Annotated in this window: 49 protein-coding genes and 1 tRNA gene (2 of these 50 running past the window's edge); 26 read left to right on the top strand and 24 right to left on the bottom strand. The window is 65.4% G+C overall.

Annotation, left to right across the window (positions count from 1 at the left end; all coding sequences use genetic code 11):
- The 9 genes from murG to ASE69_RS11740 all read left to right on the top strand — a co-directional run.
- On the top strand, positions 1–421 hold the 3' portion of the coding sequence (gene murG / locus ASE69_RS11780; protein WP_056486645.1) for an undecaprenyldiphospho-muramoylpentapeptide beta-N-acetylglucosaminyltransferase. It extends 722 nt beyond the left edge of the window; 421 of the gene's 1,143 nt are visible here — the last part of the coding sequence; the start codon falls outside the window, past its left edge; the stop codon is at positions 419–421.
- Entirely contained in the window at positions 418–1,848 is a 1,431-nt protein-coding gene (gene murC, locus ASE69_RS11775) for a UDP-N-acetylmuramate--L-alanine ligase (RefSeq protein ID WP_056486643.1), read from the top strand. Before murG ends, murC begins: the two co-directional genes overlap by 4 nt.
- Before the next feature lie 140 nt (positions 1,849–1,988).
- Positions 1,989–2,957 (top strand): UDP-N-acetylmuramate dehydrogenase, encoded by a 969-nt coding sequence (gene murB, locus ASE69_RS11770; protein ID WP_235518580.1) that lies wholly within the window; start codon positions 1,989–1,991, stop codon positions 2,955–2,957.
- Between the two features lie 26 nt (positions 2,958–2,983).
- Positions 2,984–3,892 (top strand): D-alanine--D-alanine ligase, encoded by a 909-nt coding sequence (locus tag ASE69_RS11765; RefSeq protein WP_056486640.1) that lies wholly within the window; start codon positions 2,984–2,986, stop codon positions 3,890–3,892.
- Positions 3,889–4,863: a cell division protein FtsQ/DivIB gene (locus ASE69_RS11760; protein ID WP_056486638.1), complete on the top strand. Its 975-nt coding sequence runs from the start codon at positions 3,889–3,891 to the stop codon at positions 4,861–4,863. The genes ASE69_RS11765 and ASE69_RS11760 overlap by 4 nt, the downstream gene beginning before the upstream one ends.
- 1 nt (position 4,864) lies before the next feature.
- Positions 4,865–6,127: a cell division protein FtsA gene (ftsA, locus tag ASE69_RS11755; protein WP_056486636.1), complete on the top strand. Its 1,263-nt coding sequence runs from the start codon at positions 4,865–4,867 to the stop codon at positions 6,125–6,127.
- 113 nt (positions 6,128–6,240) lie between these two features.
- Complete coding sequence (gene ftsZ, locus ASE69_RS11750; protein WP_056486634.1) at positions 6,241–7,818, top strand: cell division protein FtsZ; 1,578 nt, start codon at positions 6,241–6,243, stop codon at positions 7,816–7,818.
- A gap of 234 nt (positions 7,819–8,052) precedes the next feature.
- On the top strand, positions 8,053–10,221 hold the full coding sequence (locus ASE69_RS11745; protein ID WP_056487063.1) for a tetratricopeptide repeat protein: 2,169 nt from the start codon (positions 8,053–8,055) through the stop codon (positions 10,219–10,221).
- Complete coding sequence (locus ASE69_RS11740) at positions 10,218–11,384, top strand: deoxyguanosinetriphosphate triphosphohydrolase (protein WP_056486632.1); 1,167 nt, start codon at positions 10,218–10,220, stop codon at positions 11,382–11,384. The genes ASE69_RS11745 and ASE69_RS11740 overlap by 4 nt, the downstream gene beginning before the upstream one ends.
- A gap of 216 nt (positions 11,385–11,600) precedes the next feature.
- Here ASE69_RS11740 and ASE69_RS11735 read toward each other — a convergent pair whose 3' ends face one another.
- Positions 11,601–11,894, bottom strand: coding sequence for a hypothetical protein (locus ASE69_RS11735; RefSeq protein ID WP_056486630.1), 294 nt, complete (start codon positions 11,892–11,894; stop codon positions 11,601–11,603).
- 215 nt (positions 11,895–12,109) lie between these two features.
- Here ASE69_RS11735 and ASE69_RS11730 point away from each other — a divergent pair, with 215 nt between their 5' ends.
- From ASE69_RS11730 to ASE69_RS11715, 4 genes are all read left to right on the top strand, one after another.
- Positions 12,110–13,651 (top strand): DUF1800 domain-containing protein, encoded by a 1,542-nt coding sequence (locus tag ASE69_RS11730; RefSeq protein WP_056486627.1) that lies wholly within the window; start codon positions 12,110–12,112, stop codon positions 13,649–13,651.
- A 2-nt stretch (positions 13,652–13,653) separates the two neighbouring features.
- The gene (locus ASE69_RS11725; protein WP_056486624.1) at positions 13,654–14,808 is read left to right on the top strand and encodes a DUF1501 domain-containing protein; all 1,155 of its coding nucleotides are present in this window, start codon (positions 13,654–13,656) and stop codon (positions 14,806–14,808) included.
- A 241-nt stretch (positions 14,809–15,049) separates the two neighbouring features.
- Positions 15,050–16,774 carry an arginine--tRNA ligase gene (argS, locus tag ASE69_RS11720; protein WP_056486621.1) on the top strand — a complete coding sequence of 575 codons (1,725 nt, stop codon included), beginning with the start codon at positions 15,050–15,052 and terminating at the stop codon, positions 16,772–16,774.
- Positions 16,774–17,493, top strand: coding sequence for an SPOR domain-containing protein (locus ASE69_RS11715; RefSeq protein ID WP_056486618.1), 720 nt, complete (start codon positions 16,774–16,776; stop codon positions 17,491–17,493). The genes argS and ASE69_RS11715 overlap by 1 nt, the downstream gene beginning before the upstream one ends.
- Before the next feature lie 665 nt (positions 17,494–18,158).
- On the opposite strand, the gene ASE69_RS11710 is transcribed toward ASE69_RS11715, so the two are convergent.
- On the bottom strand, positions 18,159–18,428 hold the full coding sequence (locus ASE69_RS11710; RefSeq protein ID WP_056486616.1) for a hypothetical protein: 270 nt from the start codon (positions 18,426–18,428) through the stop codon (positions 18,159–18,161).
- Between the two features lie 66 nt (positions 18,429–18,494).
- The gene (glpD, locus tag ASE69_RS11705) at positions 18,495–19,970 is read right to left on the bottom strand and encodes a glycerol-3-phosphate dehydrogenase (RefSeq protein WP_056486613.1); all 1,476 of its coding nucleotides are present in this window, start codon (positions 19,968–19,970) and stop codon (positions 18,495–18,497) included.
- A gap of 52 nt (positions 19,971–20,022) precedes the next feature.
- On the opposite strand from glpD, the gene ASE69_RS11700 reads away from it, so the two are divergent.
- From ASE69_RS11700 to ASE69_RS11690, 3 genes are read left to right on the top strand one after another with little or no spacing between them, the layout of a single operon-like run.
- Positions 20,023–22,335, top strand: coding sequence for a ribonuclease R family protein (locus ASE69_RS11700; protein WP_056486610.1), 2,313 nt, complete (start codon positions 20,023–20,025; stop codon positions 22,333–22,335).
- A 50-nt stretch (positions 22,336–22,385) separates the two neighbouring features.
- Positions 22,386–22,682, top strand: a complete 297-nt coding sequence (locus ASE69_RS11695; RefSeq protein WP_056486607.1) for a hypothetical protein — start codon at positions 22,386–22,388, stop codon at positions 22,680–22,682.
- Positions 22,672–23,013, top strand: coding sequence for a hypothetical protein (locus ASE69_RS11690; RefSeq protein WP_156362308.1), 342 nt, complete (start codon positions 22,672–22,674; stop codon positions 23,011–23,013). Before ASE69_RS11695 ends, ASE69_RS11690 begins: the two co-directional genes overlap by 11 nt.
- Here the strand turns inward: ASE69_RS11690 and ASE69_RS11685 are convergent, their stop codons facing one another.
- The gene (locus ASE69_RS11685) at positions 23,014–24,171 is read right to left on the bottom strand and encodes a saccharopine dehydrogenase family protein (RefSeq protein WP_056487061.1); all 1,158 of its coding nucleotides are present in this window, start codon (positions 24,169–24,171) and stop codon (positions 23,014–23,016) included.
- Positions 24,172–24,220: 49 nt separating this feature from the next.
- Between ASE69_RS11685 and ASE69_RS11680 the strand changes: the two genes are divergently transcribed.
- Positions 24,221–24,619, top strand: coding sequence for a TfoX/Sxy family protein (locus ASE69_RS11680; RefSeq protein ID WP_235518559.1), 399 nt, complete (start codon positions 24,221–24,223; stop codon positions 24,617–24,619).
- On the opposite strand, the gene ASE69_RS11675 is transcribed toward ASE69_RS11680, so the two are convergent.
- Positions 24,616–26,391, bottom strand: coding sequence for an ABC transporter transmembrane domain-containing protein (locus ASE69_RS11675; RefSeq protein WP_056486601.1), 1,776 nt, complete (start codon positions 26,389–26,391; stop codon positions 24,616–24,618). The genes ASE69_RS11680 and ASE69_RS11675 overlap by 4 nt on opposite strands.
- 162 nt (positions 26,392–26,553) lie before the next feature.
- Between ASE69_RS11675 and ASE69_RS11670 the strand changes: the two genes are divergently transcribed.
- Positions 26,554–27,786, top strand: coding sequence for a polyhydroxyalkanoate depolymerase (locus ASE69_RS11670; RefSeq protein WP_056487055.1), 1,233 nt, complete (start codon positions 26,554–26,556; stop codon positions 27,784–27,786).
- Between the two features lie 121 nt (positions 27,787–27,907).
- Here ASE69_RS11670 and ASE69_RS11665 read toward each other — a convergent pair whose 3' ends face one another.
- The gene (locus ASE69_RS11665) at positions 27,908–28,390 is read right to left on the bottom strand and encodes a pyridoxamine 5'-phosphate oxidase family protein (RefSeq protein ID WP_056487052.1); all 483 of its coding nucleotides are present in this window, start codon (positions 28,388–28,390) and stop codon (positions 27,908–27,910) included.
- A gap of 230 nt (positions 28,391–28,620) precedes the next feature.
- Here ASE69_RS11665 and ASE69_RS11660 point away from each other — a divergent pair, with 230 nt between their 5' ends.
- Positions 28,621–29,661, top strand: coding sequence for a cupin-like domain-containing protein (locus ASE69_RS11660; protein ID WP_056486598.1), 1,041 nt, complete (start codon positions 28,621–28,623; stop codon positions 29,659–29,661).
- Between the two features lie 195 nt (positions 29,662–29,856).
- On the opposite strand, the gene ASE69_RS11655 is transcribed toward ASE69_RS11660, so the two are convergent.
- The 4 genes from ASE69_RS11655 to ASE69_RS11640 are packed head-to-tail and all read right to left on the bottom strand — an operon-like array spanning position 29,857 to position 35,742.
- On the bottom strand, positions 29,857–31,344 hold the full coding sequence (locus ASE69_RS11655; RefSeq protein ID WP_056486596.1) for a tryptophan halogenase family protein: 1,488 nt from the start codon (positions 31,342–31,344) through the stop codon (positions 29,857–29,859).
- Positions 31,341–32,858, bottom strand: a complete 1,518-nt coding sequence (locus ASE69_RS11650) for a tryptophan halogenase family protein (protein WP_056486593.1) — start codon at positions 32,856–32,858, stop codon at positions 31,341–31,343. The genes ASE69_RS11655 and ASE69_RS11650 overlap by 4 nt, the downstream gene beginning before the upstream one ends.
- The gene (locus tag ASE69_RS11645) at positions 32,855–34,255 is read right to left on the bottom strand and encodes a tryptophan 7-halogenase (protein WP_056486588.1); all 1,401 of its coding nucleotides are present in this window, start codon (positions 34,253–34,255) and stop codon (positions 32,855–32,857) included. The genes ASE69_RS11650 and ASE69_RS11645 overlap by 4 nt, the downstream gene beginning before the upstream one ends.
- Positions 34,252–35,742 carry a tryptophan halogenase family protein gene (locus ASE69_RS11640; RefSeq protein ID WP_235518556.1) on the bottom strand — a complete coding sequence of 497 codons (1,491 nt, stop codon included), beginning with the start codon at positions 35,740–35,742 and terminating at the stop codon, positions 34,252–34,254. The genes ASE69_RS11645 and ASE69_RS11640 overlap by 4 nt, the downstream gene beginning before the upstream one ends.
- A 165-nt stretch (positions 35,743–35,907) precedes the next feature.
- Here ASE69_RS11640 and ASE69_RS11635 point away from each other — a divergent pair, with 165 nt between their 5' ends.
- Both ASE69_RS11635 and yghU read left to right on the top strand, forming a co-directional pair.
- Positions 35,908–39,288: a TonB-dependent receptor gene (locus ASE69_RS11635; protein ID WP_056486583.1), complete on the top strand. Its 3,381-nt coding sequence runs from the start codon at positions 35,908–35,910 to the stop codon at positions 39,286–39,288.
- A gap of 188 nt (positions 39,289–39,476) precedes the next feature.
- A complete protein-coding gene (yghU, locus tag ASE69_RS11630) occupies positions 39,477–40,370 on the top strand; it encodes a glutathione-dependent disulfide-bond oxidoreductase (RefSeq protein ID WP_056486581.1) in 894 nt (297 codons plus the stop codon).
- A gap of 381 nt (positions 40,371–40,751) precedes the next feature.
- Here yghU and ASE69_RS11625 read toward each other — a convergent pair.
- A tRNA-Glu gene (locus tag ASE69_RS11625) sits at positions 40,752–40,826 on the bottom strand.
- A gap of 84 nt (positions 40,827–40,910) precedes the next feature.
- Entirely contained in the window at positions 40,911–42,284 is a 1,374-nt protein-coding gene (locus tag ASE69_RS11620; protein WP_056486578.1) for a class II 3-deoxy-7-phosphoheptulonate synthase, read from the bottom strand.
- Positions 42,285–42,488: 204 nt separating this feature from the next.
- Between ASE69_RS11620 and ASE69_RS22425 the strand changes: the two genes are divergently transcribed.
- On the top strand, positions 42,489–42,653 hold the full coding sequence (locus ASE69_RS22425) for a hypothetical protein (protein ID WP_162236723.1): 165 nt from the start codon (positions 42,489–42,491) through the stop codon (positions 42,651–42,653).
- On the opposite strand, the gene ASE69_RS11615 is transcribed toward ASE69_RS22425, so the two are convergent.
- Positions 42,647–43,585: a D-2-hydroxyacid dehydrogenase gene (locus ASE69_RS11615; RefSeq protein WP_056486575.1), complete on the bottom strand. Its 939-nt coding sequence runs from the start codon at positions 43,583–43,585 to the stop codon at positions 42,647–42,649. The two genes, ASE69_RS22425 and ASE69_RS11615, sit on opposite strands and share 7 nt — an antisense overlap.
- 242 nt (positions 43,586–43,827) lie before the next feature.
- Positions 43,828–45,261, bottom strand: coding sequence for a cysteine--tRNA ligase (gene cysS / locus ASE69_RS11610; RefSeq protein WP_056486573.1), 1,434 nt, complete (start codon positions 45,259–45,261; stop codon positions 43,828–43,830).
- Positions 45,262–45,438: 177 nt separating this feature from the next.
- On the opposite strand from cysS, the gene rpsU reads away from it, so the two are divergent.
- Together rpsU and ASE69_RS11600 are read left to right on the top strand one after the other, a co-directional pair.
- Complete coding sequence (gene rpsU, locus ASE69_RS11605) at positions 45,439–45,645, top strand: 30S ribosomal protein S21 (RefSeq protein ID WP_055878578.1); 207 nt, start codon at positions 45,439–45,441, stop codon at positions 45,643–45,645.
- Positions 45,646–45,770: 125 nt separating this feature from the next.
- Positions 45,771–46,367: an FKBP-type peptidyl-prolyl cis-trans isomerase gene (locus tag ASE69_RS11600; RefSeq protein ID WP_056486570.1), complete on the top strand. Its 597-nt coding sequence runs from the start codon at positions 45,771–45,773 to the stop codon at positions 46,365–46,367.
- 606 nt (positions 46,368–46,973) lie between these two features.
- Here the strand turns inward: ASE69_RS11600 and ASE69_RS11595 are convergent.
- Both ASE69_RS11595 and ASE69_RS11590 read right to left on the bottom strand, forming a co-directional pair.
- The gene (locus ASE69_RS11595) at positions 46,974–47,207 is read right to left on the bottom strand and encodes a hypothetical protein (protein ID WP_176501462.1); all 234 of its coding nucleotides are present in this window, start codon (positions 47,205–47,207) and stop codon (positions 46,974–46,976) included.
- Between the two features lie 199 nt (positions 47,208–47,406).
- A complete protein-coding gene (locus ASE69_RS11590) occupies positions 47,407–48,201 on the bottom strand; it encodes a metallophosphoesterase family protein (protein WP_056486567.1) in 795 nt (264 codons plus the stop codon).
- A 205-nt stretch (positions 48,202–48,406) separates the two neighbouring features.
- Here ASE69_RS11590 and ASE69_RS11585 point away from each other — a divergent pair, with 205 nt between their 5' ends.
- On the top strand, positions 48,407–49,426 hold the full coding sequence (locus ASE69_RS11585; protein ID WP_235518554.1) for a M48 family metallopeptidase: 1,020 nt from the start codon (positions 48,407–48,409) through the stop codon (positions 49,424–49,426).
- Here ASE69_RS11585 and wecC read toward each other — a convergent pair.
- Positions 49,383–50,702, bottom strand: a complete 1,320-nt coding sequence (gene wecC / locus ASE69_RS11580; RefSeq protein ID WP_056486561.1) for a UDP-N-acetyl-D-mannosamine dehydrogenase — start codon at positions 50,700–50,702, stop codon at positions 49,383–49,385. The two genes, ASE69_RS11585 and wecC, sit on opposite strands and share 44 nt — an antisense overlap.
- Positions 50,686–51,810 carry a non-hydrolyzing UDP-N-acetylglucosamine 2-epimerase gene (gene wecB, locus ASE69_RS11575; RefSeq protein WP_056486558.1) on the bottom strand — a complete coding sequence of 375 codons (1,125 nt, stop codon included), beginning with the start codon at positions 51,808–51,810 and terminating at the stop codon, positions 50,686–50,688. The genes wecC and wecB overlap by 17 nt, the downstream gene beginning before the upstream one ends.
- A gap of 109 nt (positions 51,811–51,919) precedes the next feature.
- Here wecB and galU point away from each other — a divergent pair, with 109 nt between their 5' ends.
- Entirely contained in the window at positions 51,920–52,792 is an 873-nt protein-coding gene (galU, locus tag ASE69_RS11570) for a UTP--glucose-1-phosphate uridylyltransferase GalU (RefSeq protein WP_056486555.1), read from the top strand.
- Between the two features lie 24 nt (positions 52,793–52,816).
- On the opposite strand, the gene ASE69_RS11565 is transcribed toward galU, so the two are convergent.
- From ASE69_RS11565 to ASE69_RS11540, 6 genes are all read right to left on the bottom strand, one after another.
- A complete protein-coding gene (locus tag ASE69_RS11565) occupies positions 52,817–54,223 on the bottom strand; it encodes an exopolysaccharide biosynthesis polyprenyl glycosylphosphotransferase (RefSeq protein ID WP_082453075.1) in 1,407 nt (468 codons plus the stop codon).
- Positions 54,224–54,371: 148 nt separating this feature from the next.
- Positions 54,372–55,139, bottom strand: a complete 768-nt coding sequence (locus tag ASE69_RS11560) for a HesA/MoeB/ThiF family protein (protein WP_056486549.1) — start codon at positions 55,137–55,139, stop codon at positions 54,372–54,374.
- Positions 55,136–55,561 (bottom strand): hypothetical protein, encoded by a 426-nt coding sequence (locus ASE69_RS11555; RefSeq protein WP_056486546.1) that lies wholly within the window; start codon positions 55,559–55,561, stop codon positions 55,136–55,138. Before ASE69_RS11555 ends, ASE69_RS11560 begins: the two co-directional genes overlap by 4 nt.
- On the bottom strand, positions 55,558–55,995 hold the full coding sequence (dut, locus tag ASE69_RS11550) for a dUTP diphosphatase (protein WP_056486543.1): 438 nt from the start codon (positions 55,993–55,995) through the stop codon (positions 55,558–55,560). Before dut ends, ASE69_RS11555 begins: the two co-directional genes overlap by 4 nt.
- Positions 55,992–57,179, bottom strand: a complete 1,188-nt coding sequence (gene coaBC / locus ASE69_RS11545; protein WP_056486540.1) for a bifunctional phosphopantothenoylcysteine decarboxylase/phosphopantothenate--cysteine ligase CoaBC — start codon at positions 57,177–57,179, stop codon at positions 55,992–55,994. The genes dut and coaBC overlap by 4 nt, the downstream gene beginning before the upstream one ends.
- A gap of 10 nt (positions 57,180–57,189) precedes the next feature.
- On the bottom strand, positions 57,190–57,309 hold the final stretch of the coding sequence (locus tag ASE69_RS11540; protein ID WP_056486537.1) for a hypothetical protein. 1,023 nt of this gene lie beyond the right edge of the window; 120 of the gene's 1,143 nt are visible here — the last part of the coding sequence; its start codon lies off the right edge, out of view; its stop codon occupies positions 57,190–57,192.

The following is a 57,309-nucleotide window of genomic DNA, read 5'->3' as shown; positions in this document are numbered from 1 at the left end:
TCCGGCCGAGCTGGCGACGTATCTGCCCGACATGCCAGAGCAACTGGCCTGGGCGCATCTGGTGATCGCACGCGCGGGGGCGTCGACGATTTCGGAGCTGACCGCGGCGGGGCGGCCGGCGATCCTGGTGCCGCTGCCGGGGGCGACCGACGACCACCAGACCGTGAACGCGCGCGAGATCACGCGGGCGGGCGGCGCGCGGACGATCGCGCAGGGAGATTTTACCGCAGTGGAACTGGCCAAGCAGATGCAGAAACTCGGGCTCGATCCGGCGGCGTTGCAGAATGCGGCGGGCCGCGCGCGGAGTTGCGGGCGGCCGAATGCGGCGAGCGATCTGGCGGATCTGGTCGAGAGCCTCGACGCGCCATTGTCGCGCATTCCGGTCGGCGCGCCCTCGAAGCCCAAGGCGCAGTTCGCATGAAGGGCGTCGCAACGGACATCGGCACGATCCACTTCGTCGGCATCGGCGGGATCGGCATGTCGGGCATCGCCGAGGTGATGAAGAACCTCGGCTACCGCGTGCAGGGGTCGGACGTGGCCGAGGGCTATGTCGTGCAGGGCTTGCGCGACAAGGGCATTCCGGTGGCGATCGGTCATGCTGCGTCGAACATCGGCGACGCCGCCGTCGTGGTCGTGTCGACCGCGATCGTGCGCTCGAACCCGGAGGTCGAGGCGGCGCTCAATGCCCGCGTGCCGGTGGTGCGGCGTGCGGAAATGCTGGCGGAACTGATGCGGTTGAAGTCGACCGTCGCGGTCGCGGGCACGCATGGGAAGACCACGACGACGTCGATGGTGGCCGCACTGCTCGATGCTGGCGGGGTCGATCCGACGGTCATCAATGGCGGGATCATCAACTCGTACGGCTCGAACGCACGACTGGGCGCGAGCGACTGGATGGTGGTCGAGGCGGACGAGAGCGACGGTAGTTTCCTGCGGCTCGATGGTACGATCGCGGTGGTGACTAACATCGATCCCGAGCATCTCGATCATTACGGCTCGTTCGATGCGGTCAAGGATGCGTTCGTCGAGTTCGTCGAGAACGTGCCGTTCTATGGCGCGGCGCTGCTGTGTCTCGATCATCCGGAGGTGCAGGGGATCCTGCCGCGGGTGCGCGATCGTCGCGTGGTGACGTACGGCTTCTCCGCGCAGGCTGATGTGCGCGGGGTGGAGGTTACGCCGATCCCAGGCGGCAACCGCTTCGATTGCGTGGTGCGCGAGCGGGATGGCGCGACGCGGACGATCGTGGGAATCGAGATGCCGATGCCGGGTCGGCACAACGTCCAGAATGCGCTGGCGGCGATCGGCGTGGCGCTGGAGCTGGGGATCGCGGATGCGACGATCCAGCACGGGTTCGCCAAGTTCGGTGGGGTGAAGCGGCGGTTTACCAAGGTCGGTGAAGTGGCCATCGATGCTGGGAGCGTCACGATCATCGACGACTACGGCCATCACCCGGTCGAGATCCGGGCGGTGCTGGCCGCAGCGCGCGAGGGTGTGAAGGGTCGCGTGATCGCGGTTGTCCAGCCGCATCGCTATTCGCGCTTGGGCGGTCTGATGGAGGATTTCCAGACGGCCTTCAACGACGCGGATCGGGTGTTGGTGACGCCGGTCTATGCCGCGGGCGAGGCGCCCGTGGAGGGCGTCGATGCGGCGGCTTTGGTCGAGGGGCTCAAGCGGCGCGGGCACCGGTTTGCGGGTGTGGTCGCTGATGCGGATGCGCTGGCGGTGGAACTGGCGGCGACGATCGAGGCTGACGACATGGTCGTTTGCCTCGGGGCCGGCGACATCACGAAGTGGGCTGCCGGTCTCGCCGATGCGATCGCCGCTGAGCGCGCTAAGGTGCTGGCGTGAGTGGCGCGTCGCAAATCTTCCCCGGTACGGGGAGGGGGACCATGCAGGGCATGGTGGAGGGGGGCGTCCACGAGCGTAACGCTTCTGGCAGCGCCCCCTCCACCGCCTTTGGCGGTCCCCCTCCCCGTGCCGGGGAGGATTTGCGTGGTACTCTGACGGCTAATGGCAGTCTGGCGGACTTTATCTGGTTTCGTACCGGTGGCCCGGCGGAGTGGCTGGTGCGGCCTTTGGATGTCGAGGATCTCGCGGGGTTGCTGAAGGCTCTCGATCCTTCGACGCCGGTGCTGCCGGTCGGGGTCGGCTCGAACCTGATCGTACGCGACGGTGGTGTGCCGGGGGTCGTTGTGCGGCTTCCCAAGGCTATGGCGAAGGTTTCGGTTGAGGACGGGCATGTTCGGGCGGGAGCAGGGGCGATGGGGATTACCGTTGCCAGCGCCGCGCGCGATGCGGGGATTGCCGGGCTTGAGTTCTTGCGTGGAATTCCGGGAACAGTCGGCGGTGCGGTTCGGATGAACGCTGGCGCTTACGGTCGCGATGTCAGCGATGTTCTGGTGGAGGCTACCGTGGTTACGCGGGAGGGTTCGGTGGAAGTCTGGTCCGCCGAGAAACTCGGGTTCACCTATCGTCACTCGGACCTGCCCGCGGGCGCCGTCGTGGTCGAAGCGGTGTTCTCCGGCACGCCCGGCGAGCCAGCTGTGATCGGTGCGGAGATGGACCGGATTGCCGCCGAGCGTGAGGCGTCTCAGCCGCTCCGCTCGCGCACCGGTGGGTCGACGTTCAAGAATCCCGAGGGGCACAAGGCTTGGGCGTTGATCGACGCGGCCGGGTGTCGGGGGCTGACTCGCGGTGATGCGCAGGTCAGTGAGAAGCATTGCAATTTCCTGCTGAACCTCGGGTCCGCGTCGAGTGCGGAGATCGAGGCACTGGGTGAAGAGGTACGCGACAAGGTGAAAGCGCATTCGGGGGTGACGTTGGAATGGGAAATCCAGCGGGTTGGTGAGTACCTCCCCTCCCGCTTGCGGGAGGGGTCAGGGGAGGGCGGTCCAAATACTGGCGTCTCGCATCAACCCCTCCCCCGACCCCTCCCGCAGGCGGGAGGGGAGCAGTGAGCGCGCCTCTTCACATCGCAGTCCTCATGGGCGGCTGGTCGGCGGAGCGTGAGGTTTCGCTGATGTCGGGTAACGGCTGTGCCGACGCGCTTGAGTCGCTCGGCCACCGGGTTACGCGGATTGATATGGGGCGGGATGTTGCTGCCAAGCTCGCCGATGCCGAGCCTGACCTGGTGTTTAACGCGCTCCACGGCACCCCCGGCGAGGACGGTTCGGTGCAGGGGCTGCTCGACCTGATGGGCCTGCGGTATACGCATTCCGGGCTTGCGACGTCGGTCATCGCGATCGACAAGGTGCTGACCAAGCTACTGCTCGTTCCCGCGGGCGTGCCGATGCCGGGTGGGCGGATCGTCAAGTCGGCGGACTTGTTCGAGAGCGATCCGATGGCGCGGCCTTATGTTTTGAAGCCGGTCAACGAGGGTTCGTCGGTCGGGGTGGCGATCGTCACGGACAGCGGGAATTACGGCAATCCGATCGCGCGCGATAGCGTCGGGCCTTGGGGCGAGTTCGAGGAATTGCTCGCCGAGCCGTACATCCGTGGGCGCGAGCTGACGACCGCGGTGCTTGGCGGCAAGGCGCTTGGGGTGACCGAGTTGAAGCCTAAGAGTGGTTGGTACGATTACGACGCGAAATACACCGACGGGATGACGGTCCACGTCTGCCCGGCGGAGATCCCCGACGAGATCACCGATGCGTGCAAGAGCCTCGCGCTCGAAGCGCACCGCTTGCTCGGCTGCAAGGGCGCGTCGCGGTCGGATTTCCGCTGGGATGACGAACGCGGCGTCGACGGGCTGTTCCTGCTCGAGGTGAACACGCAGCCGGGGATGACTCCGCTGAGCCTCGTGCCCGAACAGGCACGGCACATCGGCATGAGCTATGCCGAGCTGGTCCAGGCGATCGTCGACGAGGCGCTTCAGGACCATCCTTCTCCATGAGCCGCACGATCAAGCGCGGTCCGCCGCCCAAGCGGCCCGCCCCGCGCCGGAAGGTCGCGGTCAAGAAGGTGTCGGTGATGGACCGGCTGGTCGGGATGCTCCCGGTCAGCGAGGACACGCTTCGGAAAATCGCGACGTGGTCGATCCTCGGCGCGGGCGGTGCAGTCGCGATCGCGGCGGCGACGTGGGTCGGCATTCCCGGCATGATCGGCGCGGCGGTGGCCGAGGGTGCCGGGCGCGCTGGCTTCAAGGTCGAGCAGATCGAGGTCACCGGTCTCAAACGGATGGACCGGATGTCGGTCTATGCGGTCGCGCTGGAGGACAAGCAGAACCAGACGTCGATGCTGTCGGTCGACCTGGAGGCGGTGCGGCAGAAACTGCTGCGCTATGGCTGGATCGCGGACGCTCATGTGTCGCGGCGGCTGCCCAACACGATGCTGGTCGATATCGTCGAGCGGACTCCCGCCGCGGTGTGGCAGGACAATGGGCAGCTGACGCTGATCGATTCGTCGGGCGTGCTGCTGGAGCCGGTCCAGCCGGATGCGATCCCGAATTTGCCGCTGGTGATCGGGCCCGGTGCGGATCGGCAGGAGGCGTCGTACCAGACGCTGCTCGCCGCCGCGCCTGCGCTCAAGCCGCGCGTGAAGGCGGCGACCTGGGTCGGCAATCGCCGCTGGGACCTGACGTTCGAGAGCGGCGAGACGTTGGCGCTGCCCGAAGACGGTGCGCCGCGCGCGCTGGTGAAGTTCGCCGAGCTGGATGGCGCGCGGCCGCTGCTCGGGCGCGGCTGGATCCGGTTCGACATGCGCGATCCGACCAAGCTGGTCGCGCGCAAGCCGGGTGCGAGCCTGGCGCACAGCGTCGACGTGCCGGCACCAGCCAGCGCGGGGGCGAGCGTGCCGGCAACAGGCGAAACTACGACTAATCCGTCGCAAACGGCGGGCGCGAACGTAACGGGCGGGGAGGGATGACATGGCGAAGGTGGCACCGGAAGGGCTGATCACGGCGCTCGATATCGGGTCGTCGAAGGTTTCGGCGATGATCGCGCAGAAGGGGGACGGGGGCGAGCTGATCGTGCTCGGCACCGGCCAGCGCGAGAGCCGCGGCGTCAAGCGCGGCTATATCGCCGATATGGCAACGACCGAGGCGGCAGTGCGCGAGGCGGTCGAGCAGGCCGAGCGGATCGCGGGCATCAACATCGAGAACGTCTGGGTCGGGTTCTCGGCCGGCGGGCTCGTGTCCGACGTCGCCGAGGTCGAGTTCGAGCTTGGCGGCCACCGCGTCGAGCAGCAGGATATCGATGCGTTGCTCGCCGCCGGGCGCAACTCGATCGATCCGCAGGGCCGCATGGTGCTGCACGCGCAACCGGCGCTTTATACGCTCGATGGGCTGACGGGCGTGAAGACGCCGCTCGGTCTGCATGCCGATCGGCTTGGCGTGCATATCCATGTCGTCGCCGCTGATGGTTCGCCGGTACGCAACCTCGATCTGTGCGTGCGGTCGGCGCATCTCGAAGTGAAGTCGATCATTGCCTCGCCGGTCGCGACGGGGCTCGCCTGTCTCAGCGACGAGGAGCGCGAGCTTGGCGTCGCTTTGGTCGAGATGGGGGCGGGGATCACCAACGTGTCGCTGTTCGCGGGGGGCATGCTGGTCGGGCTGACCTCGATCCCGATCGGCGCGCAGGACATTACGGATGATATCGCCAGCGCGTTCGGGACGCGGCGGCAGAATGCCGAGCGGATGAAGTGCTTCCACGGCTCGGCCAACGCCAGCCCCCGCGATAATCACGACATGATCCCGGTCATGCCGATCTCCGCCGAGGACGGCGCGGGCGAGGGGGCTCAGATCACCAAGGCGCAGCTGATCGGCGTGATCCGCCAGCGGCTCGAGCATCAGATGTGTGAGGTGCGCAACGCACTCACCAAGCTGAAGTTCGAGGGGCCGGTCGGGCGTCAGGTCGTGCTGACCGGCGGCGGGGCCGAGCTGAAGGGCATCGCCGACTATGCGCAACAGGCGCTCGGGCGGTCGGTGCGGATCGGTCGACCGCGTGGTCTGACCGCGCTGCCGGAAGCGCATGGCGGACCGGCGTTCGCGACGCTAGCGGGGTTGGCCTTCTACGCGGCGACCAACCCGATCGATCTTCGCGGGCTCGCGCCGCAGCGGACGACGGTGCATCGGCCAAAGGGTATGGGCATGATGCGCAAGTTGATTCAGGCGGCACGCGCGAATTATTAAGAGTTTCGAGGGCGCTGGCGTTATTTCGGCTGGAACAGGCCGTGACGTTGGTGCACACAGATTAATCAGGGGCCCGGCCGTAGCGTATCTACCGGGTTGTGCGGAGAACGGCGATGAGCATCGAATTCCTTAGTCCCGAAGTGGACGATCTGGCCCCCCGCATCGCGGTGATCGGCGTCGGCGGCGCGGGCGGCAACGCGATCGCCAACATGATGCGGGCCGACGTCCAGGGCGTCGACTTCCTCGTGGCGAACACCGACGCGCAGGCGTTGAAGCAGTCGACCGCGCCGCAGCGGATCCAGCTCGGCACCAAGATCACGCAGGGTCTCGGCGCCGGCTCGCGTCCCGAGATCGGTCGCGCGGCCGCCGAAGAGACGATCGACCAGCTCGCCAAGATGCTCGAAGGCGCGCACATGTGCTTCATCACCGCCGGCATGGGCGGCGGCACGGGCACGGGCGCAGCGCCGGTCATCGCCAAGGCGGCGCGCGACATGGGCATTCTGACCGTCGGTGTCGTGACCAAGCCGTTCGCGTTCGAGGGCAACCGTCGCGCCAAGTCAGCCGAGGGCGGCATCGACGAGCTGCAGAAGTACGTCGACACGCTGATCGTCATCCCGAACCAGAATCTGTTCCTCATCGCCAACGCGAACACGACCTTCAAGGAAGCGTTCACGATGGCGGACGAGGTGCTCCAGCAGGGCGTCCGCAGCATCACCGACCTGATGGTGATGCCGGGCCTCATCAACCTCGATTTCGCCGACGTCCGCTCGGTGATGCAGGAGATGGGCAAGGCGATGATGGGCACCGGCGAGGCAAGCGGCGACAACCGCGCGCTCGAGGCTGCGCAGAAGGCGATCTCGAACCCGCTGCTCGAAGGCGTCAGCATGCGCGGTGCGAAGGGCGTCATCATCTCGATCACCGGCGGCGACGACATGCGCCTGCTCGAAGTCGATGAAGCCGCGAATCACATCCGCGACCTGGTCGATCCCGATGCGAACATCATCTGGGGTTCGGCATTCAACCAGGAGCTCGAAGGCAAGATCCGCGTCTCGGTCGTCGCGACCGGGATCGACGCCGATGCGCGTCCGCCGGAAGTTGCACCCGAGCCGACCCGCTCGTTCAGCTTCGGATCGCGCAAGACGGACGAGAATACGTCGTTCCGTCCGAGCGAGCCTGCCGCGTCTTCGGCTGCGCCTGCTGCGTCGTCCGCCGACGAAGAGCCGCTCGATCTGAACGCTTCGTCGGAAGTCGAGCCATCGGCGTCGAAGTCGGATGACGAGCTGGTGCTCGGTGCCGAGACGATGGTGCCGCAGGCCGCACCTGCACCGGTTGTTCCTGCACCGCAGCCTGCGCCCGCGCCGCGCACCTATGGCGAAGAGCCTTACGGTCGCGGTCCGATCGCGCGTCCGGCTTCGGCATCGTCGGTGACGCCCGCTCGCGCGCCGATCGCGCCGGCTGTTCCGGTGCCGACGCCGGCTGCGGACGAAGGTGGTGCACGTCGTCGCTGGCTCGCTCCGGGTGCCGAGGCTGCCCCCGAGGCGGTTCCGGCCGCACCGCGCGTGAAGCTCGGCGGTACGCTGTTCGAGCGCATGTCGAACGCGGCACGTGGCGCAGCGAAGGAAGACGGCGAAGCGGCCCCTCAGGACCCGCTCGACATCCCCCGCTTCCTGCACCGGCAGAACAACCAGTAAGTCGGAAACATCTCGACTTATCAATATCTTGCACGATCCAGCCCTGACCTCCCCTCTCCCGTTGGGAGAGGGGGAGACGCCAGAGGCGACGATGAGTGAGGGCATGTCGAGCAGGGCTTTCGCGCTTGCGTACGCAAAACCCTGCATTCGTCGCCGCCCCAGCCCAGTTCGCCGCGCGTATGCGTGCAAGACATTGCCGGTTCGGTCGGGCTGGCGTCTAGACAGTTGAACCTCATGACCCGGTCCTCCCATCATCTCCTGACCGCCGCGCTGGCCCTCGTGCTCGCGGCCGTGCCAGCCGCCGCGTCCGCGCAAGCCGTCGTGCAGGCGATCCCCGGCACTACCGACGCGGACAAGCTCGGCGACGTGATGCGCCAGCTTGCCAGCAACCCCCGCAACATCGACGCGCTGATCAAGGCGGGCGATCTTTCGATGGGCCTGGGCGATCTTAGCGGTGCCGCGGCATTGTTTGCGCGCGCGGAAAAGGTGAACCCGCGCGATGGTCGGGCGAAGGCGGGGATGGCGTCGATCCTCGTCCGGTCTGAGCGTCCCGGCGAAGCGCTGCGTTATTATGCGCAGGCGGAAGGTCTCGGCCTCGATCCGCGCAACTTCGCCGCCGACCGCGGGCTAGCTTACGACCTGATCGGCCAGCAGGATCGGGCACAACGCGATTACCGCGTGGCCCTCCGCGATGCACCTGACGACGAGACGATCAGGCGTTACGCGCTGTCGCTCGGCATCTCAGGAAAGCCCGATCTCGCGATCCAGCAACTCAACCCGCTCCTGCTCAAGAGCGATCGTGGCGCATGGCGATCGCGCGCGTTCATCCTCGCGATGAACGGCGACGTCGCCGGCGCCGAGAAGATCGCCACCACGATGATGCCCTCGGGCACCGCGCAAGGCCTGCAACCCTTCTTCCAGCGCCTGCCGAACCTGCCGGCAAGCGACCGCGCTTTCGCAGTCCATTTCGGCGAAGTCCATGCGACGCCCGCCCGCCTCGCGGATGCACGGATGGCGCCACCGTTGGGCATTCTAGCCGCAGATCCGACCGCGCCGGTAATGATGGCAGCCGTAACGCCGCAACCCACAGTCGCTGCGACAACCGGCAAGAAGGACAAGCGCGATCGCCGATCGAGCCGCGACCGTGTCCAGATGGCCGCGGTGACTCGACCGTCGTCAACACCAGTACCCGTGACGACGTCGGCACCGGTCCCGCCGACGACCACCGCACCACGTACGCTCACCACGGTTCCGGCTCGGACCCCGTACACTGCCCCCGTCCAGCTCGCAGCAGCGCCGATGCAGACGGTGCAGCCGCTCTCGGCGCGTACCGTTCAGCCTTCGCAACCAAGCTATTCGTCGCCGAACGTTGCGGTTCAGCGCACTCGTACCAATCCGGCTGCGGAAACGAACTCGGTAGTCTCGGCCACTATCCAGCCGAGCCCATCGTCTGTCGCTCGTACCGTCCCGGCGCCATCGACGACGGGTACGCTTCCGCAGAGCGTAGCCACGCAGATGGCGGCCATCCCGGTGGGGCAGGCGCGAACCGATCCGACCCGCGCGGCAAATGCGCTCGCGGCCTCGGCAGCGGCGGCGCCATCGGTTTCGCCGCTACCGACTCCGATACAGCAGGCGCCCGTTCAGCAGGTCGCCCCAACGCAGAGCGCGAGCGCCGAGACGCCGACGCCCGGCTTCACCAGTTCGTCGACGCCCGGACCGGCAGCCGCCACATCGTCGCCGCGCACCCACGCGGTGGCAGCGAGCGAGGACTCGATCCTCGCACGGATCGTCGCGGGCCTGTCGATCCCCGCGTCCGAGCTCGACGTCGCGCCGATGCATCCCGCGCCGGTCGTGACCCCCGCCGCCATCCCCGTCCCGGATGATTCCGAGCGCGTACTCGCCGAGGCGAAGGCAAAGACCGAACGCGACGCAGCGGCCAAGGCAGTCGCTGCCAAGACGCTGGCTGCGGACAAGCTCGCCGCCGACAAGAAAACTGCGCTCGACAAGAAAGCCGCAGCGAAAAAGGCGATTGCCGACAAGAAGGCGCTGGCCGACAAAAAGGCTGCCGCCGCCGAGAAGCTCGCCGCCGACAAGGCTGCAGCTGAAGAGAAGCGGATCGCGCGTGCCAATCCCGCGCGGACCTGGGTGCAGGTGTCGACCGGCGCGACCGAGGGCGATCTGCCCAAGGCGTGGAAGAAGGCGAAGGCCAAGGCTCCGACCGTGTTCGGCGCTCGCGGCGGCTGGACCGCACCGTGGAAGGCGACCAACCGCGTGCTCGCCGGCCCGTTCAAGACCGATGCCGAGGCACGCACGTTCGTCAATCAGCTCGCCAAGGAAGGCGTCCCGACGTTCACCTTCACCAGCGATCCGGGCGAAATCATCACGAAGCTGCCGGCCAAGTGAGCTACCGTGCGCCCTGGGCATCGGACCCGGCGCGCAGCAAAGGACGGCTTCACGAGGAACAGAACGGGTCCGTCCGTGGCCCCCGCGATGCTTTCCAGCGCGACCGCGACCGGATCATCCACTCGATCAGCTTCCGTCGCCTGCGCCACAAGACCCAGGTGTTCATGGCCCCCGACGGCGATCACTTTCGCGTCCGCCTGACGCACAGCCTCGAGGTCGCGCAGATCGGCCGGACGATCGCGCGGACCTTGGCGCTGAACGAGGACCTCACCGAGGCGCTGTGTCTCGCACACGATATCGGCCATCCGCCGTTCGGCCATGCCGGTGAGGATGCGCTGAAGGCGGCGCTTACTGGCCAAGGTGGCTTCGATCACAACGGCCACACGCTGCGCACGTTGATGACGATCGAGCGGCCTTACCCGTTGTGGAATGGGCTGAACCTGACCTGGGAAACGCTCGAAGGCCTCGCCAAGCACAACGGCCCAGTGCGGCATCCGGGCTGGGCGCTGGCGACGGCGGACGCGAAATACCCACTCGCTCTGACCAGTTTCTCGAGCCTCGAAGCGCAGGTCGCAGCGATCGCCGACGATATCGCTTACGACAATCACGACATCGACGACGGCCTGCGCGCCGGGCTGCTGACGCTCGACCAGATGCTCGCGGTGCCGCTGGTGGCGCGCGGCTGGGACGATGTGCGCCGCCGCTTTCCCGATATCGAGCCGAAGCGCCTGGTCGGCGAGCTCGTCCGCACGCAGATCGGGACGATGGTCAACGACCTGATCGCCGAGACGCGTCAGCGGATCGCGGCGAGCGGCGTCACCAGCGTCGACGACGTCCGCGATGCGGGCCAGTGCCTGGTCGGCTTCTCGCCCGAGATGCGCGAGGCGGAGCGCGACCTGAAGCGCTTCATGTACGCCAACCTCTATCACCACCCGCGCCAGCTCGCGGCGGCGGATGCGGCGCACGGAATCGTGTCCGGCCTGTTCGCGGTCTATCATGACGACCCGCTGACGATCCCCGAGGAATGGCGCGAGCGGCTGCCGACCGAGGATCCCGACCGCAGCCGTCACATCGCCGACTTTATCGCCGGGATGACGGACCGGTACGCGGTGTCACGCTACCGTGACTTGGTCGGCCCGATCGACCTGCCCGAAGGATTCTGACTTCTGCTCCCCTTCCTGGAAGGGAGGGGCTGGGGGCGGGTCGGCTAGCTTTTGCCGCGTCCGTTCCGCGCTACGGAAGCCGACCCACCCCCAACCCCTCCCTTTCAGGGAGGGGAGTCAAAGGTGCGCAAGTTCATTCAAACAGGAACCTTAAACGCAAAACGGCGGCCGGACCGAAGCCCGGCCGCCGTCATGCCGTCCTACGATAAACTCAGCTCAACGCGTAACCGAAGCGATGCCGCCAGCCGCGCCATTGGCTTCGTTGGTCTTGAACGCGACCGGGACGCCGGCCGAGACACCCGATACGCGGTCGCCGCGAACGATCAGGTGGAACTTCTGGCCCGACGGATAGCGACGGCCATCGATGACCTGGCGGCCATGGTCCTGCGTCGAGGTATAGACGTAGGTGCTGCCCTCATGGACGAAGCTCTGCTTGCCGTCGGCGGCCATGCCGATCGTCGAGGTAAGGGCGGCCGCTGCTGCTGCGATGATCTTGATGGTCGTGCGCATGATCGTGTCTCCCGAAGTGCGTCGAGCCGGACCAGGTGTTTACCCAACTCTCAAGCCAGAGAAATATTGCGGTGCAGCATGAGTTGCAATTGCAAACCGATCCGTCGCGATTGCATCAACTGCAACGATGAACGGCCCCTGCATGCGACCAGCGCGGCGGGTGACATACTTCCACGACAATTGTCGCGTACACTCGAACGCGAAGGAGAAATGTCGTGTCTGCTTCCAGTATCGCGCTCAATCGGTTCGGCCTCGGCGCAAGGCCGGGTGATGCTATCGTCGGCGATCCGGCGAAGTGGGTGTTGGCGCAGTGCGAACGGTTCGAGGCACGGCCGCCCGTCATCGCGAGCGCGCCGGCCACGGCGGGCATTTCGACAGGTCTCGTCGCCTATTACGCACAGGAAAAGGCGATCAGGGCGCAATTCGGCCCGCGCACGGCGAAAGCCGCGCTCGGCATGAACGGGAAACCCGCGGTTGCCGTGCCAACGATGTCCGGCGCGATGAGCCCCGCACCCGTGTCGCCGGGCGTTGCACCCTCCGGCATGGCTCAGGCCCCCATGGCGCCGGGGGCGATCGATCCAGGCGCGGCCGCACGACAGGAAGCGCGACAAGTCATCGGCAAGCAGAGTCGCAACGATTACGGCACGGCGGTCGCGGCGCGGACGATGGCCGCGCTCACCGGCGAGGCACCGTTCGTCGAGCGCCTCGTGCATTTCTGGGCGAATCATTTCGCGGTCTCGACCGAGAAGTTCGAGGTGATGGCGCTCGCCGGGCCGATGGAGTTCGAGGCGATCCGCCCGCATGTGCTCGGCACGTTCGCCGACATGCTGAACGCGGTCGAGCGGCATCCGGCGATGCTGCTGTATCTCGACCAGGCGGTGTCGATCGGCCCGGACAGTCCGTTCGCGGTGCGGAAGACCCGGCGCCGCACCGGGCTGAACGAGAATTTCGCGCGCGAGATCATGGAGTTGCACACGCTCGGCGTCCGCAGCGGCTACATCCAGGCCGACGTCACCGAGTTCGCGCGGGCGATGACCGGCTGGACGGTCGCAGGCATCGGCCGCGGTCCCGGTGCGCGCATCCAGGACGATTCGCGCGCGGGCGCGTTCCTGTTCCTCGACGACGTTCATCAGCCCGGCGATCGCACCGTGATGGGCAAGCTCTATCCCGCGGCGGGGGAGGCGCAGGCACAGGCGGTGCTCTCCGATCTTGCCGTCCACCCAGCGACCGCGACGCATATCGCGACCAAGCTCGCGCGCCATTTTGCCGGCGATACGCCGCCGCCCGCGATGGTCGCGCGGCTGAAAACGGCGTTCCTGAAATCGGGCGGCGACCTGCCGACGGTGTACCGCGCGCTGGTTGCGTCGCCCGAGGCTTGGGTGGCGCAACCCGTGAAGTTCAAGTCGCCCTGGGAATGGTATGTCTCGACCCAGCGTGCGCTCGGTACGACGACGGTCCAGCCCGGCGTGACGGTGGGGATGATGAACCAGCTTGGCCAGCCGATCTGGCAGCCGGGGCAGCCGATCGGGTATGACGACGTCGCCGCGGCCTGGGCCGGACCCGACGCGATCATGCGACGTGTCGAGGCGGCGGAGCGGTTCGCGGCACGCGCTGGGCCAGTCGATGCGCGGGCGTTGGCGCCGACCCTGTTCCCCGCATCGCTTAGCCCCACCACCGCGCAGGGGCTGTCAAGCGCGGAGAGCCCGGCACAGGCGCTCGCGCTGCTGCTCGTCGCCCCCGAATCGCTGCGGAGATAGTCATGCTCGACCGTCGTTCCTTTCTCTCGACCGGGACGCTTGGCGTCCTGGCGTCCGCCTTCGCACCGCGCATCGCCTTTGCGCGCGCGGCGACCGACAAAAGGTTTGTGTTCATCATCCAGCGCGGCGCCGCCGATGGTCTCGGCACGATCGGCGCGGTCGGCGATCCGGCGTTTGCAGGCGTGCGCGGCGATCTCGCGGCGGACTTCGCCACGGGCGTCAAGCTCGACGGCATGTTCACGCTGCACCCGGCAATGACCGCGAGTGCCGGGCTCTACAAACAAGGCCAGGCGCTGTTCGCGCACGCGATCGCGTCGCCCTACCGCGATCGCTCGCATTTCGACGGCCAGAACGTGCTCGAGACGGGGGGCGCGAGTGCGTACCAGGTCCGCGACGGCTGGCTGAACCGGCTGCTCGGCGTGCTGCCCGCGGACGAGGCGCGCGCTATCGCGGTCGCGGCGACCGTGCCGATGGCGCTGCGGGGGCGGCGCGAGGTGGCGTCTTATGCGCCGTCGAGCCTGCCCGACGCGTCCGACGACCTGCTGCAACGCGTCGCAATGCTCTACGACGGTGACCAGCAACTCCACAGCCTTTGGAGCGAGGCGATGGCGACGCGGCAACTCACCAGCGATCTCGCGCAGGACGGCGGGCGCAATGCCGCTGCGACGGGTGCGCTCGCCGCGCGGTTGCTCAAGCCCGACACCGGCGCGCGGATCGCGATGATCGAGACCGGCGGCTGGGACACGCACACCGGCCAACGCGGCCGCCTCACCGCGCAGTTGAAGGGCCTCGATGCGATGGTCGCGTCGCTACACGCGGGGCTGGGGCCGTTATGGGCCGACACCATGGTGCTTGTCGCGACCGAGTTCGGACGGACCGTCGCGGTCAATGGGACCGGGGGGACGGATCATGGCACCGGCACGTCTGCGATGCTGTTCGGCGGCGCCGTGAAGGGGGGAAGGGTGGTTTCGGACTGGCCGGGCCTCGCACCTGCTGCGCTTTATGAGGCACGCGATCTGAAGCCGACGATGCAGCTCGATGCGTTTATCGGCGGTGCGGTCTCATCGCATTTTGGCGTCGAGCCGGATCGGGCGATGGCGGCGTTGTTTCCTGCTAGCGCGAAGACCGCTGCGATCGAGGGGTTGGTTCGGGTTTGAGGTTCGTCCCCGTTTCCCTAGGTTCTCGTCTCAATACACTTCTGTTCCCTCGCGAACGCGGGGGGCCAGGATCTCGGGCGGTACCTGCGGTTTAGCTGGGCCCCCGCGTCCGCGGGGGAACCATTGAAGCTCTCCATTGTGGCGGACGGGATCCGCCTGCTGCCCCCTCCGACGGGATTAAAATTGAGCGCCGCGCCGCGATGGTCTAGAGCGCGCGTTTCCTTGACGTACCGGGACTGCCATGACGCTCTACACCCGTTTCGCCGCGCATATCGATGCGGCGCTCGACACGCTGACCGCGGCGGGCACGCTGCCGGCGGGTCTCGACCGCAAGAACGTCACGGTCGAGCCGCCGCGCGACACCAGCCACGGCGATCTCGCGACCAACGCCGCGATGGTGCTCGCGAAGCCCGCCAAGACCAATCCGCGCGTGCTCGCCGATGCGCTGGTCGTCGAACTGTCGAAGCTCGAGGACGTCGCCTCGGCGAGCGTCGCGGGCCCCGGCTTCATTAACATGAAGCTGACCGACGACGCCTGGCGTGCCGAACTCGCCGCGATCCCCGAGGCTGGTGCCGATTACGGCCGGTCGAAGCAGGGCGACGGGATCACCGTCAACATCGAATATGTGTCGGCCAACCCGACAGGCCCGATGCACATGGGCCATTGCCGCGGTGCGGTCGTGGGCGATGCGCTCGCCAGCCTGCTCGAATTCGCCGGTCACAAGGTGATCCGCGAATATTACGTCAACGATGCCGGCGGCCAGGTCGACGTGCTCGCGCGCTCGGTCCACCTCCGTTACCGCGAAGCGCTCGGCGAGACCGTCGAGATCCCCGAGGGCCTGTATCCCGGCGATTATCTCGTTCCCGTCGGCCAGTCGCTCGCGAAGGAGTTCGGCGACCGCTACGTCGGCGCGCCCGAGAGCGAATGGCTGGTTGTCTTCCGCACCCAGGCGGTCGCGGCAATGATGGTGATGATCCGGGCCGATCTGGCTTTGCTTGGGATCGAACACGAGGTGTTCGCGTCCGAAGCCGAACTGCAAGCCGCGAAGAAGCCCGAAGCGGCCGAGGCGGAACTGCGTGCGCGCGATCTCGTCTATGACGGCGTGCTCGAGGCGCCGAAGGGCGAGACGCCCGACGATTGGGAGCCGGTCGAGCTGCCGCTGTTCCGCTCGTCGCAGTTCGGCGACGACCAGGATCGCCCGATCAAGAAGTCGAACGGATCCTGGACTTATTTCGGCGCCGATCTCGCCTATCATTTCCAGAAGAGCCAGAGCGCCGATCAGCTGATCGACATCTGGGGCGCGGATCATGGCGGCACGGTCAAGCGGATCGTCGCGGCAGTGGCGGCGCTGACCGGCGGCAAGACGCGGTTCGACGTCAAGCTCGTCCAGATGGTCCGGCTGCTGCGCAACGGCGAGCCGGTCAAGATGTCGAAGCGGTCGGGCAATTTCGTCACGCTGGCCGATGTCGTGCGCGAGGTCGGCAAGGACGTCGTGCGCTTCACGATGCTGACGCGCCGGTCCGATGCGCAGATGGATTTCGACTTCGCGAAAGTGGTCGAGGCGTCGAAGGACAACCCGGTTTTCTACGTCCAGTACGCGCACGCTCGTATCGCATCGCTGCATCGGCGCGCGGAAGAGGCGGGAATCACGCCTATTTCCGCCGATTTGTCCCGGCTTGATACGGACGAACTGGCACTCGTGCAGCTCGCGGCGCAGTTCCCGCGGCTTGTCGAGATCGCTTCGACGGCGCGTGAACCGCATAGAATTGCGTTCTATCTCTACGACTTGGCAGCTGCGTTTCATGCGCTGTGGAATGTCGGGAACGACCGTCCCGATCGTCGCTTCCTGGTGATCGAGGATCCACAGGCGACCGCGGCACGGCTTTTCCTAGCGTCCGCTATAGGGCAGATTATTCATAACGGCCTCGCCATCATGGGTGTCGAAGCGGTTTCGGAGATGAAGTGATGGCCGAAGACATGGATCTGCGTGAGGAAGACCGGCTCCCCTGGCTCGAAACCGTCGAGCCGGACGAGCAGGAAACCGTCGGCATCGGCCGCGTCATCGCGCTCGTCGTGCTCGGCTTGGCCATCCTCGCGGCGATCATCTTCGGCATCTACAAGGTGCAGCAGCGCGCGCCGACCGGCGACGGCCAGCTGATCGCCGCGCAGGAAGGCGACTACAAGGTCAAGCCCGACGATGCCGGCGGCCTGAAGGTCAAGGGCGAAGGCGACTCGGCGATCGCGACCAGCGCGGGCAAATCGGGCAACGGCGCGATCGACCTGCGCGGCGTGCCGGAAGCACCGGTCGCGGGCAAGCGTGCGGTTGCGGCCAAGCCCGATGACGCCGCGGGGCGCAATGCGGTCGCGCAGGTTCCGGCCTCGGGTGGTCGACTGGTCGCTGCGGCACCCTTGGCACCATCGAAGCCCAATGGTGCCGGCACGGCTACCGGCGGGTCGCTGGTCCAGCTTGGTGCCTATCCCAGCGAGGCCGTCGCCAACGCCGCCTGGGCGAACTTCTCGAAGCGGTTCGCGTATGTCGGCGCGCTAGGGAAGTCGGTCCAGCCGGTCGCAGCCGGTGGCCGCACCCTGTATCGCCTGCGCGTGAATGCGGGCAGCGCGAACCAGGCGGCCGATATCTGCGGCCGTTTGCGCGTCGCCGGCGAGACGTGTTTCGTCGCGAGCTGATCGCGAAGCGGTAGAGCGGGGACGAGGCTCGCAGCAATCGCGCTAGCGGTTGCTCGCCTGCTTTGCGCCTCGTTGATACTTCGTTTGTTAGCGCACCGGTCGGCGGCCTACGCGCCTCGCGACCTTGAATGGCGCGGGGCGATTAACTCCGACGAACAGCTCCCTCAGGAGAGAGCGCTACTAGGAGTAAGGCCACAATTTTGGTGTGAGACGGGGGCCAGTTCGTGGAGCCTGTCACGTCGACGGTTAGCTATCGCAGACTTAGCGGGACGTCGGTGGCCGACACGGGATAGAGAGCGATGATGGTGGTCGCACCGACTGCTTCTTGGAAATGCGCGCGTAACGGTAGTAACGGCGGCGGCAATCAGCACTTTCGGTGAAGTGACGTAGCGACCCCTACAACGAACACGACGTCGAACGGTTCTTCAGCAACCGCTCTCATCGTACGGCCCTTCGGGTACTAGAATCGAGAACAGCAGACTATCGCGTCGCTGCATCTCGCGAGTCGCTCCCCATCAGAGGTCAACGCCGAGGGTTACACACCAAGCCGTGCTGCCCTCGGCATTGCGAGGCTAACGTTCCAGCTTGGTTCGTCAGATCCACACTTCCTTCAACGCAAACCGCGCAATGCGACCATTTCGCCGTCTCGCGCGCAACGCATGGACTCAGATCGAGCGGCGGTGCTTTCCGCCGTACTTGCGGCCGATATAATCGCCAATCTGCGCCACTTCGGTAGCGGCTGCTCGTGCGCCGTTCATCTGGCAGGGAAGCGGATCGCTCGCATGATCGCTCGCGCGGCGTTTCACCGTGTCGCACAGTTCCTCGATGTCCGCGCGCGACAGGATGTTCTTCTCGCGCAACAGACAGATCAGGCTTTGCAGGATCACCAGGTTCTTGTCTTCGGGATCGGTTTGGAGGTCCGGGTATGTGGCCATTGGAGGTTTCCTCGATGGATATGCCGCGAGGATATGCTCAATCCTAAAACATGCAAGCCCCTACGCTTACGAGGGGAATGCCGTGGTCCACCATGTCCCGAATGCGTCCGTCTCCGCGCGGTTCAAGGTCAGTCCGATCTTGCTGCGACGCATTAATGCATCTTCGGGTATCCTCGCCCATTCGCGATCGTACATCCAGCGCGCTTCGATCTCCGTCAGGCCACCGCCAAGGTCCGCGCCGAGGCCTGCTGCGTCGGTGACACCCGCGAGCATGCCGTCGAGTAAAGTCCCGTAAGCATGCGCCATCCGTTCGCTTCGGGCATTGCCGAGAAACGGCCATCGCGCGCGGACCTGCGCGAGATAGGTCGCAAAAGGTGGGATGGCGCCCCCAGGGAAAGCACGGTCGCGAGTGATCTGGCGGACGGTCGTACCCAGCGCGGGGGCAATCTTTGCGAGCGCTTCCTCGGCGAGATGGCGAGCCGTCGTGATCTTGCCGCCGAACACGGACAACAGAGGCGCCGCGCCCGTATCGCCGAGCGTGTCGAGTTCGAGGACATAGTCGCGCGTGACCGCCTTCGCCTCGCTGGCGCCGTCGTCGTAGAGCGGGCGCACGCCGGACCACGTCGAGGTGACGTCGGCAGGGGTGATCTGACGCGTGAAGTGCTGGTTCGCGGCGTCGCAGAGATACGCGATCTCGCCCGCGTCGATTACCGCGTCTTCGGGCCGGTCGACGGGAATGTCGGTTGTGCCGATCTCGGTCTGCCCCTGATACGGGATCGCGAAGACGATGCGGCGGTCGGCGAGTTGCAGAATATAGGCGTGGTCGCCCTCGTACAGTCGGGGCACGACGATGTGACTGCCCTTGACCAGCCGGACGCCGGCGCTGGCATTGATGCCGAGCCTGCCCAGCAATTCGGCGACCCACGGGCCGGCAGCGTTGACGAGCGCCCGCGCAGTGACGTCGCGGCCGTCGGATAGGGTTGCGCGCCATAGTGCGCCGTCACGGCGAGCGGCGACGAGTTCGGTGCGGACTGCGATCTCTGCACCGTTGGCGTGCGCGTCCATCGCATTCAGCACCGTAAGGCGGGAATCGTCCACGAACGCGTCGGAATAGACAAAGCCGCGCGCGCCGTTCTTCAGCGGCGCAGTGTAGGTGGTATCGCTCCTGCGCAGGCCGCGCGATCGTTTCAGCGTCATGCGGCCGCCGAGCCAGTCGTAGAGGTACAGGCCGAGACGGACCATCCACCAGGGCCGCACCGCATTCTCGTGCGGCAGGACGAAGCGCATAGGGCTGATGATGTGCGGCGCGGCCTTCACCAGGCGTTCGCGTTCGCGCAGTGCTTCGGCGACCAGCTTGAAGTCGTAATATTCGAGATAGCGCAGTCCGCCATGGATCAGCTTGGTCGAGGCGGACGAGGTCGCGCCGGCGAGGTCGCCCTTCTCGACGAGCAGGACCGACAGGCCGTTCAGTGCCGCCTCGCGGGCGATCGCGGCGCCGTTGATGCCGCCGCCGACGATGAGGATGTCGTAACTTTGCGTCATGTCCGTAGCTTAGCCGTTTGGTAATGGCGGGCCTACCGACTATCTCTGTACCATGTACAAACCAAAAGCCGGTCTTCCCACGCGCGAGCAGATCCTCGACTTCATCGCCACTTCCGACGTGCCTGCGGGCAAACGCGAGATCGCCAAGGGCTTCGGGCTCAGCGCGCAGGACAAGATCGGGCTCAAGGCTTTGCTCAAGGACATGGCCGACGAGGGGTTGATCGACAGCGCTCCAGGCCGCGCGTTCCACAAGATGGGCGGCATCCCGAAGGTGACGGTGCTGCGGATCGCGGACGTCGACGACGGCGGCAACGTCTGGGCGGTTCCCGAGCGCTGGGAGGCGGAAGGTGTGCCACCGCCGCGGTTGCGCGTGCGCGAACGCAAGCGTGGTGCGCTTGGGGTCGGTGAGCGAATTCTTGCGCGAACGGAGGAGGCTGGGAACGGCTGGATCGCGCATCCGATGAAGGTGCTTGCGCCGGCATCCGAGCAGGTGCTCGGCGTGTTGCGCGAAGAGGCCGGACGCCTCTGGCTGACGGGTGTCGACAAGCGCGAGCGGCGTGAGTTCGCCGTGGCGGATGCGGGTGGTGCGGCGCCGGGTGATCTCGTGCTGGCGGAATTGGCGGGGAAGCCGCCCAAGATCGCCGCCCGTGTCGTGCAGAAGCTGGGTGATCCGTTCGCGGCACGTAGTTTCTCGCTGATCGCGATCCACAAGCTCGGCATTCCGGATGTGTTCTCGCAGGAGGCGCTCGACGAGGCGGAGCGGGTTTCGAAACTTCCGTTGGGGGAGGGCCGAGAGGATTTGCGCGACCTGCCGATCGTCGCGATCGACCCCGAGGATGCGCGCGATCACGACGATGCGGTGTGGGCTGAGGCGGACGATGATCCGTCGAATGCCGGCGGGTGGAAGGCGATCGTCGCGATCGCGGACGTCAGCTTCTATGTCCGACCGAAGTCCGAGGTCGATCGCGAGGCTCGGCGGCGCGGGAACTCGGTGTATTTCCCCGACCGCGTAGTGCCGATGTTGCCGGAGATTCTCTCCGCGGAGGTGTGCTCGCTGAAGGAAGGCGCGGACCGTGCAGCGCTCGCGTGCCATCTGCGGATCGGCAAGGACGGCTCGCTCAAGTCGTGGCGGTTTACGCGCGCGGTGGTGCGGATCGCGGCGAACCTGGCGTATGAGGAGGCGCAGGCGATCATCGACGCCTCCTCCCCTCCCTCCGTGCGGGAGGGGTCGGGGGAGGCCGGTGCCGCGCTCGACCCGGCTAGGGGTCATGAAGCGCCCCCCCCGACCCCTCCCGTAGACGGGAGGGGAGATATGTTGGGCGTGCTACAGCCGCTTTGGGCCTGCTGGCACGCGCTTGCGAAGGCGCGCGACGCACGCGCACCGCTCGATCTGGACCTCCCCGAACGGCGTGTGGTGCTCGACGAGCAGGGGCGGATCATGTCCGTTTCCCCGCGCGAACGCCTCGACGCTCACCGGCTGATCGAGGATTACATGATCGCCGCCAACGTCGCCGCCGCCAAGGCACTGGAGGCGAAGAAGGCCCCGGTCATGTACCGCATCCACGAGCCACCGAGCCGCGAGAAACTGGCGGCGCTCAAGGAATATCTCGAGACGTTCGACGTGCCGTTCGCGCTCGGGCAGGTCGTGCGGCCGGCCACGTTCAACCATATCATCGAGCGGATCGGCGATGCGGATTTCCGTCCGCAGGTGATGGAGCAGATCCTTCGCACCCAGACCCAGGCCTATTATGCGCCCGGCAATCACGGGCATTTCGGGCTCAGTCTCGGCAGCTACGCGCATTTCACCTCGCCGATCCGGCGTTATGCCGATCTGCTCGTCCACCGTTCGCTGGTCTCGGCGTACGGCCTTGGCGAAGGCGGGCTGCCGGCGGACGATGCGGCCAACATGGAGTCGGTCGGCGAGATCATCAGCCGGCTCGAACGTCGCGCGATGGAGGCCGAGCGCGACACGACCGACCGCTACGTCGCGGCGTTCCTGTCCGAGCGCGTCGGCCAGGTGATGGACGTGCGGATCACCGGCGTCACCAATTTCGGTTTCTTCGCGACGGTCGAGGGGATCGGCGGCGATGGCCTGATGCCGGTGCGCGATCTGGGCGGCGAATATTTCCGCTTCGACGAGGGCGCGCGGACGCTGACCGGGGAGCATAGCGGCGACGTCTTCGCACAGGGTCAGACGCTGGAGTTGCGGCTGGCGGAGGCGAACCCGGTGTCGGGCGCGCTACGCTTCGAGATGCCCGAGGGGAAGGGTGCGGCCCAGCCTCCGCGTGGCGGACGCAAGCCGGTGCGCGAGATCAAGCGGCGTGGTCGCCCAACGAACATCCGCCATCAGGGCAAGCGGCGTTAGGAATTGCGCAAACCCCCCTCGCTATGCGAGATCGGCGCGGGGGGAAGAGTATGCGGGGACTTATTCTAGGCCGATCGCGTCGACGGATCGTCAAGGATTTCGTCGCGGCACGGGCCACGTCGGCTGATCGTGCGATCGCCTATGTAGCGAAGGACGCACGGATATTCCGCCAACTTCGCGTCTATGGCGCGATCGTCGACGACGGGGCCGGGCGCTATCATCTTGATGCGCGAAAGCTCGGCGCATTTCGCGCTTCGGTGCGACTTCGAGCCGCAGCGATCGTCGGGGTATCGGGCGTCGCTGCAAGCGTTGCGGCTGCGGCGACGGTCTTCACGCTTGCCGAATAAGCTCTCGCCGGAAAGGCCAAGCCCAGCCGGCATGCCGATGGCGTTGCGGCCGCATCGGATCCGCGGAGTCATCCCAGCGCTGTTACTGGCGCGACACGCGATCGCGCCCGACGATGCGATCGCCTTCCTACCGCGTGACGCTCGGGAGCAGGCGACGTTCGATCGGCTACGCGCCAACGGCATCGTCCGCGAAACCGCACCAGGCCGTTTCTTTTTCGATCTCGACGCGCATTATGCCGCCGTCGAGCGACGCCGACGTCTCGCTGTGCCGATCGCGATCATCGTGTCAGTGCTGATCGCCTGGATCGCGACGCGGTTCTTTCGCGGTTGATCACCCGACCGTGAAGGTCAGCCCCGCCTTCGCCACCAGCCGATGGCGCAGTTTCGCCCCCATCAGTGCCCCCGGTGTCCAGATCCCGCCATCGCCTTGCACGTCCTGGACGAGGCACAACGCGGCCTCGGCGATCATCTTGCTGGTCGAGCCGTAGCCGGGATCGCGGTCGCCGGTGACGATCGCGTCGATCCGCTCGCCATCGGGCATGATCCCGGCAAAGAGCAGGTCGTAATGGCCGGCATCGCGCTCCTCCTTCGAGGGGCCTTCACCGGGTTTCGGCCCCTTGTCGCCCGAGAATGGATTGAACTTGGCGATCGCCTCCGCAGCGACCTTGCCGAGATCGCCCAGTCCCGCGACCATCATCTCGTCATAGACGAAGTCCGCGCCATAGGCCTCGCCGAGCAGGAAATTGGTGCGGTGGACGTTCTTGGTGTTGATCGGCGCCATCACGAACGGCGCGACCCAGGCCGAGATGGTCGTATCGTATTCGGGGAGCAACCCGGTCGGCTGGTGCGGTCCGTGGAAGCCGGGGGTCAGCGCGAACGGGCTGGTCAGCAGCTTGACGATGCCCGGATCGCGTGCGGCGGCGGCGAGCGTCGCCTTTAGGCTGGCAGCAGTGCCACCCGAGAACGTTCCCTGCATTTTCCGCACGCGGCCTTTCACACGAGGTGCGGGCATGCCGTATTTGGCCTTCGCTGCATCCTGCAATGTCAGCACGCCGAGATCGAATGGGATCGAGTCGAACCCGCAGGAGAACACGATCCGCGCACCGGTCCGCGTCGCTTCGCCCTCATGCGCGTCGATCATGTGACGCATCCACGCGGGCTCGCCGCACAGGTCGACATAACCAGTGCCGGTCGCGGCGCACGCGGCGACGAGGTTGGAGCCGTACAGCTGGTACGGTCCCACCGTCGAGATGACCACGGTGGCACGTTCGGCCATCGCGCGGAGGCTGGCGGGATCGTCCGAGTTGGCAGCGATCAGCGCCGTCTCGGCAGGCGCGCCGATCAGGTCGCGGACCTTTTGCAACTTCGACAGCGAACGCCCGGCCATCGCCCACCGAACGCCAGTCGGATAGGTCTGGACGAGATACTCCGCCACCAGCCGTCCGGTGAACCCGGTCGCGCCGTAGATGACGATGTCGAAGTCGCGCATATCCATCTCCTGTTTTGTCGAGTTTGCGCGCGCGGTCATGGCATCGCAAGTGAAACGCCGTCGCGGCATGCGCCTCGCTATCGTCGTGCCGATCTGCGAGGATTACGATATGGCATGCGATCCAAAAACCGTCGCGTTTATCGTCGAACAGCTCGCCGCGGCGGGCGATGTGTCAGCAAAGCCGATGTTCGGCGAATACGGCGTCTATTGCGACGGCAGGATGGTCGCGCTGATCTGCGACGACCAGCTTTTCGTGAAGCCGACACCGGGCGGCCGCGCGTTCGCAGGCGCGATCGACGAAGCGCCGCCCTATCCCGGCGCGAAACCGTGCCTGCTGGTCGATGCCGATCGCTGGGACGATGCCGACTGGCTGGCCGAGCTCGTCCGCATCTCGACCGCGGAACTGCCGATGCCGAAACCGAAAAAGCCCAAGTCCAAGAAGGTCTAGGCGGCCTCGTTGAACTGCAGGCTCGCCAGGCGCGCGTAGAGCCCGCTGTTGGTCATCAACGACCCGTGCGAGCCCTCCTCGACGATCTGGCCGTCGCTCATAACGATGATCCGCTCTGCCGCGCGTACGGTCGCTAGGCGGTGTGCGATGACCAGCGTAGTGCGGTTCGTCATGAGCCGCTCGAGCGCCTCCTGCACGAGCCGCTCGCTCTCGGCATCGAGCGCACTGGTGGCCTCGTCGAGCAGCAGGATCGGCGCATCGCGGAGCAGCGCGCGAGCGATCGTAACGCGTTGACGCTGACCACCCGACAGCCGTGCGCCGCCTTCGCCTAGGAACGTGTCTAGGCCTTCGGGAAGTTTGCGTAGGAACTCGGCGGCATTGGCGGCTTCGGCGGCGGCCCAGAGCTGGTCGTCGGTTGCGGACCAGTCGCCGTAGCGGAGGTTGTCGCGGGCCGAGGCGCCGAAGATGATCGTCTCCTGCGGGACCATCGCGATGCGGGCGCGAACCTCGGCCGGATCGGCATCGCGCAGGTCGATGCCGTCGAGCGTCACGCGGCCGGCGTCGGGGTCGTAGAAGCGCTGGACCAGCTGGAAGAGCGTCGTCTTGCCCGCGCCCGAGGGGCCGACCACGGCGACCGTCTCGCCCGGCTTCACGTCGAGCGAGAAGCCGTTAAGCGCGGCGACGTCGCGGCGCGTTGGGTAGTGGAACTGCACGCCCTCGAACGCGAGCGCGCCGCGTGGCGGCTGGGGCAGGGCGATCGGGTTGGCTGGTGCGGCGATCTCGGGTCTTTCGCGGAGCAGCTCCGATAGGCGTCCGGCCGCGCCGGCGCCGCGTAACAGGTCGCCATAGACTTCGGTCAGTGCGCCGAACGCGCCCGCGACGATGCCGCCGGTCAGCACGAAGGCGGCGATCGCGCCGCCGCTGATACGGCCCGCGGCGACGTCGATCGCGCCTTCCCACAGCACCAGGGTGATCGACCCGAATACGAGGCCGATTACGATCGCCGTCATCAACGCGCGCAACAGGATGCGCGCGCGCGCCGCAGCGAAGGTTGCGCCGACCGCGTCTGCGAAGCGCCTTGCCTCGCGATCCTCTTGCCCGAATGCTTGGACGACCTTCATCGCGCCGAGCGTTTCGGTTGCAATGGACCCGACATCCGCGACGCGATCCTGCGAGGTGCGCGAGTAATTCCGCACGCGCTTGCCGAGGATCGCGATCGGCAGGATGATCAGCGGGATGCCGATCATCAGCATACCCGCAAGCTTCGGCGAGATCGCGAACAGGTAGATTAGCCCGCCGATCCCGGTGAACGTGTTGCGCAACGCCATCGAGACCGTGCTGCCGACGACCTGTTCGATCAAGGCGGTGTCCGACGTGAGACGGGATGCAATTTCGGAGGGGCGGTTTTCCTCGAAGAATCGCGGGGTCAGGCTCAACAGATGACGCTGCACGTTGGTGCGTATATCCGCCACGACTCGCTCGCCGAGCCAGGACACGTAATAGAAGCGGACCGCCGTCGCGAACGCCAGCACGATGACGATCATCAACAGATAGTGGAACGAACTGGCGACCGATGCTCCCGCACCGGGGCCGAAGCCGCGATCGATGACGCGTTTGAACCCGTAGGGAATGCCGATCGTCGCGGCCGACGTCATCATCAGCGCGAGCCCGGCAAAGGCGATCTGGCGGGGATATCGGGAGGCGTGACGCCACACCATCGCGAGATCGCCGATCCGGCGGGACGTCTTCTCTTCGGGTATCGGCTTGGCCATGCGCGGTGCCTAGCAGTGGCGGGGGTGGCGCTCAACGAGAACCGGGCGTCGCATAGGGCGGTGATCCAGTCGCGCGGGACCGAGCGGCGGTCGATCGCGCGTTGCACTGCGGCAAAATTGCGTTACCACCGTGCAAAGCCCGATGAGGCGAGAGGATACCGCATGCTCTACGATGCCTATGAATTCCAGCGTTCGATGATGGCCGGCGCCAGCAAGATGGCGAGCTTCGGCGCGGATATGCTCAACAATCCGGCAAACCCGTTCGCCTATTTGGGCGGCGGCACGGTCGTCGCATCGGCGCTCGAAGTGTTCGCACACGCGAATGCAACGCGGGGAAAGCCTGCCTTTGGTCTCGACACGACGACGATCGACGGCCGCGAGGTCGCGGTGCGCGAGGAGATCGTGCTGCGGAAGGACTTCGGACAGTTGAAGCGTTTCGTGCGCGAGGGTGTCGAGGGCGGTCCAAAGCTGCTGATCGTCGCGCCGATGTCCGGCCATTACGCGACCTTGCTGCGCGGGACGGTCGAGCGGATGCTGCCGTTCGCCGACGTCTACATCACCGACTGGCGCGATGCGCGCAGCGTGCCGCTCTCGGCGGGGCGGTTCGATCTCGACGACTACATCGATTATCTGATCGAATATCTGGAGACGATCGGCGCGAACGAAGGGCAGGGGGGCACGCACATGCTGGCCGTCTGCCAGCCCTCGGTTCCCTGTTACGCCGTCGCCGCACTGATGAGTGCGGACAAGAACCCGTGCCGTCCCAAGACGCTGACGATGATGGGTGGTCCCGTCGATACGCGCGAGGCGCCGACCGCGGTGAACACGCTGGCGACCGAGCGGCCGCATGCGTGGTTCGAGCAGAACGTCATCGCGACCGTGCCGGGCAATTATCCGGGTGCGGGTCGGAAGGTGTATCCCGGCTTCCTGCAGCTTGCAGGGTTCATGTCGATGAACCTCGGTAACCACATGGTTTCGCATTGGGAAATGTATAAGCATCTGGTCCAGGGCGACGGCGAAAGCGCGTCGCAGAGCCAGGATTTCTACGAGGAATACCGGTCGGTCTGCGACATGACCGCGGAATTCTATCTCCAGACGATCGACGTGGTATTTCAGAGCCATGCGCTGCCGCGAGGGATCATGACGCATCGCGGTCGGCTGGTGGATCCTGCGGCGATCACCGATGTCGGCCTGCTCGCGGTCGAGGGTGAGCGCGATGATATTTCGGGGTTGGGGCAGACCAAGGCGGCGCTCACGCTAGCGACTGCGCTGCCGGACGAGAAGAAGCGCTACCTGATTGCGGAAGGGGCCGGGCATTACGGCATCTTCAATGGCTCGCGCTGGCGGGAGAAGATCGCGCCGGTGGTCGAGGAATTTATCACCGCGAACGGGTGATATCCCGCCGCCACCGTCACTCCGCAAAATTTGCGCGGTCGGTCCACTACCACCACTCACCCGTCACCCCAGCTTTCGCTGGGATGCCGGAGAGGGGTGTAGGTGAGGTCGGATATTGACCTTACGCGATCGAGTTCACCACCGCGTGGCTGCTCGACTCGTCCGAACGGATCGTGCCGCCGAACAGCATCTTGAGGCGACCGCCGATCGAGATATCGGTTTCCCATAGCTCGGCGCTGTCGATGTCGAAGCGCAACAGCGTCAGGTTGGGGTCTTCCTTGCCGCCCGGAAACCATGCCTCGACCTGGTTGTTCCAGAGCTTGTCGATCTCGGCGCGATCGTTCGACGTCGAGACGCTGCCCGCCATGCAGGCGAAGAAGTCATGGCCCTTGCCGACGAACTGCGCCATCGCCGCGCCGCCCTTTGCGATGCGATTGTCGCGACCGGCGAAGAAGAACAGCGTGTTGGGCTGATCGTCGTCGATCTGCGCGGTCATCGGCTCGGAATGCTGGCCATCGTGGAGGCCGATCATCACGAACGGGCTGGCCTTCAGCTTGTCGATGAACTTCGCTGCGACTTCCTGCGAGGTATCCTTGTCGGCCATCGTCATTCTCCTATTGGCTTGGATTGCCACTGAGAACGGGTGGGGCGGGGGTTGGTTGCGCAGGATCTGCGGTCGGCACACGCGCTGCTTCCGGATAAAACCGTGGCCAACGCGCCATGTCGACGATTGCTGCGGTTCTGCAGCACCACGAAAAATACGGTGAATTCGATTTGCCGATCCATGCCTCAAACAGGATTTAGTGAGGCGCATCTTACTGCTATTGCAGGACTATGGAGAGTATTCATTCCGCCGTAACGGACGTTCGCGTCGAAGAGCGTGCCGTCGTCGACGCTCAGACCTTCGCTACCGAAGTGGCGGGACGCTCTACCCCGGTGGTGTTGCGCGGGCAGGTTGCCCACTGGGCCAGCGTGCGGGCGGCGGAAGGTGGCGACGACGCGACCGCAACGTATCTGGCCGGCCTCGGTGATGGCGGCAAGCCGATGGACGTGCTGATCGGTGGTCCCGAATTCGGTGGCCGCTTCTTCTATCGCGGCGATAATCTGGAAGGCTTCAACTTTCACCGCGAGAAGGCCCCGTTGGCGGTCTTGCTCAGCGAATTGTTGCGGCTGTCCAGCGTGCCCGTGGAAAAGCGGCATTTCTTGTATGCCAACGCGGCAACCGCACCGGAGCATTTGCCGGGATGGTTGGCAGCCAATCCGATCAACCTCCCGCTCGGCGGAGCGACGCCAAGGCTGTGGATAGGCAACGGATCGCAGACCGCGACACATTATGACGGCTCGACGAACCTTGCCTGCGTAGTCGCCGGCCGACGCCGCTTCACGCTGTTCCCGCCGGACCAAGTCGGCAATCTGTATATCGGACCACTCGACCGGACGCTGGCGGGACCGCCGTCCAGCATGGTAGATCCATTGGCGCCGGACCTGCACCAGTTTCCGCGGTATGCCGAGGCGCTACGTCATGCACTGGTCGCCGATTTAGGGCCGGGTGATGCGTTGTTCATCCCGGCGATCTGGTGGCATCACGTCCAGGCGTTCGGGACGCTCAATGTGTTGTGCAATTACTGGTGGGCGTTCGACCCGACGGTCTCGGCGTTTCACGCGATGGTTCATGCCATGATGGCGGTGCGCGATCGCCCGCCGGCGGAGAAGGCGGGGTGGCGAGCCTGGTTCGAGCATTATGTGTTCGGCGACGATGCTGCGGCAGCCGGCGATCATCTCCCCACGGCAGCGCGGGGCGTACTCGGCCCAGCCTCGCCAGATCGTACCGAACGGATTCGCGGCTATCTGTTGAAAGCGCTCCAGCGACGCTGACCGGGTGCCCTCGATGAGGGCGGCCTAGGCAGGCGGTGGGCTGTAGTTGGTCGCCTTGCCGCCGTCATCGACGATGCTCGGGACGACCGGACGTCTTGCGTACACGTTCGGGACCGTCGAAACGCAAGCGGTGCCGGTCGAGTTTAGTCGCGGCCACAACGACGGTGAGCGGCATGGGCATCAGCCGATACTGGTTTACGCCAACCTGGCGAGCGCATGGGCATGGGATGGCATATGCGTCAGTGAAGTAGCGACTACGCGTTCGATCTGAGCCAACCGATTGGCGGCGGTCTCGATCGGTATGCCGTCGCAGATCGGATCGTAGCCTGAGACCGGGGCGTTCTGTCCGGTCAACACAGCGAGCCAGCTAGTTTCATTGAACAGTTCGTCGGCCTCTCGAAAGATGCGGCCGCCGGCGCGAAACAATGCAAGCTTTTCGGCCAAGCCTTCCGGGATCGCTGCTGCTGCGCGGTCGCGCCAGAAGGGTTCTGCGCGCGCATTCAAATGGTAATGTGCGACGAGGAAGTCTCGGATGCGAGTATATTCCGCGGTCATGATGCGGTTGTAGCGCTCGACCAATGCCGGGGCGGGAGGGGCGCCCGTCGGCAACATCCTGAGCAGATGCTGCAATCCGCTTTGCACCAGATGAATGCTGGTGGATTCAAGGGGCTCCATGAATCCCGCGGACAGCCCCAGGGCGATGCAGTTGCCGCTCCAGAAGCGATTGCGATGGCCCGTTGCGAAGCGGATCACGCGAGGTTCGGCCAGCGCCTCGCCGTGCAACCCGGCCAACAAGGTCGCAGTCGCCTCGTCCTCGCTCATGTGGCGGCTCGAGAAGACATGGCCGTTGCCGGTGCGGTGCTGCAACGGGATACGCCAGCGCCAGCCGGCACGCTCGGCGATCGCCCGGGTGAGCGGCAGCGGTGCGGCGTCGGCAACCGAGGGTACTGCGACGGCGCGGTCGCAAGGGAGCCATTCGGACCAGTCGGTCCATCCTGCCTCCATTGCGCCTTCGATCAAAAGTGCGCGAAAGCCGGAGCAGTCGAGGAACAGGTCGCCTGCGATGCGGCTACCGTCTGCGAGATGGACGGCCGCGATACCCGCCGGGCCGCGCTCGACGCGTTCGACCAGCCCTTCGTGGCGGACGACGCCGTATGCCTCGGCCTGCGTGCGCAGGAATGCCGCATAGCGCCCGGCGTCGAAATGATAGGCATAGCCGATCCGCGACAGGGGTGAGTTTCCATTTGCGATCGGCCGCGAGAAACGGCCGGCCTCCGCTGCGCATGCCTCGAGCGAATAGGCGGCCAGTGGGGCTGCTGCGCCTGCCTGGAGCGCACGCAACCATTGCGCCGCGAACGGCACGCCGGCGATGTCGGTACCGGTCTGGCCGAACGGATGGACATAGGACTCATCCGGACGCGTCCAGCCTTCGAAGCGGATGCCGAGCTTGTAGCTGCCGCCGGTCGCGCGGAGGAAGGCATCCTCGTCGATCCCGAGCATCGCGTGGAAGGTACGGATCGGCGGGATCGTCGCTTCGCCCACGCCGACCGTGGCGATGTCGTCCGACTCGATCAGCGTCACGCGCGTGCCGGCGGGACCAAGCAGCCGTCCGAACGCGACCGCCGCCATCCATCCCGCAGTACCGCCACCGACAATCGTTACCGATCGTAGAGCGTCGGTCATGCGCGCACGCGTGCCGGGCTGGTTCGGGCGAGATAGTCTTCGTGGTGCGGCATCCGGGCTGCGGCGTCGGCGAACATCACGCGCAACCGATCAAACCGTGCGTCTACGTCGCGCGCGTCGACCGTATCGGCAAGACGGTCCCAGCCCTCGGGAACGATGCCTTGCCCCAGCAACACTGCGACCCAGCTTGCTTCGGCGAACAGATCGTCCTCCCATCGGAACAGCCGTCCGCGACGTCGCCACAGGGCAATCTTCTCGGCGAGACTATCTGGAATCGCCCGCGCTCCGGCCTCGCGCCAGAACGGAGAGTCGGTCCGGCGGGTCGCATGATAGTGAAGCACGAGAAAGTCGCGAACCTGGTCAAACTGCGTCTCGGCGAGACGATTATAGGTATCGATCTCGACCGGCGAGAAACCCTGGTCGGGGAACAACGCCAGCAGCTTCGAGATACCAGTCTGCACCATATGAATACTGGTCGATTCGAGCGGCTCGGTGAAGCCGGAGGCGAGGCCAAGCGCGACGACGTTGCCTATCCATTGTTTTCGGCGCCGCCCGGCTGTGAAGCGAAGAACGCGAGGGTCGGCAAGCGGCGGCCCATCGACGCCGTCGAGCAAGGTCGCGGCGGCCTCGTCGTCCGAGCAATGCGCGCTGCTGTAGACATAGCCGTTGCCGGTGCGGTGTTGCAGCGGAATGCGCCATTGCCATCCGGCTTCGCGCGCGGTCGAGCGGGTGTACGGCGTGATCGCGGTGCCGATATTGGCGGTCGGCATCGCGACGGCGCGGTCGCAGGGCAACCAGCGCGTCCAGTCCTCGTAACCGGCACCGAGTGCCTGCTCGATCAGCAAACCGCGGAAGCCCGAGCAGTCGAGGAACAGGTCGCCTTCGATCCGGCGGTCGCCGGCGAGCGTGACATGACGGACGTGCCCGGTATCGCCGTCAAGCGCGACATCGCCGATCTCGCCCTCGATCCTCGTGACGCCGTCGCGTTCCGCACGACCTCGCAGGAATCGGGCATAGAGGCCGGCATCGAAATGATAGGCATGCGCCATCTGCGACAATATCGATGCCGGGTCGGGCGAGGGGGGTGCGAACCGCCCGGCCCGCGCGGCAACCGCGCACAGCGAGTAGGCGTCGATGTCCTCGACCACGCCTGCGGCTCGGCGACGTCGCCAATGTTGGTGGAAGCGGACGCCCTCAATATCGAAGCCGAACCCGCCAAACGGGTGGAGATAGCGTTCGCCGATCGCACCCCAGTCGACGAACTCGATGCCGAGCTTGAAGCTGCCTGCCGTCGCCGCCAGAAACGCCGCTTCGTCGATGCCGAGCATCGCGTTGAAGGCCCGGATCGGCGGGATAGTCGCTTCGCCGACACCGACGGTGCCGATCGTATCGGACTCGATCAGGGTCACGCTGGCGCCCGTCGGGATCAGTCGTGCCAGCGCGGCGGCCGCCATCCAGCCCGCGGTGCCGCCGCCGACGATGACGATGCGACGGATAGGTGAATCCAGCGTCATGCGGCAGCCAGTTCGGCCATGGCGTGCGCGTAAGGCGGAAGCGCACGGACCTGCGCGATGATCCGCGCTCGATGATCGGCAAAATGCTGCTGGATCGTTGCCAGGGGTAACGTATCGGCGCGCGCGTCGTACCGCCGTGGCACTTGGCCCATCGCGTCGAACATCGCGGCCCAGTCCTCCTCTTCGAACGGTTCGTCGTCGAACATCGGCAGACGTCCGCGCGCAGCAAACAGAGTACGTTTCGCCTCGACGGCATCGGGAAGCATCATGTCGCCGGGCTCGTCTCTGGATGCACCCACGCCACGGCCTGCGGCCTTCTGTGCGATGATGAAGTTGCGGGCGCCCGTCATGGCGTTTGCCGTAAATCGATTGAACGCCTTGGCTTCGACAGGCGCTCGCCGTTCAGCGGGCCAGAGTTGGATGAGTTGCGCCAGCGACCGCAGCAGCACGGTCAGCGCGGTTGGGTGCAGTGGCTCGATGAGACCGGCAGCGGCGCCGAGGGCAATGCAGTTGCCGCGCCACGCCTCGACGCGGCGACCGGCGCGGAACGGCGTGCCCTCGCCACCCGCGGCGCAGGTCAAGCGCACGTCGGCGCCACCGAGCGGCCAGGTTGCGGTCCAGCCCGAACCCTGCGCATCGACTTGCGTATAGGGTGGCGGTGCGCCCGCTGCTGACACCGTTTGCGTATGCGTTCGGTCACACGGCAGCCAAGCCGACCAATCCTCGAATGCCGGCGCCGTCCGGCTCGCGATGCGCGCGCTGCTGCCGGAACAGTCTAGCACTAGCAGCGGTGCGATATCGGTGCCGTCCGCCATTTTCAGCGTCTCGACGATGCCGCTTGCGTCGATCTGCGCGTGGGCAAACGGTGTGTTCGCGCACGAGGCACCGAAGTTGAGCGCGGCCGCGCGTAGCACCGCGGTGTAGCGTTCGACTGGCAGATGCAACGCATGCGCGATCGGGGCGTCGAGAGCGAACCGGCCGGACTGTGCGGCAACGGCAGACAGGGCATAGTCGGCCAGACGGACATGGATCCCGTCCTTGCGCAGCCGGCCGGCAAGCTGGTGGAACGCAATACCCTGAAGCGGCGCGCCCGTTTCGCCGTACGACAGGAACGCCGCGGCACCGTCCTTGCGCCAGCCACCGAAAGCGACCCCGAGCGCATGGCCTCCGCAGGTTGCGCGGACAAGTGCCGCCGGCTTGATACCGAGATCGGCGTGAAACCCGCCAAGCGCCGGCGGCACCGCGATTACCGGCGCAAAATCGCCGATTCCGTCGCTCGTCGTGCCATCGTCGATCACAACTATTCTGTAGCGTTCACGAGGCAGGCGACGGGCGAGCGCCGCGGCGGCCATCCAGCCGCATAGATTTGCGCCGAGGATTGCGACGGTCTGGCTCATGCCGCGGCCTTGATTCGTGCTATATAGTCTTCGTGCAACGGCATTGTCTTGGCTGCACTCGCACAGGCGGCGGCGACCTTGGCGACATGAGCGTGCGACGTCGCCATCGGCATATCCGCTATCAGCGGATTCACGCGGTCCGGCATGATGCGTTGGCCGTAATAGACGGCAAGCCAACTCGCCGGCAGGAACATGCCCTCTCGATAGGATGCGACGATGCCCCGCTCGCGGAATTCGGCGATCTTCTCGGTCAGCGACGAGGGCAGGGTCATGGTTCGCATGTAGCGCCAGAACGGCGTATCGTCGCGTTCCGTGGCACAGTAGTGCAGCACCAGGAAGTCACGGACCCGGTCATATTCGAGCGCCATCGCGCGGTTGAATTCCGCCGCATCGGCGGGATCGAACACTCCACCCGATGGGAACAGTTCGATGAGCTTGCCGATCGCAAGCTGGATCAGGTGGATACTCGTCGATTCGAGTGGTTCGAGAAACCCCGCGGACAAGCCGATCGCGACGCAATTCCCAACCCATTGTAGGTCTCGCCGGCCCGTCCGAAAGCGCAGCATGCGCGGTTCGGCAAGCGCCTCACCCTCCAGGTTATCCATCAACACCGCACGTGCGGTTTCCGGGTCGGTGAACCGTGTCGAGAAGACATGGCCATTCCCCGTTCGATGCTGCAGCGGGATGCGCCATTGCCATCCTGCTTCACGCGCGGTTGCCCGGGTGTACGGCGTCAATGCGCCGGCATTGGCGGTCGGAACGGCCCATGCGGCATCGCACGGCAACCAGTGCGACCAATCCTCATATTTAACCTTGAGTGCGCCATCGATCAGGAGTGCGCGAAAGCCGGAACAGTCGATGAACAGGTCACCCGCGATCCTCCGACCATCGGCAAGGCGAACGGCTTCTATACTGCCCGCGCTCTGCTCGACCGCATCGACGCGTCCTTCGATCCGGACGACCCCGCGCGCCTCGGCATAGTCCCGTAGATAGGCCGCGTAGAGCGTCGCATCGAACTGATAGGCGTAGGAATAGGTCGACCTGATCGAGCGCTGGTCCTCGAGCGGCGGCGTAAAACGATTGTCCCGTGCGGCGACGATCGGCAGCGAGCAGTCTTCCAGCGTCGGTAAGCCGTCAGTGTCACCGCGCGACGCGTGGGCCCAATACTGGTGGAAAGGCAGGCCATCGATGTCGTGCCCGAAATCGCCAAAGGGATGGGTGTAGCTGTCGCCGATACGGCCCCAATCGCGAAATTCGATGCCAAGCTTGTACGTCGCATTTGTACGACGAATAAAGTCGGCTTCGTCGATACCCAATCTTTGATTAAAGAATCGGATGTGAGGAACCGTCGCTTCGCCGACGCCGACTGTGCCGATCTCTTCGGACTCGATCAGGGTTACGTCGGCAAGCCGGCCGGCGAAACTCATGGCCAATGTTGCCGCGGTCATCCAACCAGCGGTACCGCCACCAACGATTACCACTTGCATCCGGGCACCCATCGCCAAACCTCATCCCCTCTGTGTTGTATCAAAGACACGACTTGCTCATTTCCAAGCGTTCTTAACCTTTTATGTAGCTGTTACATTCGGATGACGCTACCTCGCCCAACAGATAAAGCGCGCCAAAGAATGATAGCGCTATCTATAAAGGGGATGCAGAACGTCATGGCCACTGCGAATATCTTAGTTGCGTCGACTCGTATTGGTGCGCTGAAAGGCGGGGCATCGTTGATCGCGCTGTGCCTGGCCGCGGCACCGCAGGTGCTGCATGCCCAGCAAGCAGGCACCCTTCCTTCACAGAGCACGCCGACCCCGGCGGCGCTCGGCCGTACCGCACCTTCAGATCGGGCTGCAGCGGCGAGCGTCGGCGCCTCCTCGTCCGGGCAGGCACAGCCCTCCGCAAACGCGCAGGTTCCGTCGGGTGGCGCCGTGCCGACGCAGGCCGAGCAGTCGACTGCGACCCCTCAGGACGAGGCCGCCAACCAGGACATCGTGGTCACCGGCATTCGTCGCAGCCTGCAGAGCGCGCAGGCGATCAAGAAGAATTCAGAAGTCGTCGTAGACTCGATTTCGGCCGAGGATATCGGTGCACTGCCGGACCGTTCGGTCACCGAAGCATTGCAGCGCGTTCCCGGCGTGTCGATCAGCCACTTCTCGGCCGGCGTCGACCCGGATCATTTCTCGACCGAAGGGTCGGGCGTGGTCGTGCGCGGCCTGACCTACACACGGTCCGAGATCAACGGACGCGATTCGTTCAGTGCGAATAACGGTCGTGGCCTGTCGTTCGCCGACGTGCCGTCGGAACTGCTCGGCGGCGTCGACGTGTTCAAGAGCCCGTCGGCGGACATGATCGAGGGGGGCATTGCCGGCACGGTCAATCTGCGAACTCGCCTGCCGTTCGATTCGACGGGCTTGACGCTCGGCGGCACGCTCGAAAACAACTACGGCGATTTCGTCAAGAAGTCGGCGCCGACCGTCTCAGTCCTTGCCAGCGATCGCTGGCACACCGGTATCGGCCAATTCGGCCTGCTCGGCAGCTTCGTGCGGTCTCAGGTTCGCTCGCGCGCGGACAGTGTGCAGATCTCGAACTGGGGTCAGCGCGTCCTGACGGCATCGGGTGACCTGTTGCAGCCGCTTGGCGCGAACAACGTCCCGAATGTGGGGACGACCGTGTACGTGCCCCGCGGCGCGGCGATCCGCAGCCAGGAATTCAACCGTACGCGGTACGGCTATTCGGCCGCTGGCCAGTGGCGCAGCAACGACGAGAAGATGACGGCGACTGCGCAGTTCCTGCGGTCGGATTCGCGCGAGGCGTGGACCGAGAACTCGATCGAAGTCGCGACCGACAACGTGCTGGCAGCGGGCGATTCGCAGCCGTTTCCGGGGACCAGCTTCGCTTATGACGACGACAATGCGTTCACCAGTGGCCTCATCACCGGTCCGAACGGCTATCGCGCCGATCAGGGTGGCGACATGCGTACGCCGACCAATGGCTTGCAGAGCAACAACATCGCGCGCGGCAACACGGCACGTTACATCACCAACGACGCCAGCTTCAACTTCAAGTGGCAGCCGACGACTCGTCTGGGCGTAACCGTCGACTACCAGCACGTCTGGTCGAAGGTTAACGTTACGGATCTTACCGTATGGGGGACGACCTACCAGAATGCCGACATTCGATTGAACGGCAGCGACCCGGCCTATGTGAACTTCATTCCCGTCACCAACGGCGCCAACAACTACCAGAATGCGGCGCATCCGAGCTACGCAGACCCGTATAACAACTTCTACCGGTCTGCGATGGACCATATCGAGGACAGCAAGGGTAACGAAGACGCCGCGCGCATCGATCTGGACTATTCGTTCCCGGAAGAGAGCTGGCTGACGTCGATCCGCGCCGGCTATCGCTTCTCCGATCGCCAGAACGAAGCGCGGTCGACGGCGTATAACTGGGGCGTGTTGAGCGAGATCTGGGGCGGCGGCGATGGCAGCACGACCGCACCGGGATCGACCGGCGGACCGGTGTGGTTCGACCGCCCGATCGATGGCAATCCGACGACGCGCGACGCGGGTGCGCTGGGGCCGCAACAGGCCTTCACCTACGACAATTTCTTCCGTGGGCAGGCCAATGACGCGTCCAACGGTGGCCGTGTATTTTATCCAGGCAGCCAGCTTCAGGATTACAGCGCCGCGGTCCAGCAGATCAGCCAGATCGGACGCGAATGGCGCAACTTCACGTCGACCAATTCGGGCGCCGATGGTTGGGTGCCACTTGCCCAGCGTACGGGTGCGATCGCCGGGACGCCTTTCCTACCGGGCGAGGTCAATCCGGTGAGCGAGCGCAACAACGCCGCCTATGCCGAAGTCCGCTTTGGCAACGACCTGTCGAACGGGTGGAACCTCAGCGGCAACGTCGGCGTGCGGTATACCAAGACGCGGCGCGTCTCGTCGGGTTTCTTCTCGTTCCCGAACCAGTCGTTCAATTGCGTTGCGCCCACGGACGGCACCGCGATCTCGCGGTTCTGCGCCTTGCCGGACGCAACACGGGCGGCGGCCGCAGCGTTCCAGAACGGCAATCTCGTGCCCAACAACGCCAAGCTGACCTATGACTACTTCCTGCCCAGCTTCAACGTGAAGCTGGCGGTTGGCGGAGGTCTCCAGTTCCGTGCCGCGTTCAACAAGAGCGTAGCACCGCCCGATTTTGGCCAGACCCGGTCGTTCTACAATGTCGGCCTGACGACCAGCGATCAGACGATCTTATTCAACGGCGGTCCGGTGGCGATCTTCGACGTCGGCAACCCGAACCTCAAGCCGGTCCGTGCCGACAATTACGATCTGACTGCGGAATGGTATTTCTCAAGCGTAGGTCAACTGACCTTCTCGGCGTTCGCGAAGAACCTGTACGGTGTGCAGTCGGTCGGGACACAGCGCCTGTCGTTCACCAACAATGGCTCGACGTTCGATGCGATCGTCACCACGCCGCTAAACTCGGCGGATACGGGCAAGGTGCGCGGGTTCGAGGTCGGCTATCAACAGACGTACGGCTTCCTGCCGTCGGTGCTCGGCGGCCTCGGGCTTTCGGCCAACTTCACCTATGTGCACTCGACGGGTGTGTCGCAACAACAGCTGGACCCGAACGATCCGAACATCGCGGCGGGCTTCATCTCCTCTGTGGATACCGGGAAACTGCCGTTGCAGGGGTTGTCGAAGTACCAGTTCAACATCGGGCCGTTCTATCAGCGCAATGGCCTGGAACTGCGCGCTGCGTATAACTGGCGGTCACGGAACCTGTTGACGATCCGCGATGCGATCACGCCGTTCGCGCCGGTCTATGCGGAGTCATACGGGCAGCTCGACGCGTCGGTCTTCTACGCAATCACGCCGGCGGTGCGGATGGGCTTCCAGGGCGTGAACCTGACGAACTCGATCACGCGGACGTCGTACGTGATCAACGACGACCTGCTGACGCGGCCTCGCAACTGGTTCATCAACGATCGCCGCTTCACCTTCTCGATTCGCGTCGCGATCAAGTAAGGCGAAAAACCGGCCGACTATCTGGTGGGCCTGATATACTTCCTTGGGGCGTCCCGGTCATACGGGGCGCCCCTCGTTGCGTCAGCGGCTGAGCGCAAAGCTACTCGATAGGCGTACTCCGCACTTGCGTCACATTCCGCAACGGCTCACGGCGCCGACAAGGAATAACCCCTATGCGGAGAATCCTAATGACCGAGACCGCCGATTACACGCCGCCGAAAATCTGGACCTGGAACAAGGAGAGCGGGGGCAGGTTCGCCAGCATCAACCGCCCGATCGCCGGCGCTACGCACGACAAGGAACTGCCGGTAGGTAAGCATCCGCTGCAGCTCTATTCGCTGGCGACGCCCAACGGGGTGAAGGTGACGGTGATGCTCGAGGAGCTTCTCGCTGCTGGTCATACGGGTGCCGAATATGACGCCTGGCTCATCAAGATCATGGACGGCGACCAGTTCGGCAGCGGCTTCGTCGAGGCCAACCCGAACTCGAAAATTCCGGCACTGGTCGATCGCAGTGGTGAAAGCCCGATCCGGGTCTTCGAGTCCGGCTCGATTCTTGTCTATCTCGCCGAGAAATTCGGTGCGTTCCTGCCCACCGATGGCGCCAAGCGCGCCGAGGTGCTCTCGTGGCTGTTCTGGCAGATGGGGGCGGGGCCGATGCTCGGCGGCGGGTTCGGGCATTTCTACGCGTACGCGCCGGTAAAGATCGAATATGCGATCGACCGCTTCGCGATGGAGGTGAAGCGGCAGCTCGACGTTCTCGACCGACGCTTGGGCGAAAGCGAGTATCTCGGCGGCGACGAGTATTCGATCGCCGACATGGCGGTGTGGCCTTGGTACGGTGCTCTGGTGAAGGGGCTCGTCTACGACGCCGCGGAGTTCCTTCAGGTAAACGACTACAAGAACGTTCTCCGCTGGACCGACCTGATCGCCGCACGGCCCGCAGTAGCGCGTGGGCGGATGGTCAACCGCGTGATGGGTGATCCTTCCAGTCAGCTACCCGAGCGCCACGACGCGGGCGATTTCGATACGCGGACGCAGGACAAGCTCGACGTCGCGGCGGCTGACAACGCGGCGAGGTAACGCTTCCTCAGAGGCGCTGAGCGGTCGATACTAGGTCACCGCCTTCGAGACGTACTCAGCTCGACCCGAATCGATGCCTCCCCCGGCATCGATTCGGACCGGTTTTGCTTAGCCGTCTGCCGTGTCCTGAATGACGTGCCGCGCGGTCAGACGTCGCCCTCGATCGCCGCGGCGGTGTGGCTTCCAATGATGGCGCGCAGGCGGCCGGTCTATACTGTTGCAGCGGTGAGACGCGGGCCATCGATCAACCGGTTTCCCCACTCGACACGAAAACGTTTCGTTTGGAAATGCGCGTCGACAAGTATCGACGGGAAAGGGGAAAACCCTGATGCTCGCGCGGAAAATGAATGTCGCTGATCGCTTCCGTCACGAAGCGGAAGCTGGTGACCCCTACGAGAATCGAACTCGTGCTTACGCCGTGAGAGGGCGTCGTCCTAACCGCTAGACGAAGGGGCCGTTAGCAGAAGCGGGCGTCTACGGAATGGGGTGGCGGGCGTCAAGACAGTTGCCGAACATTCTTGAACGCCCGCAGCATTTTCTTCAGGCGGCGACCTTCTTCCGCTCGGCCATTTCCTCATTGAGCATCTCGGCCAGCAGGAAGGCGAGCTCAAGGCTCTGGCTGGCGTTGAGGCGCGGGTCGCAGTGCGTGTGGTAGCGATCGGCCAGCGATTGCTCGGTCACGTCGACCGCGCCGCCGGTGCACTCCGTCACATTCTGGCCGGTCATCTCGGCGTGGATGCCGCCGGCGTGCGTGCCTTCCGCGCGGTGGACCGCGAAGAAGCCGCGGACTTCGGCGAGAATGCGGTCGAACGGCCGCGTCTTGTAGCCGTTGGCGGCCTTGACGACGTTGCCGTGCATCGGGTCGCAGCTCCACACCACCGGGTGGCCCTCGCGCGTAACGGCACGGACGAGGCGGGGCAGGTTCGCCTCAATCTTGTCGTAGCCATAGCGCGTGATCAGCGTCATCCTGCCGGGTACGCGGCCGGGATTGAGCGTGTCGAGCATCCGCAGCAGCGCGTCGGGCTCCAGGCTCGGGCCGCACTTGATGCCGATCGGGTTGCCGATGCCGCGGAGGTACTCGACATGGCTGGAGCCCTCGAAGCGCGTGCGATCGCCGATCCACAGGAAATGCGCGCTGGTGTCGTACCAGTCGCCGGTCAGCGAATCCTGCCGAGTCAGCGCTTGCTCGTACTGGAGCAGCAGTGCCTCGTGGCTGGTGTAGAAATGCGTCTGCGCGAGCTGCGGCACGGTCTCTGGGTCGATCCCGCAGGCTGCCATGAACTCGAGCGCCTCGCCGATCCGGTCCGCCGTCTCTGCGTATTTCTTCGACCAGGGGCTGCGGCCCATAAAGTCGTGCGTCCAGCGATGGACCTGATGCAGGTTCGCGTATCCTCCCTGTGCGAACGCGCGCAGCAGGTTGAGCGTCGCCGCCGACTGCGAATAGGCGCGAATCATCCGCTGCGGATCGGGCGCGCGCGATTCCGCAGTGAAGGCGATGTCGTTGACGTTGTCGCCGCGGTACGAGGGCAGCTCGACACCGCCGATCGTCTCGGTATCGGTCGAGCGCGGCTTGGCGAACTGGCCCGCCATGCGGCCTAGCTTCACGACCGGGAGCTTCGACGCGAAGGTTAGGACGACCGCCATCTGCAGGATAACCCGGAACGTGTCGCGGATGTTGTTCGCGCTATGCTCGGCAAAGGACTCGGCGCAGTCGCCGCCCTGCAGCAGGAACGCCTTGCCGGCTGCGACTTCGGCGAGCGACGCGGTCAGGTTGCGCGCCTCGCCAGCGAAGACAAGCGGCGGGAACGTGGCCAGCTGATCGGTCGCGGCGGTCAGCGCTGCGGCGTCGGGATAGGTGGGGAGCTGTCGTGCTTCGTGACGCGTCCAGCTGTCGGGGGCCCAGTTCGCGGCCATATCATGTCGTCCGATTGGTGAATTGTAACGATGGCAATGCGCGAAAACGCCTTTTTGCGCAACGAAGTAAAGCTTGGCCGGCAGCGGCGAAATGCTGCACAGGTCGGTTCAACCGGATGTGGTGGCTAAATCCATTCATCCCGGATTAAAAAATATATGGCGTCTTCGCTGTCCAATCGGCATGGTCCCCACATGGACATGCCAATGCGTATCATCATCGCACTTTCGATTATCGGCGGGGGCATCTTGGTCGGCGTACCGATCCTGATCATGTACTCGCGTCGTCGCCGCGCCGACAAACTTCGTCGCCGCGGAATCAAGAGCTACAATCGCAGCCCCCGCCCGGCCACGACCCAGACCGGTCAGTAACCCGCGTCGAGATCGGCGACGTTCTTCATCGGGCGACCGGCGAGGAACGCCGCGAGGTTGTCGAGGAACAGCGTCGCCCCGCGAGCGAACATCGTCGTCTGGCTACGGCCCGACAGGTGCATCGTGACGATCGCGTTAGGCGTCGACCAAAGCGGATGATCCGCGGGCAGGGGCTCTGGGCTGGTCGGATCGAGCACGGCGCCGGCAATCGTCCCGTCGGTCAATGCCGCGATCAGCGCATCGTCGTCGATCATGTCGCCGCGCGCGATGTTGATCAGCCAGGCGGACGGCTTCATCCGGTGTAACTCTTCGCGGCCGATCATCGCGTGCGTCGCGTCGGTCGAGGGCGCGGCGAGGATGACCCACTCGAACGCGTCGAGCCGATCGCGCCAAGCGTCGGGCGTGACCGTGCCATCGCGGCCGGTGCGCGTGACGCCGGTGACCTCGACCCCGAACGCGGTCAAGCGATCGCCGATCATCTTGCCGATCGTGCCATAGCCAATGACAAGTGCCTTGGTTCCGGCGAGTTCGATCTTGCCGGGCGCGTCCTTCAACCACTCATGACGGTCCTGTGCGCGGACGACGGTATCGAAGCGCTTGGCGGCGACGAGCACCGCCATCACCGCATATTCGGCGACCGCGACGGCGTTGATGCCGGCGCCGTTGGTCAAAGTGACGCCGTTCTCACGCAGTGTGTCGAGCGGGAACGCGTCGAGCCCGGCATAGATCGTCGAGACCCATTTGAGGTTGGGCCCGGCATGGCGGATCGCGTCGGCGACGAGTTCGGTCGGCTGCATGTCCACCCAGGCGATATCCGCGTCTGCGATCATCGCGTTGGCTTCGTCCGGCTTGGCGAACCAGGCGACGTCTAGGTCCGCGGGCAGATGCGGTTCGAGGAGCGGGCGGGCGGCGGCTGGGAGGACGGCTTTCATAGTGCGAACATCGGCGTGCGGCGGGGCATGTCAAGTTATGCCGGGCCCAGCGACGGATCGGTCCCGCGTTCCCTGCACTAACACGCTGCCACAATGGTCTCGTCATCTCCGCGCAGGCGGGGATCCATATGCTCAAAGGCTCGCGATCTAACCGTGAGGCTTGCCAGTATGGGTTCCCGCCTCCGCGGGAATGACGATTAAATTTTCCCTGCGGCCTTAGTTCTTGGACCTGTATGGCGTGTTCACACCACTGCGATCTTCCAGTCCCAACCTAGCAAATCGCCATCCATCACCTCGACTCCCGCGGCGGCGAGTTCGTCGCGGATCGCGTCCGATCGCCCGAAGTCCTTCGCAGCGCGTGAATCGCGGCGATCCGCCAGCCGTGCGGCGATCATGTCCTCGTCGATCGTCGCCGTGATCGGCCGGATCCGCAGGTCCTCGCGGCTGATCGTCGCCAGGTCCAGCCCCAGTACCGCGTCGAAATCGTCCAGCGCAGCGACGCGGTCCGCAGGCGCGACCCGCTTGTCCGCGAGCAGTTCGTCGAGGATCGGCAGCGCGCGCGGCGTGGCGAGATCGTCCGAGACCGCCTCCTCCAGCCGGTCGGCATAGGCATGCGCGCTACCCGACGGGCCGCCGGGTTCGCGAGCGCGCAACGTCTCGACCGCTTGGACCATGCGCTTCAAGCGGATCGCCGCCGCGGCCAGATTCTCCCACGAGAATTCCAGCTCGCTCCGATAATGCGCCTGCAGGCACATCAGTCGGTAGGCGAGGGGGTGGAAACCGCGGTCGACGATCGTCTGCATCGTCGTGAACTGGCCGGTCGACTTCGACATCTTGCCCGCGCGCTCGACCAGGAAGTTGTTGTGCATCCAGACGCTTGCGCCGGTATCCGCGCAATCGCAGTGCGCCTGGTTTTGCGCGATCTCGTTGGGATGGTGGATCTCGCGGTGGTCGATCCCGCCGGTGTGGATGTCGAAATGCGCGCCGAGATAATGCTTGCTCATCACCGAGCATTCGAGATGCCAGCCGGGCGCCCCGCGACCCCAGGGCGAATCCCATTCCATCTGGCGGTTCTCGCCGGGCGCGGAGGTACGCCAGATCGCGAAGTCCTGTGGGTTGCGCTTGCCGGCGACCGGTTCGATCCGGCTTTCTATGTCGTCGTTGCCGGCTCGTGCGAGGCGGCCATAGTCCGGGACGGTCGCCACATCAAAGTACAGCCCACTGTCTAGCAAGTAGCAATGCTTCGGAGCGATCTGTTCGGCGAACGCGATCATCTCGTCGATATGATCCGTCGCGACGGCCCAACGCGCCGGCGGCACGATGTTGAGGCGCGCGACGTCGCGTTTGAACACGTCGGTATAATAGGCCGCGATCTCCCAGATCGAGCGCCCTTGCGCGGCGGCGGCCTTCTCCATCTTGTCGTCACCGACATCGGCGTCGGAGGTCAGGTGGCCGACATCGGTGATGTTGATGATGTGGGTCGTCGGCCACCCCTTCCACCGCAGCACGCGACCCAGCGTGTCTGCGAACAGGAAGGCGCGCATGTTGCCGATATGCTGGTAATTATAGACGGTCGGCCCGCATGTGTAGAGCCCGACATCGGTCGGATCGATCGGCTGGAACGTCTCGAGCTGGCGCGAGAGGCTGTTATACAGTGTCAGGGGGATACGGGTCATGGGCTGCTCTTAGCGCTGCATGGGCCTTCCCGCAAAGGCGCTCACATGTCGGGCAGACCCGCCGGAATACGTGGTTTGGCTTGAAACGACGGCGCTCCGCTGATAGGGGCCCCAGTTCATGCGGCGCGGACCTGTTCGCGACGGCAAAAATCTATTCGTCCGGAGCTTATCGGGTTTATGCAGATCATCGTACGCGACAACAACGTCGACCAGGCCCTTCGCGCGCTTAAGAAGAAGCTGCAGCGCGAGGGCGTGTATCGCGAGATGAAGCTGCGCCGGCATTACGAAAAGCCGTCCGAGAAGCGCGCACGCGAGCGTGCAGCTGCGATCCGTCGCTCGCGCAAGCTCGACCGCAAGCGCGCAGAGCGCGACGGCGCACGCTAAGATTTGTCGGCCGTACCCGGCGAGCGGGTGGGTCGATAGTTCGGGGTGTCGTGATCGGCACCCCAATTGCTTTCCAACGGCACGCGCGGCGCTCCGGCGTGACCAGATGACCGGGGCCTGATCCGATGTCGACCGTCACCGCAGTGCCGCTGCAGCCAACCAAGCGCAGCTACCTCGTCTACCTATGGGTCGGTATCGCGCTCGCGCTGATCGCCGCGGTTGCGCTGGCGCGTCAGGGTGATGATCCCCTGGCCCGCAATGCGCGCGCGCGGGGCGTGGTCGTTACCGCATCCGGCCTGCAGTACAAGGTGATCGCCCCCGGCAAGCCCGGTGCGGCCAAGCCGACCGACGCCGACGTCGCGCTGGTGAATTACGAGGGCAAGCTGCTCAACGGCACGACCTTCGACAAGTCGCAGCAGCCGACGCCGATGCCCGTCACCGGCGTGGTCCCCGGTTTCTCCGAGGCGCTGAAGCTGATGCCGAAGGGGTCAAAGTACCGCTTCTGGATGAAGCCAGCGCTTGGCTATGGCGACAAGGCTAACGGTCCGATCCCAGCGAATTCGACGCTCGTGTTCGACGTCGAGTTGCTCGACTTCCTGCCGCAGAGCGTGGTCCAGCAGATGCAGGCGCAGGCGCAGATGGGTCGCGGCGCTCCCGGTGGCATGCCAGGCGGTGCGCCGGGCGGCATGCCCGGTGGCACGCAGACGCCGCCGTCTCAGTAAGTGATGGTGGGGTATGGGTCTGAACCCGTACCGCGCCATGATATTGGCTTTGCAACGCGTCTCGCTTCATTGCGAGGCGCGTTTTGCGTTGAGGCGATGCGTCGCGCTAATTATGCGTGAACTTGCTCGGTCGGCCAGCGGGGCAAGCCGTCTGCCGATAAGAAGGCTGGCCTGATTCCGTAGAGGATCGGCCGCCCTAGGGGTGCGAGGCTTCCGCAGGGGAGGGTGGCGCAGAGGGACTCGGGCTAACCTGCCCGGCAATCGCGTGCTGCAAGGTCGGTGAGTTCAGTCGTCCTTCGGATGACTAGCGCGGCGATACCCTATTGCAGGTATTGTTTCGGCGCCCGACGCTAGGGCCGATGCCATCTCATGCTCAGCCATTCTGAGAAAGCGCGGATTTTAGTCCACTTTGCACGGAATGGCGCAGCCGCAGCCTACCGGACGTCTTTGGCCATCGACGGTATTGGAGCTGACCGGAAGCTGAGTTGTGCACGTGACACGGCAGCACATTGTGCTTCTGCACGCGCTGGCCCGCCTGTCCTCAGAACGGCAGGCAAAAAAATAGCGGCCCGAAGACCGCTATTTCTCGAACTAAAGTCGTAAGACTTAGTTGCTGTCCGAATCGTCGTCGTTGTCTGCAACGATAACGATACCGGCGATAACTGCAGCTGCTGCGAGAACCGCAACGATGATGCCGCCGCCAGCGAGCTCGTTCTTGTCAGCCGAAACCGAACCCGAACGGACCGAATGTGCAACCGACAGATTTGCCGGTGCTGCCATGGCCGGAGCAACTGCCATCGTGGCTGCTGCTGCGGTCAGGAGATACTTCCCAAGACGCATGATGAACTCCCTTTGTGCTCGTCGCGGCAGGCAATGGCATATAACCTTACCCAACGCAACTAAGGCCCTTTGTAACAACGCGAAGAGGATCGCACTGTTGCGGCAGTGCAACACACACTTCCGCTGTTTCTCTATAGCGGAGGCGCGCCACGAAGAAAGCGTTCGCGTGCAAACCGCATGATATTCGCGGTGAGACGCGTCAGTTCGTCTTCGGTCCGATCGCGGTGCCGGTCTGGAGCGCCCAAGTTTCCGCGCCTTCCATGCCCAGCGCGGTCAGCCGGCCTGATGCATAGGCGCCGGTGTCGATGCCGATTCGGTGTCCGCGTCGTTCGATCTCGTCGGTCATGGTGTGGCCGTGGACGATCGTCTTTTCCAACGTCGAGCGATGATCGAGGAAGGGATCGCGAATCCATCGCAGGTCCGACGTGCGCTGCAGGTCGAGCGGTGTATCGGGACGTACGCCTGCATGGACGAACGCGTAGTCGCCGATCACGATCATGTCCTCGAACTTGCGCAAGAACTCGCGGTGTTCGTCTGGAACGAGCGTTTCGAGGCGTTGCACCAGCTCTTCATAGTCGAGCCGCTCATATTCCGCGGCCTCCATGCCGTAGCTCAGCACGGTCTCGCGCCCGCCGATGCGGCAGAACAACCGGAGTGCCTTGGGTTCGCCGTCGAGCGCACCGAGGAAGATCTCCTCGTGATTGCCGAGCAGGAAGCGGACGTCGGGGCGGTCGGGGCGGGCATGCACCAGCCCGCGCAACCGATCGATCACTGCCGCCGAGGCGGGGCCCCGGTCGACGATGTCGCCGAGGAATATCAAGGTCGTTTCCGCTGCACCGCGGTCGCGCTCGTCGGCCTCCATCAACCCGATCAATTCGTCGAGCAGGTCGGCGCGGCCGTGAATGTCGCCCACGGCATAGACGCGGCGACCGGGAGGAACCTGCGGTTGAGTCGGCTTGGCAACGCTACGGGACTTGAAAAGCTTTGAAATCATGCTGCAATCGATGTGGGGAGGAAGATGTACGGAACCTGATCGAACGCGTCACTCGAACGCGCGGGCGCATGCGATCGCATAGGATGTTCCGGCAGGCGTCGCAACGCATCGCCGTGTCAGGGCGCAACGCATCGCCGCGATAGGGCGCGCTAGGCTTGCGGTCGTGCAGCATGACGCAGGGGCGCACGACGGCTATGGGAACGCCATGTCGATGATTTCCCGCCTCGCGCCGTTCCTGATGCTCACGGCCGCTGCGCCTGCAGCTTTGCCTGCCGAACCGATGCCCGTGGCCGATACGGCGCCCTCGGCTGCGTTCTTCGACACGTTGCGCGCTGCCGATCTCCGGCTGGCGACGATCGCGTATCGGCTGACCACGGCGAACGCCGCACTGTGTGACCGCCTCCAGCCGCAGATCGGCATGCCGATCCACGCGCTGACGCAATATGGCCCAGGCGCGCGCAAGGCCGCGGCGGCCACCTTCGGGTTCGAATCCACGATCGGTGTCGAGGCGGTCGTCGCCGGCGGTCCAGCCGACCGCGCGGGGGTTCGTCCCAACGACTCGATAATAGCGATCGACGATCGACCACAACCGGGCTTGCCGTCCGCCGATGCGTCCGAAAGTGCGGCGGCACGCGACGCGGCGGAGGCGGTCATCACCGAGGCGCCGGTGGGAAAGCCGTTGCGACTGACGGTGCTGCGCGATGGCAAGCGCCTGCCGATCACGATCACCCCGGTGACCGGATGCCGGTCGCGGTTCGAGATACTGCTGGGCAGTGGCCTCGATGCGAGCGCGGACGGGGCGATCGTGCAACTCGGTGAGCGGTTCTTCGAAGGCTATACCGACGAGGAGATCGCCGTCGTCGTCGCGCATGAACTGTCGCACAACATCCTGCGTCACCGCGCCCGGCTCGATGCGGCGAAGATCAATCGCGGCCTGCTGGCGGAACTCGGTCGCAACGGCCGCCTGATCCGCGAGACCGAGGATCAGGCGGATCTGCTCGGCATCTACCTGCTTGCGAACGCCGGTTACGACCCGATGTCGGCCCCGAATTTCTGGCGGAGCAAGGGTGGCGCGATCGACGGCGGGCTGTTCCGCAGCCGAACGCACGCCTCGTCCAAGGCACGCGCCGAAGCGCTGGAAGCCGCCGCGCGCGACATCGCCGCGACCCCGACGCGGCCGCTCATCCCGCCAGTCGTTGCGACTCGAAACGTGCCGTTGCGCTGACCGCAAACAGCGACGCGCGCGGCTGGTCCGGCCAGATACCGCGCGTGTCGAGCACCGCCTTGTCGGCGCGCTCCTCGAGGGGGATGGACTTGAACACGTCGTGGTCGACCAGGACGATCATGATCGAACACGTCTCGATCGCGGTATCGACGTCGATCAAAGTCGCGCCGGTATCCGCCAGCACGGCCGGCAGCGTCTGCGCATAAGGCTCGACGATCCGCACCCGGTCGCCGAACTGGCGCGCCACGGCCTCGGCGACCTTGAGGGCGGGGCTCTCGCGGAAGTCGTCGATGTTCGCCTTGAACGCCAGACCCAGGCACGCGACCGTTGCGCCCGGTGACGCCTCGACCAGCGCCGCGACCTGCGCGATGACGTGGTCGGTCTTGCCGTCATTGACCTCGCGCGCGGTACGGATCAGCGGGGTCTGGTCCGGGGCGGCGTGGACCAGGAACCAAGGGTCGACCGCGATGCAATGGCCGCCGACGCCTGGGCCTGGCTGCAGGATGTTGACGCGCGGATGGCGGTTGGCGAGGCGGATCACCTCCCAAACGTCGACGCCCATCGTGTCGGCGATCAGAGAAAGCTCGTTGGCGAACGCGATGTTGACGTCGCGAAACGCATTCTCGGTAAGCTTCGTCATTTCCGCCGCGCGCGCGGTCGTGGTCACGCAGGCGCCGCGGACGAAGCGGCGGTAGAAGGTCAAGGCCTTGCGCGCACACCGCGGCGTGATGCCCCCGATGACCCGGTCGTTGTCGATCAACTCGACCAAGATGCGGCCGGGCAGTACGCGCTCCGGGCAATAGGCGATCGCGACATCCGCCTGGTCGCCGGTCTTGCCCGGTACGCGCAGGTCGGGGCGCAGGCTTGCCAGCAGGTCGCGGACCTTCTCCGTCGTGCCGACCGGCGAGGTCGATTCGAGGATGATCGTATCGCCCGCCTTCAGCACGCCCGCGATCGTCGTCGCGGCGTCGAGGACATAGCGGATATTGGGTGCGTGATCGGCGTCGAATGGCGTCGGCACCGCGATCACGAACACGTCGGCGGGCTCGATCGCGGTCGAGGCGCGCAACGTGCCGCGTGCGACGACGCCCGAGACGAGGCCGTCCAGATCGACTTCCTCGATGTGCACGCGGCCGGAATTGACCGTCTCCACGACCGATTCGGTCACGTCGACGCCTAGCACTTGAGCGCCCGTCCGCGCGATGATTGCGGCGGTGGGAAGGCCGATATAGCCGAGCCCGAGGACGACGACGTTGAGGTTAGAGTCCGACAGCATGCGCAACGACCTTTGCGATTTTGGCGGCGGCATGGCCATCCCCGAACGGGTTATGGGCGCGGGCCATCGCGGAGTAGCGCGACGTGTCGTCGAGCAGGGTGAAGATTTCGGAAACGATGCGATCCTCGTCGGTGCCGATCAGCCTAGCGGTGCCGGCCGCGACGCCCTCCGGACGCTCGGTGGTCTCGCGCATCACCAGGACCGGCTTGCCGAGCGCGGGTGCCTCCTCCTGTACGCCGCCCGAATCGGTCAGGACGATGTCCGCCATGCTTAGCGCGCGGACGAAGTGCGGGTAATCGAGCGGTTCGATCCGCGCGACGTTGGCGCGGGTGCCGAGGATGTCGTCCATCACCGATACGACGTTCGGGTTGGGGTGGACTGGGAACAGCACCGCGACGTCGCCGCGCGCCGCGATCCGGCCGATCGCCCGTGCGATCGCGGCCATGCCGTCGCCGAAATTTTCGCGGCGATGCGTCGTGACGAGGATGATCCGCTTGCCGGCAAAGCGCGTGGAGATTGCGTCCAGCCCGGCTGCGAGCGACGGGTCTGCCGCGACGCGGTCCGCGGTCCAGTGCAGCGCATCGATCACCGTGTTGCCCGTGACGTGGATCGTGTCCTCGGCGATCGTCTCGCGTCGCAACGCCTCCGCGGCGGTGTCGGTCGGCGCGAAATGCAGCGTGGCGATCGGCGCGACGATGCGACGGTTCACCTCCTCGGGCCAGGGGTGGTAGATGTCGCCCGACCGCAGCCCTGCCTCGACATGCGCGACCGGGACCTTGCGGTAATAGGCGGCAAGCGCCCCCGTCATCGCGGTCGCGGTATCGCCCTGCACGATGACGAGGTCGGGCTGCTCTGCATCCATGACCTCGCCGAGCCCGACCAGCAGCCGCGCAGTGAGGCGGTCGAGAGTCTGTCCCGGTTCCATCAGGTCGAGATCGATATCCGGCACGAGGTCGGCGATTGCGAGCACCTGATCGAGCAGCCCCCGGTGTTGCGCGGTGACGCAGGTGCGGACGGTCAGGCCGGGGATCGCAGCCAGCGCCCGGATCACCGGGAAGAGTTTGATCGCTTCGGGACGCGTGCCGAAGATGACGAGAACTTTGGGCATGATGCAGTCCCTAGATCAACGTCTTTAACGACGCGCTAATTCAATGCGACAATTTGCGCGCAGGCGTAACGATCGGTAGACGGTCCCGCGAGATCAAAGGGAGCATCGAATGACCATAAAGCCGCTGCGCAAGGCCGTGTTTCCGGTCGCAGGACTGGGTACGCGCTTCCTTCCGGCCACCAAGGCCATGCCGAAGGAAATGCTCACCGTCGTCGACAAACCGCTGATCCAGTACGCCGTCGAGGAGGCGCTCGAGGCAGGGATCGAGCAGATCATCTTCGTGACCGGGCGCGGCAAGGGCGCGCTCGAGGATCATTTCGACATCTCGTACGAGCTCGAGGATACGATGCGGTCGCGCGGCAAGTCGCTGGACGCGATCAGCAATATTCGGATGAAACCCGGTTCGCCGGTCTATGTCCGCCAGCAGGAGCCGCTCGGCCTGGGCCATGCGGTCTGGTGTGCGCGCGAGATCGTCGGCGACGAGCCGTTCGCGGTCCTGCTCCCCGACGAGCTGATGGTCGGCAAGCCCGGCTTCATGAAGCAGATGGTCGAGGCGTATAACCAGGTCGGCGGCAACGTGATCGGCGCGCTCGAAGTGCCCGATTCGGAAACCGACAAATACGGCATCATCTCGCCAGGCGCGATCGATGGGCGACTCACGGAAGTGACCGCACTCGTCGAAAAACCCAAGCGTGGCACCGCACCGTCGAATTTGATGATCCCGGGGCGCTACATCCTCCAGCCCGAGGTGATGCGGATCCTGGAAACGCAGGAAAAGGGTGCGGGCGACGAGATTCAACTGACCGACGCGATGGCGCAGTTGATCGGCAACCAGCCGTTCCACGGCTTCACGTTCGATGGCCAGCGCTATGACTGCGGCGACAAGGCTGGCTACATCCAGGCCAACCTGGCGATCGCTCTGACCCGCGACGACATCGGGCCAGTGGTTCGCGAGTTCGCGAAGAGTCTGCTTGCAGGCTGAACGATCAGCCCGCTCACCGGAACGTCAGAAGGCGTTCCGGTGCAGCAGGACGCGGAAGGTCAGGAGGATGATCTTGATGTCGCGCCAGATCGACCAATGCTCGAGATACTCCAGATCAGCCTGGAGCCGGTTGCGCAGATCGTCCTCGTACAGCGTCGCACCGCGATAGCCGCGAACCTGCGCAAGGCCGGTCAGGCCGGGCTTGGCCGCATGGCGATGCCAGTATCGCTGGTCGACTTCCCAGAACAGCTTGTCGGCCGCGCGCGAGCCAAGTGCGTGCGGGCGCGGGCCGACGATGCTCATGTCGCCCTTGAGGACGTTCAGCAGCTGCGGCAGTTCGTCGATGCTGGTACTGCGGATGATCTTGCCGACGCGCGTGATCCGATCGTCGTCGCGCGACGTCGAGCGCGCACCTGCGCCGTCGCTGTGGTCAACGCGCATGCTGCGGAACTTCATCAGGCGGAACATCTGGTTGCTGCGACCGATCCGGATCTGGCTGAAGAAGATCGGGCCGCGCGAATGGACCTTCACCGACAGCGCGATCAGGATCCAGATCGGCATGAGCGTCACCAGCGCGCAGCTAGCGAGTATCACGTCGAAGCTGCGTTTTACGAAGCGGTCGAACAGGACTAACGGACCATTGGCGATGATTACGGTCGGCGTGTCGCCGTGCGCGCTGATGCCGAGCGGCGCCAGCACGTTCAGTTCCGGCATGAAGATCTCGCTCTGGATGTTCGCGCCCTTCAAAGCCTGCGCCCAGGCGATCCGACGCTCCGGGCTGCACGCGACGATCACTCGGTCGGCGCCCGACAGCGATTGCGCGAGGCGGTCATACATCACGGGATCATGATGATCGGGATCGAAATAGGAGTCCGCGGCGATAACGACCGAGAAGTCCCCGCGCGGAATCGGCTGACCGGAATCGTACAGTAGGACGATGCTGAACGGATTCCCGCCGATGATCGCAGGCATGTGCCGGACGAACAGGAACCGTCCTAATGCCAAGGAAACAATGGCAAATGCCGAACCCATCGCGACGACAAGACGCGGGAAGGTATCGCTGGCCTTCAGACAGAACGCGATGAAGATGACTGCGGAGATCGCAAGCGCATAGGCCTGCAATCCTCGCGCTATCGAGCGGAAGGGGTCGCGAAGATTTGCGGCTGCATAGCTGTCGTTATTTAGCGTCGTAATAATGAAGACCGGGATCAACATCGCCAGGATTACGATCCAGGCTGTGTCGTTCGCGAATACCCCGCGCAGACCAGCCGCCGCCAGATAACTCGCAATAATGCAGCCGGTATCTACCGTCAGCATGCCGAGGATCAGGCGAACGCGTAGCGAGGACGCGCTTGGGCGCCAAGTCCGGGCAGGCTTCTTGCCGCGCGATGGCGCCATAGCACGGCTCAGAACGCCGCTCTCTACATTCATGAACTTGTCGGACGCACGCGCAGTCCCCCCTGCGCAAAGCGATACCGCGAAATGCCGCAATGCAAAAGAACTACTGTTCGTCGGGCACAAACCTTTAGTTGTTATTTTTCCAATTTGGTCAGCGTCGAAAACCAGAACTGCTACTAACTCACCGCGAAGTCCCGCTTTTGCCGCATGCCGTACACCCCGGATCCTTGGGCAGGCGAATCGTACGAAAGCGTAGCGCGAGCAGGTCGATCAGCAGCAATTTGCCGGCAGGATCGTCGCCGAACGGCGCGATTGCCCGGAGTACCTCGAGCGCAGCCAAGCTGCCGATCACGCCGGTGACAGGGCCGAGTACGCCGTCTTCTGCGCAGCTGGTCTCTGCGCGCTCGGGGTCTTCGCCGACGAAGCAGCGGTAGCACGGCTTGTCCGCTTCCCAACCGCGATAGGTTGCGAGCTGTCCCTCGAACTGCCCGACCGCAGCCGACACGAGCGGGACTTTCATGGCATGCGCGGCATCCGCGACCCGAAAGCGCGTCGTGAAATTGTCGCAGCCATCGAGCACCACGTCCGCGCCGGCTAGCAGCGCGGCGACGTTGTCGGCATCGATGCGTTGGCGGTACGTATCGACTGAAACGTGCGGGTTGATCCGGTTTACGGCGGCTGCCGCTGCGTCGACCTTGGCGATACCGGTATCTGCGGTCGTGAAGATCGTCTGGCGCTGAAGATTGGATGGTTCGACGGTGTCGTCGTCGATCAGGATTAGGCGACCGACTCCGGCGGCACCCAGATACTGGATCGCGGGTGAGCCGATTCCGCCTGCGCCGACGACCGCGACGGTCGCCGCCTTCAGCCGCGCCTGACCGGTGCCGCCGAATTCCTTCAGGACGATATGGCGCGCATACCGGGTGAGTTCGTCATCGGAGAGGATCATGCGCCCCAGGCGAACGTCATGCTGGTGCGGTACCAGGTGTCGGTGGCCGCATCGGCGACATCGATCGAATCGCGCGCGCCCAGGATCACCCCGGCGGCATATTGCTCGACCGTCGGGCAGTCTATCGCGCGCGGCGTCACCCGGCGGACTCGGCCGTCGGGCGTGATGAGCACGGCGAGGTCGACCGTCAGCGCCCAACCCTGCGCGGTCCGGACGACGTGGGTGCAGCGACCGGCGACGACTTCGCCGTGCACATACGCCGAAGTGTTGGCGAGCGTCGTCGCTTGGCCGCGGATGCGCAGCACCGGAAGCGTGCTCCAGTCCTGTGGCGGCAGTGTGCTGGCCACCGGCGCAGCCGCTGCGGCGGGAACCGGAACCGGCGGTGCCGCAACCTGGAGCAGAAGGAGGAGGGCCGTGATCATCGGCCGGTCGATCCGAAGCCGCCTGTGCCGCGGGAGGTGTCGTCGAGCACCGCGACTTCGTCGAGCGACGCGCGCAGGACGACTGCGGGGACGAGTTGCGCGATCCGGTCACCACGCGCGATCGCGAACGGTTCCCGGCCGAGGTTGGCAAGGATCACCTTAACTTCGCCGCGATAGTCGCTGTCGATCGTGCCCGGCGTGTTGAGGCAGGTGACGCCGTGCTTCAGCGCGAGACCGGAGCGTGGGCGAACCTGGACCTCATGGCCAGCGGGAATGGCGATCGCGAAGCCGGTCGCGACGGCGGCGCGCGCACCGGGGGCGAGCGTGAGTGCTTCGGCGGAGACGACGTCCATCCCGGCGGCACCTTCGGTAGCATAGGCAGGCAACGGTAGGCCCTCGCCGTGCGGCAGGCGCTTCAGTTCGATACGGATCATGACACGGCTTCTAGCGCATCGGCGATGCGGTTTGCCAGTCGTGCGGCGACCGCGTCCTTGGGCAGGCGCTCCCAACTCTCGACACCGGCTTCGGTGACGAGGTGGACGCTGTTGTCTGCGCCGCCCATCACGTCGCCCGAGACGTCGTTGGCGACGATCCAGTCCGCAGTCTTGCGAATACGCTTGGCGACGGCATGCTCGATCACGCGCTCGGTCTCCGCGGCGAACCCGATCAACAGGCGAGGGCGATGGGGACTGCGCGCCAAAGTCGCGATAATGTCGGGGTTTTCCGCGAGCGTTAGCGTCGGCGTGGCATCGCCCTTCTTGATCTTTTGCGGGACGGACTCGACGTGCCAGTCCGCGACCGCGGCGACCATGACGGCGGCGTCGGCGGGCAGCGCGCGGTCGACCGCGTCCGCCATCTCGCGCGCCGTCTCGACATCGACCCGGTCGACGCCCTGCGGTGTCGGCAGCGTCACGGGGCCCGCGACGAGCGTCACGCGTGCGCCGAGCCGTGCGAGTGCTGCAGCGATCGCGAAGCCCTGTTTGCCCGACGAACGGTTGGCGATGTAGCGGACCGGGTCGATCGGCTCGTGCGTCGGGCCGGCGGTGACGAGGACGTGGCAGCCCGCCAAACGCTTCGGTGGGGCGGGGGCGAGCATCGCCTCGACTGCGGCAACGATTGCGGGCGGCTCGGGCAGGCGGCCAGGACCATATTCGCCGCAGGCCATGATGCCCTCGTCCGGCGTCATCACCGTCACGCCATCGGCGCGAAGCTGTACGACGCTGCGGACGGTCGCGGCGTGGGTCCACATGCGAACGTTCATCGCCGGCGCGACCAGTACCGGTTTGTCGGTCGCGAGCAGTAGCGTCGTCGCGAGGTCGTTCGCCAGGCCTGCCGTCATCCGCGCCATCAGGTCCGCGGTCGCGGGCGCGACGACGATCAGGTCGGCCTCGCGGCTGAGCTGGATATGGCCCATCTCGGCTTCGTCCTTGAGGTCCCAGAGCGTCGTGTAGACCTTGTCCTCGCTGAGCGCGGCGAGCGTCATCGGCGTGACGAAATGATGCGCCGCCTCGGTCATAACGCAGCGTACCGCGTGGCCGCTCGTCCTGAGCAGGCGGATCAGTTCGGCGGCCTTGTAGGCGGCGATCCCGCCTCCGACGATCAGGAGGATGCGTTTCATGCTCGCAGCTCTAGCGGATAACGCGCGTGACCGTAATGCGCCGCGTATCGCTGGCGGCGGCGATCGTGTCGCGCAGGCCGTCCACCGCGAACACCAGCCCGACCAGCAGCACCGGCGTGGTCATCAGCGC

Origin of the sequence: Sphingomonas sp. Leaf208 (genome assembly GCF_001421415.1) — a bacterium.
GTDB lineage: Bacteria > Pseudomonadota > Alphaproteobacteria > Sphingomonadales > Sphingomonadaceae > Sphingomonas.
Note: the sequence above shows the minus strand (reverse complement) of the source record. Positions and strands in the feature narration are given on the sequence as shown.

Coding starts and splice junctions, on each gene's coding strand:
- murC (WP_056486643.1), top strand. CDS start 418: ATGAAGGGCGTCGCAACGGACATCGGCACGATCCACTTCGTCGGCATC.
- ASE69_RS11765 (WP_056486640.1), top strand. CDS start 2,984: ATGGGCGGCTGGTCGGCGGAGCGTGAGGTTTCGCTGATGTCGGGTAAC.
- ASE69_RS11760 (WP_056486638.1), top strand. CDS start 3,889: ATGAGCCGCACGATCAAGCGCGGTCCGCCGCCCAAGCGGCCCGCCCCG.
- ftsA (WP_056486636.1), top strand. CDS start 4,865: ATGGCGAAGGTGGCACCGGAAGGGCTGATCACGGCGCTCGATATCGGG.
- ftsZ (WP_056486634.1), top strand. CDS start 6,241: ATGAGCATCGAATTCCTTAGTCCCGAAGTGGACGATCTGGCCCCCCGC.
- ASE69_RS11745 (WP_056487063.1), top strand. CDS start 8,053: ATGACCCGGTCCTCCCATCATCTCCTGACCGCCGCGCTGGCCCTCGTG.
- ASE69_RS11735 (WP_056486630.1), bottom strand. CDS start 11,894: ATGCGCACGACCATCAAGATCATCGCAGCAGCAGCGGCCGCCCTTACC.
- ASE69_RS11725 (WP_056486624.1), top strand. CDS start 13,654: ATGCTCGACCGTCGTTCCTTTCTCTCGACCGGGACGCTTGGCGTCCTG.
- argS (WP_056486621.1), top strand. CDS start 15,050: ATGACGCTCTACACCCGTTTCGCCGCGCATATCGATGCGGCGCTCGAC.
- ASE69_RS11715 (WP_056486618.1), top strand. CDS start 16,774: ATGGCCGAAGACATGGATCTGCGTGAGGAAGACCGGCTCCCCTGGCTC.
- ASE69_RS11710 (WP_056486616.1), bottom strand. CDS start 18,428: ATGGCCACATACCCGGACCTCCAAACCGATCCCGAAGACAAGAACCTG.
- glpD (WP_056486613.1), bottom strand. CDS start 19,970: ATGACGCAAAGTTACGACATCCTCATCGTCGGCGGCGGCATCAACGGC.
- ASE69_RS11700 (WP_056486610.1), top strand. CDS start 20,023: ATGTACAAACCAAAAGCCGGTCTTCCCACGCGCGAGCAGATCCTCGAC.
- ASE69_RS11695 (WP_056486607.1), top strand. CDS start 22,386: ATGCGGGGACTTATTCTAGGCCGATCGCGTCGACGGATCGTCAAGGAT.
- ASE69_RS11685 (WP_056487061.1), bottom strand. CDS start 24,171: ATGCGCGACTTCGACATCGTCATCTACGGCGCGACCGGGTTCACCGGA.
- ASE69_RS11675 (WP_056486601.1), bottom strand. CDS start 26,391: ATGGCCAAGCCGATACCCGAAGAGAAGACGTCCCGCCGGATCGGCGAT.
- ASE69_RS11670 (WP_056487055.1), top strand. CDS start 26,554: ATGCTCTACGATGCCTATGAATTCCAGCGTTCGATGATGGCCGGCGCC.
- ASE69_RS11665 (WP_056487052.1), bottom strand. CDS start 28,390: ATGGCCGACAAGGATACCTCGCAGGAAGTCGCAGCGAAGTTCATCGAC.
- ASE69_RS11660 (WP_056486598.1), top strand. CDS start 28,621: ATGGAGAGTATTCATTCCGCCGTAACGGACGTTCGCGTCGAAGAGCGT.
- ASE69_RS11655 (WP_056486596.1), bottom strand. CDS start 31,344: ATGACCGACGCTCTACGATCGGTAACGATTGTCGGTGGCGGTACTGCG.
- ASE69_RS11650 (WP_056486593.1), bottom strand. CDS start 32,858: ATGACGCTGGATTCACCTATCCGTCGCATCGTCATCGTCGGCGGCGGC.
- ASE69_RS11645 (WP_056486588.1), bottom strand. CDS start 34,255: ATGAGCCAGACCGTCGCAATCCTCGGCGCAAATCTATGCGGCTGGATG.
- ASE69_RS11640 (WP_235518556.1), bottom strand. CDS start 35,742: ATGCAAGTGGTAATCGTTGGTGGCGGTACCGCTGGTTGGATGACCGCG.
- ASE69_RS11635 (WP_056486583.1), top strand. CDS start 35,908: ATGCAGAACGTCATGGCCACTGCGAATATCTTAGTTGCGTCGACTCGT.
- yghU (WP_056486581.1), top strand. CDS start 39,477: ATGACCGAGACCGCCGATTACACGCCGCCGAAAATCTGGACCTGGAAC.
- ASE69_RS11620 (WP_056486578.1), bottom strand. CDS start 42,284: ATGGCCGCGAACTGGGCCCCCGACAGCTGGACGCGTCACGAAGCACGA.
- ASE69_RS22425 (WP_162236723.1), top strand. CDS start 42,489: ATGCGTATCATCATCGCACTTTCGATTATCGGCGGGGGCATCTTGGTC.
- ASE69_RS11615 (WP_056486575.1), bottom strand. CDS start 43,585: ATGAAAGCCGTCCTCCCAGCCGCCGCCCGCCCGCTCCTCGAACCGCAT.
- cysS (WP_056486573.1), bottom strand. CDS start 45,261: ATGACCCGTATCCCCCTGACACTGTATAACAGCCTCTCGCGCCAGCTC.
- rpsU (WP_055878578.1), top strand. CDS start 45,439: ATGCAGATCATCGTACGCGACAACAACGTCGACCAGGCCCTTCGCGCG.
- ASE69_RS11600 (WP_056486570.1), top strand. CDS start 45,771: ATGTCGACCGTCACCGCAGTGCCGCTGCAGCCAACCAAGCGCAGCTAC.
- ASE69_RS11595 (WP_176501462.1), bottom strand. CDS start 47,207: ATGCGTCTTGGGAAGTATCTCCTGACCGCAGCAGCAGCCACGATGGCA.
- ASE69_RS11590 (WP_056486567.1), bottom strand. CDS start 48,201: ATGATTTCAAAGCTTTTCAAGTCCCGTAGCGTTGCCAAGCCGACTCAA.
- ASE69_RS11585 (WP_235518554.1), top strand. CDS start 48,407: ATGTCGATGATTTCCCGCCTCGCGCCGTTCCTGATGCTCACGGCCGCT.
- wecC (WP_056486561.1), bottom strand. CDS start 50,702: ATGCTGTCGGACTCTAACCTCAACGTCGTCGTCCTCGGGCTCGGCTAT.
- wecB (WP_056486558.1), bottom strand. CDS start 51,810: ATGCCCAAAGTTCTCGTCATCTTCGGCACGCGTCCCGAAGCGATCAAA.
- galU (WP_056486555.1), top strand. CDS start 51,920: ATGACCATAAAGCCGCTGCGCAAGGCCGTGTTTCCGGTCGCAGGACTG.
- ASE69_RS11565 (WP_082453075.1), bottom strand. CDS start 54,223: ATGAATGTAGAGAGCGGCGTTCTGAGCCGTGCTATGGCGCCATCGCGC.
- ASE69_RS11560 (WP_056486549.1), bottom strand. CDS start 55,139: ATGATCCTCTCCGATGACGAACTCACCCGGTATGCGCGCCATATCGTC.
- ASE69_RS11555 (WP_056486546.1), bottom strand. CDS start 55,561: ATGATCACGGCCCTCCTCCTTCTGCTCCAGGTTGCGGCACCGCCGGTT.
- dut (WP_056486543.1), bottom strand. CDS start 55,995: ATGATCCGTATCGAACTGAAGCGCCTGCCGCACGGCGAGGGCCTACCG.
- coaBC (WP_056486540.1), bottom strand. CDS start 57,179: ATGAAACGCATCCTCCTGATCGTCGGAGGCGGGATCGCCGCCTACAAG.